We start from the raw sequence: 54877 nt of genomic DNA on the forward strand, positions 1-54877 counted from the left end.
ATTGCAAGCGGCGCGCCAGGCGGCGCGCGAAGGGCGGCACCAGGAGGCGCTGGAAGGGTTCGTGTGGTTCCGCCATCACGCGCTGGACGAGCAGCCGTCGCTGTACGGCGTGCGGCTGTCGTATGCCTTGTTCTATTGGATGGAGCTGGCCGACAAGTATCCCCCGGCCTTGCATGCGCTCGAAGCGCTGCGCGAACAGAAGGCGCAAGCGCTGCTGCGCGGCGAAGGCGGGCGCGTCCTGTTTCACGACGTCATCTCGATCGACGCGCGCCTGGACCGCAGCCGCGCCACGTACGAACTCTACCTGGCGCTGGCCGAAGGCCGCCCCGAGCTTGCCGCCGAGTGCGCGCAGCTCGCGCTCCCCGCCATCGCAGCGGCACGGGATTACCGCCTGGCCAACCAGGTACGCCGCGATCCGGAGGCGCACATCCGCGACCTTGCCGACTGCTTGCGCTGGGACATGCGCTGCGCCAAGCGCCGCAGGTACACGCGCGCACCGGCGCGCTGGGCCTCGGTCAAGAATTATGCGGCCGCCGTATGTCTCGACACCGAGATCACGGCCGGCATCGGCCGACTGGACGAAGCGCGCCGGCTGGCGGCGCTCGCAGTCGACCTGATCGGGGATCCGTCGCTGCGCGCGGACGCGCGCGTGGAGATCCCCAAGCCTGCCGCGCACGGCCCTGGCGCGGCGCGGTTTTATCAACGCCGCCCCAAGGCGCAGCGCCGCGAAGCGCGTCACCAGCGTTCCTGATCGACACGCCGCCTGCAAGGATCAAGCCCGTTTCTGCACCAGCGTCAGGATGTCATAGCTCGCCACCAGCTCGTCGTCCTGGTTGGTGACCTGCACGTCCCAGGCCACCACGCCCTGGCCGCGGCCCTGCTCGTCGCTGCGGTTGCGGTCGACCTTGCGCTTGCAGGTCAGGCGCGCGCGGATCGTGTCGCCGATCGCCACCGGCGCCACGAAGCGCAGGTTGTCCAGGCCGTAGTTGGCCAGTACCGGCCCCGGCGCCGGCGAGACGAACAGCCCGGCCGCCGCCGACAGCACGAAGTAGCCGTGGGCGATGCGTTTGCCGAACTGGGTGTCGCGCGCAGCGATCTCGTCGAAGTGCATGTAGAAATAATCGCCCGAGACGCCGCCGAAGTTGACGATGTCGGCTTCGCTGACAGTGCGCCGGTGCGTCAGCAGCGAGTGGCCGATCTCCAGGTCTTCGAAATGGCGCCGGAACGGGTGCACCTCGGATTCCTTGACCGCGGCCCCGCGCACGTATTCGCCGGTCACGGCCGTGAGCATCGTCGGCGAGCCCTGCACCGCCGCACGCTGCAGGAAGTGTTTCACCGCGCGGATGCCGCCCAGCTCCTCGCCGCCGCCGGCGCGGCCCGGACCGCCGTGCTTCAGTTGCGGCAGCGGCGAGCCGTGCCCGGTCGAATCGACGGCGGCGACACGGTCGAGGATGTGCACGCGCCCGTGCGAAGCGGCTGCGACCGGCACCGCGTGCGCGGCGATGGCCGGGTCCTTGGTCACCAGCGTGCTCACCAGGCTGCCCTTGCCGCGCGCGGCCAGCGCCAAGGCCTCGTCGATGTCACGGTAGGTCATCAAGGTGCTGACCGGGCCGAAGGCTTCGATGTCGTGCACGGCGTCGTTCACCATCGCGTTGCGGCACAGCAGCAGCGTGGGCGCGAAAAAGGCGCCGCTGCCGCAGTTCTCGCCGACCGGATTGAAGCCGTCACGGGCGGAAAACACGACCTCGTTGCCGCGCGCCAGCATCTCGACGCGCTCGCTGACGTCGCGGTGCTGGTCTTTCGAGGCCAGCGCGCCCATGCGCACACCCTCGACCTTCGGGTTGCCGACCACGATTTTCGACAGACGCGCGCGCAGGCGCGCGCCGACCGCCTCGACGTGCTGCTCGGGCACGATCACGCGCCGGATCGCCGTGCACTTCTGGCCGGCTTTACCCGTCATCTCGCGCGCGACTTCCTTGACGAACAGGTCGAATTCCTCATCGTCGGGCGTGACGTCCGGCGCCAGGATCGCGCAGTTGAGCGAGTCGGCTTCGGCCGTGAACGGCACCGACTCGCGGATCAGGTTGGGGTTGGCGCGCAGCTTGGCGGCGGTTTCGGCCGAGCCGGTGAAGGTGACCGCATCGAAGCCGCCCAGGCGATCCAGCAGGTCGCCGGTGCTGCCGATCACGAGCTGCAGGCACCCTTCCGGCAGCAGGTCCGATTCCATCATCATCTTCACGACCGCATGCGTGAGGTAGCTGGTCGCCGTGGCCGGCTTGGCAATGCAGGGCATCGCGGCCAGGAACGACGGCGCGAACTTTTCCAGCAAGCCCCAGATCGGAAAATTGAAAGCGTTGATGTGCACGGCGAGGCCGCCGCGCGGCACCAGGATGTGGGTGCCGGCAAAGCCGCCGCGCTTGCCCAGCGCCAGCGCCGGTCCTTCATGCAGCACGTTCGACGAGGGCAGCTCGCGCGAGCCCATGCTGGCGTAGGCGAACAGCGTGCCGATGCCGCCTTCGACGTCGACCCAGCTGTCCGGGCGCGTGGCGCCGGTCAGGTGCGAGATCTCGTACAACTCTTCCTTGCGCTCCATGAGGTACAGCGCCAGCGCTTTCAGGCGCTGGGCGCGGCGCTGGAAGTCCAGCTGCATCAGGCCGCGCACGCCGGTCTTGCGGGCGAAGGTGACGGCTTCGTGGAAGTCGATTTTTTCCGCATGGGTGTGGTAGATGAGCCCGTTGTCCAGCGCGCTGTGCAGCGGCTGGTGCGCTTCCTGGCCGTGCCAGCGGCCGGCGATGAAGCTTTGCAGGGTTGCGGGAGCATTCATGTCGTGTCTCCTCCAGTTGGCGTCATGTGTTTTTCTTGGGTTTGTGCGGCTCGTCGAACACCATCCGCTTGCGGTCCGGTTCGACCTCCGTGAGTGCTTCGACCTCGACCAGCGTGCGCATCGAACGCGCGTTGAGGTCGTGGTACTGGCGTGTGCCGTAGCTCTTCCAGGCGATTTCTTCGTCGGTGACGGGCCGCACCACGCGCGCCGGTGCACCCAGCACCAGGCTGCGCGGCGGAATGGCCATGCCGGCTTTTACGAAAGCGGCCGCGCCGACGATCGATTCCGCGCCCACCACCGCCTTGTCCATCACCACCGCGTTCATGCCGACCATGGCATTGCGGCCGACCCGGCAGCCGTGCAGCACGGCGCCATGGCCGATGTGGCCGTCGGCTTCGACCACGGTGTCGTCTTCGGGGAAGCCATGCATCACGCAAGTGTCCTGCACGTTGGCGCCCTCTTCCAGCACCAGCCGGCCGAAGTCGCCGCGCAGCGAGGCCAACGGACCGACATAGCAGCGCGGGCCGACGATCACGTCGCCGATCAGCACGGCGGTCGGGTGCACGTAGGCCGTCGGGTGGATCACCGGGCGGATGCCGTCGATTTCATACACTGGCATGGTGTGCCCTTTCGAGGAATGGTTATTGTTTGCGCCGGTCGACCACGCGCCGCGCCTTGCCCGTCAGCGAGCGCTCGATGCCCTGGGCCGGCAGCAGGCTGACGCTGGTGCTCACGCCGACATAGGTCTTGATGCGGTGCTGCAGTTCGCGCGCCAGCCCATCGATGCCGTCCTGGCCGAGGCTCGCTGCCGCGTCCTCGCGCAGCTCGCAGCGCACTTCGAGAGCGTCGAGGTGGCCGTCGCGGCTCAGCACCAGCTGGTACTGCGGCGCCAGCGCCGGCATGCCGAGGATCAGCTCCTCGACCTGGCTCGGAAAGACGTTCACGCCGCGGATGATCAGCATGTCGTCCGAGCGCCCGTTGATGCGGCCCATGCGGCGCATCGCGCGCGCGGTGGGAGGCAGCAGGTGCGTCAGGTCGCGCGTGCGGTAGCGGATGATCGGCAGCGCTTCCTTGCTCAGCGAGGTGAACACCAGCTCGCCTTCTTCGCCGTCGGGCAACACTGCGCCGGTATCGGGGTCGATGATCTCGGGATAGAAATGGTCTTCCCAGATCACCGGACCGTCTTTGCTTTCGATGCATTCGCAAGCCACGCCCGGCCCCATCACTTCCGACAGGCCGTAGATGTCGAGCGCGTCGATGCCGGCGCCCCCCTCGATCTCGCGGCGCATGGCGTCGGTCCAGGGCTCGGCCCCGAAGATGCCGATCCTGATCGACGTGCCGGCCGGGTCGATGCCCTGGCGGCGGAACTCTTCCATCAGGGTCAGCATGTACGAGGGTGTGACCATGATGATGTCCGGCTTGAAGTCCTGGATCAGCTGGACCTGCTTTTCGGTCTGCCCGCCCGACATCGGCACCACGGTGCAGCCGAGCCGCTCGGCGCCGTAGTGCGCGCCCAGGCCGCCGGTGAACAGGCCGTAGCCGTAGGCGACGTGGACCATGTCGCCGGGACGGCCGCCGGCCGCGCGGATCGAGCGCGCCACCAGATCGGCCCAGGTGTCGATGTCGCGTTGCGTGTAGCCGACCACGGTCGGCTTGCCGGTCGTGCCCGAGGACGCGTGCACGCGCACGACGCGCTCGCGCGGGACCGCGAACAGGCCGAAGGGGTAATGGTCGCGCAGCGTCTTTTTCTCGGTGAACGGGAACTTCGCCAGGTCGGCCAGCGATTTCAAATCAGCGGGATGCACGCCGGCCTCGTCGAAGGCCTGGCGGTAGTGCGCAACGTTGTCGTAGGCGTGCTGGAGCGACCAGCGCAGGCGCTCCAGCTGCAGGGCCTGTAGCTCGTCGCGGCTGGCGCGCTCGATCGGGTCGAGCTCCCCTGGCCGGGGCGCATGGCGCGACTCAGGCTGCAGCATGGGCGTCTCCTTCGTCGACTTGCGCGACGTGGCCGGCCACCCGGTGCGACTTGCCGCGAAACAGCGCGATCGTGCGCCCGTCCTGGTCGCTCACCACCACGTCGTAGACGCCGGTCTTGCCCGATAAGGCCTGCTCGCTGGCCTCGGCCACCAGCATGTCGCCGCGACGGCCGGGCGACAGGTAGTCGATCGTGCAGCCGGCGCCGACCGTATTGGCATTGTGCGAATTGCAGGCGAACGCGAAGGCGCTGTCGGCCAGCATGAAGATGTAGCCGCCATGGCAGGTGCCGTGGCCGTTGAGCATCTCCTCGCGCACGCGCATGCGCATGCGCGCGTGGCCAGGACCTATCACATCCAGCGTCATGCCCAGCGCCTGGCTCGCCGGATCGCGCTCGTACATGGTCTTGCCGGCCAGTTCGGCCAGCGCTTGCGGATCATGCGGCATGGAACCCCGCTGCGTTGTTGATGGCGCCGGCGGCGACCTTGCGGCGCAGCAGCGGCGAAACGCGGTAGCGGTCTTCGCCGTAGGTGTCGGCCAGGTTGTGCAGCACCGTCGCGACCAGCTGCACGCCGACCGCATCGGCCCAGGCCAGCGGGCCACGCGGATAGTTCACGCCCTTCTGCATCGCGACGTCCACCGCTTGCGCACTGCATACGCCCTGGTTGACCGCATCGGCGGCTTCGTTGGCGAGCATTGCGACGGTGCGCATCACGGCCATGCCGGGCACGTCGTCCAGGCGCGACACCGTGAAGCCGGCCGCGTGGAACAGGCCGACCGCGGCTTGCCAGGCCGATTCGGCGCACTGGTCGGCGCGGGCCAGCGCGATGCGCGTCGCGCCCGCAGGGTCCAGCAGCAGGTCGAACAACACGGTGTCGGGCTGCTTGTTGGCGGCGGCGCGCTCGGTGGCGCTGCGGCCGTCGGTCAGGAAGATGGCGGCGCCGCCCGCGTGGAAGGCCGGCGCCTCGGTCCAGCCGGCCGGTTCCGGCATGCCTGGCTGGGCGACGGCGATGCCGTGCTCGCCCAGCCGTGCAGCAAGCCGTGCCAGCAGCGCATCGAACACCGGCTCCGGCGCCTCGCGCATGCGGCTGACGCGCACGCTGGCCGGCACTGGTTGCGGCGCCTCGGCCTGGGCCTGCGGCTTGGCGGCATCGTCGCCGTAGCGATAGAAGCCGCGGCCCGATTTGCGGCCGAGGAAGCCTGCATTGACCAGTTCCTGCTGCAGGATCGAAGGCGTGAAGCGCGGGTCGCCGAAGTAGGCCTGGAACACCGACTGCGTGACCGAGAAATTGACGTCGTGGCCGATCAGGTCCATCAGCTCGAACGGCCCCATGCGAAAGCCGCCGCAGTCCCGCAGCACGGCGTCGATGGTGGCGGCGTCGGCGGCCTGCTCCTGCAGCAGGCGCAGGGCTTCGGCATAGAACGGCCGCGCGACGCGGTTGACGATGAAGCCGGGCGTCGATTTCGCATGCACCGGATTCTTGCCCCAGACGGCGGCGGTGGCGTAGACCGTATCGGCGACCCCTTTGTCGGTCGCCACCCCGCTGATGACCTCGACCAGCGCCATCAGCGGCACCGGGTTGAAGAAATGCATGCCGACCAGGCGCTCCGGATGGCGCAGGAGCGCCGCGATCGCGGTGACGGAGATCGACGAGGTATTGGTCGCCAGGATGCAGCGCTCGTCCACCACGTCTTCCAGTTCGCCGAACAGGCTGCGCTTGACCGCCAGGTCTTCGACCACGGCTTCGATCACCAATGCCGCGTCGCGTGCTTCGTCGAGCGTGTGCATAGGCTGCAGGCGCGCGCGCGCGAGGCCCGCATCCTCCGCGTGCATGCGGCCCTTCTCGACCAGTTTGGCAAAGCCTTTGGCGATGCCGTCGATGGCCTTGTCCACCGCTTCCGGCCGGGTGTCGAACAGGCACACCGTGTGCCCGGCGGCGGCTGCCACCTGGGCGATGCCGGCGCCCATGGCCCCGCTGCCGATCACCGCGACGACGCCGCCTTTTTCCAATGCCTCGGCCATCGCTCACTCTCCCTTGAAGTTCGGCTGGCGTTTTTCGATGAAGGCCGCGACGCCTTCGCGGTAGTCGTGGCTGTAGCCGAGCTCGCGCATCATCTGCGCTTCGAGCTGGAGCTGGTCGTCGAGCGTGTTGCTCCAGCTGGCCAGCATGGCGCGCCTGGTATAGGCCAGGCCTTTCGTGGGCGCGCTGGCGAAGTGGGTGGCCATGGCCATCGCTTCCGGCATCAAGGCATCGTCGTCGACGCAGCGCCAGATCAGGCCCCACTGCTCGGCCTTCTCGGCCGGCAGTTTGTCGCCCAGCAGCGCCAGGCCCATCGCGCGCGCGGGACCGAGCAGGCGCGGCAACACCCAGGTGCCGCCGGTATCCGGAATCAGGCCCAGCTTGCTGAAGGCTTCGATGAAGCTGGCCGAGCGGGCCGCCAGCACGATGTCGCAGGCCAGCGCCAGGTTGGCGCCGGCGCCGGCCGCCACGCCGTTGACCGCGCAGATCACCGGCATCGGCAGCGTGCGCAGCGTCGTCACCAGCGGCGCATAGTATTTTTCGACCGACTCGCCCAGGTCCACGCCCGGCGCCCCCGGCTCGACCGCGCGGTCGTTCAAGTCCTGGCCGGCGCAGAAGCCGCGTCCGGCGCCGGTCAGCAGCAGCACGCGCACGGATTTATCCGCCTGCACCCGGTCGAGCGCATCGCGCACTTCGCGGTGCATGGCCTGGGTAAAGCTGTTCAGGCGCTCCGGGCGGCTCAAGGTCAGGACGGCGATGCCCTGGTCGATGCTGAACTGGATGGATTCATAGATCATGCTTTACCCCTTATTCGGCCACGTCGAAATCGAGCACCAGCTTGTCGGTCGCCGGAAAGCTCTGGCAGCTCAGCACGAAACCGCGCGCGACTTCGTAGTCTTCGAGCGCGTAGTTGACGTCCATGTCGACCTGCCCTTCCAGTACCTTGCAGCGGCAGGTCGAGCACACGCCGCCCTTGCACGAGTAGCGCAGGTCGATGCCGGCGCGCAGGCCGGCATCGAGCACCGATTCCTTGTCCTTGTCCATCGTGAAGCTGGCGTGGTTGCCGTCCATGATCACTGTGACTTCGGTCTGGTGGCGCGCCTCGACCTTGTACTCGGCGCGTGCTTCGCGCACGCTGTGGCCGCTGCCGGCAGCGAACAGTTCGATGCGGATGCGCTCCTTGGGCATGCCGGCTTCCTGCAGCGCCGCCGAGACGCCGTGCATCATGTCTTCCGGACCGCAGATGAAGGCGTAGTCGACGTCCTCGACGCGCAGCCAGCGCTGGAACAGCTGGCGGCACTTGTCCTGGGTGATGCGGCCATTGAACAGTTCGATGTCCTGCTGCTCGCGGCTCATCACGTAGACCAGGTTGAGGCGCTCCATGTACACGTCTTTCAGCTCGGCCAGCTCGTCGCGGAAGATGACCGACGAGGATGCGCGGTTCCCGTACAGGATCGTGAAGCGGCTGTGCGGCTCGGCCAGCAGCGTGGTCTTGACGATCGAAAGAATGGGCGTGATGCCGCTGCCGGCCGCGAAGGCGAGGTAGTGGCGGCGGGTGGCGGGGTCGAGCGGCAGGTTGAAGCGGCCTTCGGGCGGCATCACGTCGAGCGCGACGCCGGGTTTGACGTGTTCGTTGGCCCAGGTCGAAAACCGCCCGCCGCTCACGCGCTTGATCGCCACGCGCAGCTGCCGGTCCTGCACCGCCGAGCAGATCGAGTAGGAGCGGCGCACTTCCTGGCCGTCGATCATGGCGCGCAGCGTCAGGTGCTGGCCCTGGCGGTACTGGAAGGCGTCTTGCAGGCCGGGCGGCACGTCGAAGGTGACGACGACCGCGTCGCGGGTCTCGTGCTTCACCTTGTCCACGGTGAGGGAGTGGAATTGGCTCATGGTCTTTTTTAGTGACACTTGAAATAGTCGAAAGGCTCGCGGCAATCGAGGCACTGATACAGCGCCTTGCAGGGCGTGGAGCCGAACTGGCTGGTGAGCCGGGTGTGGACCGAGCCGCAGTGCGGACAGGCGACTTCGGGCTGGCGGATCGCATGGCGTTTGACGCCTTTCGATAGGCCGCTGATGTCGATCACCTGCTGCACCGGCGGTGCGATGCCGTAGCCCGTCAGGGCGGCCTTGCCGGCGTCGCTCATCCAGTCGGTGGTCCAGGCCGGCGCGAGCCGCTCGAGCACGCGCACGCGCGTGAGCCCGCGCGCGCGCAAGGCCTGCTCGACGTCCTCGGCGATGACCTGCATGGCCGGGCAGCCGGAGTACGTCGGCGTGATGGTCACGGCGACCTCGCCGCTGGCCGCGTCGACGGCGACGTCGCGCACGATGCCCAGGTCGACCACGGAGATCACCGGGATCTCGGGATCGGGCACTTCGTTCAGCCAGGCCCAGACCTGTTCCACCGTCGGCATGTCCGTCAGCGGCGGCGCATCCATGGTGCTCATGGCGATTACCATTCGACGCCTGGATAGGCGCGCTGGAGGAACTGCATCTCGGCCAGCACGTAGCCGAGGCGCTCGCCGTGCCTTCCCTGCTTGCCGCCGCGCTGCATGAAGGCATCCGGCGACGGCATCGTCAAGGTCGCTTCCTCCAGCACTTCGCCCACGTGCTGCAAAAAGGCCTCGCGCAGCGGTTCGGCGGCCGGGGCCACGCCCTGCTCGACCATCGTCAGGTCGACCGCATCGTAGAGGAAGGCTTCGCCGGTATAGGTCCAGAGCTCGTCGACGGCGGCCTGCATCTTGGCGTGGCTGATATCGCTGCCGTCTCCCAGGCGCACGACCAGGTCGCCGCTGCGGCGCAGGTGGTAGGTCACTTCCTTGATCGATTTCTCGGCGATGCCGGCAATGCGCACATCGCTCGAGCCGAGCAGGCCGCGCATCAGGAAGTAGTGCCAGGTGTCGAAGAAGAACTGGCGCGCCATGACCATCGCGTAATCGCCGTTGGGCTGCTCGACCAGCAGCAGGTTGCGGAATTCGCGCGTGTCGCGCAGGTAGGCCAGGCGGTCCTCGTCGCGGCCGCGGTCTTCGAGTTCGCCGGCATAGCTCAGCCACATCCGGGTCTGGCCGAGCAGGTCGAGCGCGACGTTGGTCAGCGCCATGTCTTCCTCGAGCGCGGGGCCCTTGCCGCACAGCTGGGACAGCTGCTGGGACAGGATCAGTGCGCTGTCGCCCTGGCGCAAAAGGTATTCGAACTTTGCGTCGTCCATGGCGCCGCTCACAGGTTCTTGACTTCTTCCGGCATCGGGAAGAAGGTCGGGTGGCGGTAGACCTTGCTGTTGGACGGCTCGAACAGCGCGTCCTTGTCGGCCGGGCTTGAGGCGACGATGTCGGCCGCCTTCACGACCCAGATCGACACGCCTTCGTTGCGCCGGGTGTAGACGTCGCGCGCGTTGTTGATCGCCATCTCGGCGTCCGGCGCATGCAGGCTGCCCACGTGTTTATGGGCGAGGCCGTGCTGGCTGCGGATGAAAACCTCCCACAGCGGCCATTCTTTGCTCATTGTCGTCTCCGTATTTTTCTTGTGCGGCTTGCTTCTTGTGCGGCTTGGCTTATGCAGCCTGCTTCGCGGCCTGCTTGTCGGCGTAGGCGTTCAGCGCATCGCGGAACCAGGCGCCGTCTTCATAGGCTTGTACGCGCGTGCGCAGGCGCTCGCGGTTGCACGGGCCGTTGCCCTTCAGGACGTCCTGGAATTCGGTCCAGTCGATGGCGCCGAAGTCGTAGTGGCCACGCTCGGCATTCCACTTCAGATCCGGGTCGGGGATGGCCAGGCCGAGGAATTCGGCTTGCGGCACGGTCTGGTCGACCATGCGCTGGCGCAGCTCGTCGTTCGAGAACAGCTTGATGCGCCACTGGGCCGACTGCGCGCTGTTGACCGATTCGGCATCCGACGGGCCGAACATCATCAAGGAAGGCCACCACCAGCGGTTCAGTGCATCCTGGGCCATCGCCTTTTGCTCGGGCGAGCCCTGGGCCAGCTTCATCATCAAGTCGTAGCCCTGGCGCGCGTGGAAGGATTCTTCCTTGCAGACGCGCACCATCGCACGCGCATACGGGCCATACGAGCAGCGGCACAGCGGGATCTGGTTGATGATGGCGGCGCCGTCGACCAGCCAGCCGATCGCGCCGATGTCGGCCCAGCTCAAGGTCGGGTAGTTGAAGATGCTCGAGTACTTGGCCTTGCCGGCATGCAGGGCCTCGAGCAGTTCGTCGCGCGAGACGCCCAGGGTTTCGGCTGCGCTATACAAGTACAGGCCGTGGCCGGCCTCGTCCTGGATCTTGGCCAGCAGGATCGATTTACGTTTGAGCGTCGGCGCACGCGTGACCCAGTTGCCTTCGGGTAGCTGGCCGACGATCTCGGAATGCGCATGCTGGGAAATCTGGCGGATCAGGGTCTTGCGGTAGGCCTCGGGCATCCAGTCCTTCGGCTCGATCCTGACGCCGGCGTCGACGCGCGCCTGGAAGGCCTGCTCCTCGGCGCTCATGTCGGCGGCGGTTTGTACTCGCTTCAGGCCGGTGTCGACCATTTGGGCATACATGGCTGTCTCCGTTGTGTTCTGTTTGAATCCATAATACGATACAAAAAACGCGATGTATAGCGATATCTTGAATCATATCGAGGCCCAACAAATCATTAAAACCGAACACATTCTCAGCAGTAACCGATGGCTCGATCAGGCCCTGCAGGCCGATCCGCCGCGCGCCAAGTCGCTGGTAATGACGATCTTCGGCGACGCCATCGTCCCGCACGGCGCGCGCCTGTGGCTGGGCAGCCTGATCGAACTGGTCGAGCCGCTCGGCGTGACCGACCGCCTGGTGCGCACCAGCGTGTTCCGCCTGGTGCAGGACGGCTGGCTGGTCGCGAGCCGCGAGGGCCGGCGCAGCAGCTACGCGCTCGCGCCCGAGGCCGGGCCGCGCTTCGCGCGCGCGAACCACCGCATCTACGCGCCGCCGGGCCTGGACTGGGACGGCCGCTGGACCTTGCTGCTGGCGCCCAACGGCAGCATCGACGCCGGTTTGCGCGCCGCCGTGCGCAAGGAACTCGAGTGGGAGGGTTATGCGATGCTGGCGCCCGGCCTGCTGGCCCATCCGGCCGGCGACGCCGGCAGCCTGGCCGAGATCCTCGCGCGCGTGGATGGCGCCGGCAAGATTTTTGTCTGCAGCGCGGCCGAGCTGCCGGGCGTCGGCGCGCGTCCGCTCGGCGAGCTGGTGCGCGAGGGCTGGAACCTGGACGGCGTCGTGCAAGGCTACCGCCGCTTCATCGACGATTTCACGCCGTTGCGGGCGCTGCTGCAAGAAGGCGAAACACCGGCGCCGCAGGCGGCGTTCGCGATGCGCAGCCTGCTGATTCATGCCTACCGCCGGGTGCAATTGCACGACCCGATGCTGCCGCTGGCGCTGCTGCCCCAGCCGTGGCCGGGCTCGGATGCGTATGCGCTGGCGCAGGCGATCTACCGCTTGGTGTGGGCGCCGGCCGAGCGGCATCTGATGGAGGTTCTGCGGCGCGAGGACGCTGATGCGCCGCAAGCCGACGCCGCTTTCGAAGCGCGTTTTGGCGGCTTGCGCTGAGCGGGCTCAGCAATCCTTGTTGCCGGCCAGCTGAGCCGCCGCCATCGGCTGGCGAATGCGATCCACCGCCAGCTCCACGTCCAGCCCCGGCCAGTACACGCAGGCCACGCCGACCGCCTCGATGCGGCACAGCTGGGCCACGGTCGCGTGCTCGAACCAGGGAAACAATGCAAACGGCAGGTACAGCTCCTCCTCGCGCCAGCGCAGCCAGAAGCCGTGCCGGTGGATGCTGGTGACTTCCGCCTGCGCCAAACGAATCTTTGCCATCGGTCTCCTCCCTGCCGCATCGACAACCGTTGCGGCCGAGCACGAAAGGTAGCAAAAGCATCATGCGCCCTGTTTGAGCTGGAGCAGACTATGTTTTTAGGGCGAAAAATGCGGTTATGATGCACGCCTCACCACCCCCCAAAAAACAGGACACAAAATGTCTAGCATCAAGATCAGCAGCCAGTTCGACGCTGGCGCCATCGAGATCGTGAACGCCACCAGCGCCAGCGCCATCGACCTGAACATCCGCAAGGATTCCGCCGCCGACATCATCCAGTGGTTCTACTTCCGCCTGCAGGGTGCGCAAGGCGAGCCCTGCACGATGCGCCTGCTCAACGCCGGCCAGTCGGCCTACCCGAAGGGCTGGGAAGACTACAACGCGATGGCCAGCTACGACCGCATCAACTGGTTCCGCGTGCCGACCAGCTTCGACGGCGCGGTGCTCACGATCGAGCACACCCCGGCCATGGACAGCGTCTACTACGCCTACTTCGAGCCGTATTCGTGGGAGCGCCACCTGGAGCTGCTCGACCGCGCCCAGCTGTCCGAGCACGTGCGCATGGTCGACCTCGGCTCGACGCTCGACGGCCGCGACCTGAACATGCTGGTCGTCGGCGAGCCGGCCGAAGGCAAGAAGAAAGTGTGGGTGATCGCGCGCCAGCATCCGGGCGAAACGATGGCCGAGTGGTTCGTCGAAGGCATGCTGGACGCCCTGCTCGACCCGGCCCATCCGTTCGGCCGCCAGCTGCTGAAGGAATCCGTGCTGTACGTGGTGCCGAACATGAACCCGGACGGCTCGGTGCGCGGCAACCTGCGCACCAATGCCGCCGGCGCCAACCTGAACCGCGAATGGTTCAACCCGACCATGGAGCGCAGCCCGGAAGTGTTCCTGGTGCGCCAGAAGATGCATGAGATCGGCGTCGACATGTGCCTGGACGTGCACGGCGACGAAGGCCTGCCCTACGTGTTCGTGGCCGGCTCCGGCGCCCTGCCGGCCTTCACGCCCGAGCAGGCGGCAGCGGAAAAGACCTTCGCCGAGAACTTCATGATCGCCAGCCCGGACTTCCAGACGGAATACGGCTACCCGGACGCGCCGTTCACCGACGAAGTGCTGAGCATGGGCTCGCCCTACATCACGCACGCCTTCGGCTGCCTGTCGCTGACGCTGGAACTGCCGTTCAAGGACAACGCCAACGACCCCGATCCGGTCGTCGGCTGGGATGGCGCACGCAGCGCGCGCCTGGGCGCCGCCGTGCTGCAGCCGATGCTGCAGGCGATCCGCAAGATCTAAGCGCGTTCCTGCCCACGCGCGCGCGGACGGGTACGCGTGCGTCACGCCCGCGCCTGCCCGGAACCCGCGCAGCGTTCGCCCTGTCAAAACCTGGCGTTTGACAGGGGGCGGACATGGATGAGTGGATTGATCGCGTCGGAAAAGTGTATCGGCCGGGCGAAAGTCCCGGCCCGGGCGAAGCACCGCCATCCGGCCTGGCGCTCGGCGACGCCTGGTTCTGGCACGGCGACCAGACCTTGCTGCACGAACTGGTCAACCATCCCCATATCGCGCCCGGCCACGCCGCAATCCGGCTGCTCGGCTTCAACGGCGGCCGCCTCAACGAGTACATCGGCGACGGCGTCTTCGCCGGCGTGATCCGCATGCACCTGGTGCCGGGCATTCGCTTCAGCGAGTTTTACCTGGGCGGCTTCGCCAACGAGGCCTTCGAGCACAACCTGGCCCTGCTCGACGATTGCATGCACGCGCATACGCCCGCCGACTGTTTTTCCGCCGAGCGGCTCGACCTGCTGCTGTATCACATCTTCGAGGGCTTGAGCGGCATCATCCGCACCATCCGCTGGACCTACCGCAAGACGACATGGCAGCAGCCGGTGTTCCTGAATGGCTACGATTATCCGGTGCCCGATGGCCGCGGCTTCGTCAGCACGCACGGCGGTCCGGTGACGGGCGTGATGGACGAGGCCCACGTCGATCCGGACCCGGACTTCCGCCGCGAGATCATGCGGCGCTTGATCGACGCCATCAACGACGAAGTGCTGGCGGGCTTTCACGCGCCGCTCGAGCGCGTGTTCCACATCGACAGCCGCGGCACGCTGGCGGACAGCGGCCCCGGCTACCTGGACGACTGGGACAACGAGATCTACCCCAGCGCGCAAGGATTCCGCAAGATCCTGGAGCGCGCCTGGCTGCCCAGGCTGCGCCCCTTCGGGATCGTTACAGGAAAGTGAAGACCTGCTCTTGCGGCAGGCGCGACTTCGGCAGCTTGGCGTTGAAGTCGCTTTCGGCATGGTAGCCGAGCGCCAGCAGCACCAGGCTCGACAGGCCCTTCTCATGCAGGCCGAGTTCGGTGTCCAGCGCAGCCACGTCGATGCCTTCCATCGGGGTACTGTCGACGCCGACCGCGGCGGCGGCCGTCATCGCATTGGCCAGGGCGATGTAGGTCTGCTTTTCGTACCACTGCGGCAGGTCTTTCAGCGTGTAGCGGTGCAGGTTGGTGAAATGCAGGCGGCCCTTCGCGGTACCGGCCTTGGCGGCTTCGTCGGCGAAGCGGCCGTCGCGGTCTTCCTGCTCGAGCAGGCGATCCAGGTGGCCGCCTTCGGTGTCGACGCGGGTGCAGAACAGGATCACGTGCGAGGCGTCACGCACTTTCGATTCGTTGAAGCTGTAGCCGCCCTGCACGCCCTTGGCCAGGCGCGCCTTGCCTTCCGGGGTGCTGGCGACGATGAAGTGCCACGGCTGCGAGTTGACCGACGACGGGCTGTTGCGGATCACTTCATAGATCTGCTGCATGACCTCGTCCGGGATGCGGCGGTTGGTGTCATAGGCCTTGGCGGTATAGCGTTGTTTCGCGGTGGCGACGATGTCCATATTGGTTTCCTTTGAGCTGTCTATACAGTGGCATTGCGTTTTAATGAAATGCCTAGCCGGACATTATTGCAGGAACTCGACATTCGCGTGCGAGGCGACCCCGTTCGCTTTGGCGCGCCACGATCGCCTTCGGTAGCGCTTTAGTTGTAAATATGCCACAGCTTCTGGAGGGCTCGGTTTGGTAGTTGCCGCTGCGCAAATTTCCTCAGTGCACAAAATGATATTCATGGAATTGCTTCTTAGCTACTTCCATCGATTCTCATTTTGCAGAGGACGTAATGATGAAAAAGATTCCCTTGTGCACTGCCCTGATCCTGAGCGTGCTCGCGTCAAGCAGTGCGCTTGCGCAATCGGCGGACCCGAAATCGAAAGTCGACGTGTACGGCATCATCGACGTGCTGTTCGGGCCGACCACCAACGTCACAAAGGACAAAGGGACGGTCTGGCGCGTCAGCTCGAGCGGCGAAAACGTCTCGCGCCTGGGCTTTCGCGGCAGCGAGGAGATCGCCGATGGCCTGAAAGCGGTCTACCAGCTCGAAATGGGCATCGGCGTCGATACCGGCACGCCCGACAGCCCGCTGTTCAAGCGCCAGTCCAACGTCGGCCTCGAGGGCCGCTATGGGCGCCTGGTGATGGGCCGTTCGTTCACCTCGGTGTACGACTTCATGCTGCCCTACGATCCGATGGGCTACGCGCCGTTCTACTCCTGGGCCCCGACCGGCAACGCCAGCGGCGCCAGCAAGTACGGCATGACGACCGGCTTCGACAACATCATCAAGTACACCGGCAAGATCGGCGACCTGAGCTTCGGGATGAACTACGGCGCAGGCGAACAGTCGGGCTCGACCGGCGACGGGGCCAAGGGCGCCGTCACCGCCAATTACGTCATGGGGCCGTTCTCGATGGTCGGCGCCTACGAGCGCGAAAACGGCACCAAGACCGCCGCCGACGTGCGCGACGTCACCAATGTGGCGCACGTCGGCGCCATGTATAACAGCGGCAAGTGGAAAGTGCAGGCCGCGGCGCGCGACTACAAGCTGCGCGCCGCCAAGGCCGGCACACCGGACGTGCGTGCGCGCCTGTACTGGGCCGGCGTGAGCTACCTGATCCTGCAGAACGTCACGCTGACCGGCGCGGCCTACTACCAGGACGTGCGCAACGTCGCGGCCAATCTCGATGCCGACCCGGTCATGGTCGTCGGCCGCATCCGCTATGCGATCGGCAAGCGCACCGACTTGTATGCGCTGGCGGCCTATGCCAAGGCCAAGCACGGCCAGCTGGTCAGCCTGTCGCGCGACGATGCCGGTTTCGACAGCAAGCAGAAGAACGTGTCGGTCGGCATCCAGGTACGCTTCTAGGCGCGACCCGGTTTGGGCGGCAGGCCCATCTTCTCGAGGGTCAGCGTCTCGTCGGCGCGGCCCCAGCCGCCGTCGGCGACTTCCTCGACCAGCACCATCGAATACGGCCGCACGCCTTCGCCGAAGTACTCGACGAACATGGCGGTGGTGCGATGGATGATCTCTTCCTTGCGTGCGTGGTCGAGGATCCCTTCGGGGAATTTGAAGTTTGCGAATGGCATGGTGTGCTCCTGGTTGTGGTGAAAGATGTTTGACCGACGATCAGGCGAAGCCGCCGTTGACGCGCAGTACCTGCGCATTGACCCAGGCGCCGTCCGGCCCGGTCAGGAAAGCCACCGCATTGGCGATCTCGTCCGGCTCGCCGATGCGCTCCAGCGGCGCCAGCTTGGCAATCCCCTCGATCTGCTGCGCGGTCTTGCCATTAAAAAACAGCTCGGTACCCACCGGCCCCGGCGCCACCGCGTTGACGGTGATGCCGCGTCCGCGCATCTCGTTGGCCAGCACGCGCACCAGTTCCTCGGCGCCGGCCTTGCTGGCGATGTAGGGGCCGTAGCCGGGGAAAGACTTGGCGATCACGCTGGTCGAGATCGCGACGATGCGCCCGCCTTCCTGCAGCCGGCGCGCAGCCTCGCCCAGCACCAGGAAGGTGCCGCGCAGGTTGGTCGCGATGACCTTGTCGAAGGCGTCCAGGTTGTCCGGGCTGATCGCCGCCATCGGCATCATGCCGGCGCTGTTGACCACCACGTCCACGCGCCCGAAGGCATCCTGGGCGGTATCGAACAGGCGCGCGACATCGGCGGGTTGGGCCACGTCGCCCTGCACCGCGATCGCCCTGCAGCCCAGCGCCTCGACCGCGGCCACGGTGTCCTGCGCCTTGGCTTCGTTGCCGACGTAATGCACGGTGATGTCGAAACCGTCGCGCGCCAGGCGCAGCGCGATCGCCCGGCCGATGCCGCGCGAGGCGCCGGTGACAATGGCGGCTTTATTCGTGTTGTTGCTCATGTTGATCTCCTGTTGTGTACATGACGATGAAACTATTCTGAGCGTTTCGACGGACGAGATAAATGGGCGCAAACCAGCTACACTATTCAACCTCCGTCAACAATCTTCCAAGTCCGTGGACCGTCTCGACGCCCTCCAGCTCTTCATCCGCATCGTCGAACAGGGCAGCTTCAGCCGCGCCGCCGACATGCTCGGCATGCCTCGCGCCAGCGCCACCCATGCGATCAAGGAACTGGAAACGCGGCTCGGCACGCGTTTGCTCGAACGCAGCACGCGCCACGTGCGCCCTACTCTCGACGGCCAGGCTTATTACGAGCGCTGTGTGCAGGTGCTCAGCGACCTGGACGACGCCGAGGCCGCGTTCGGGCACATGGCGGCCAACCCGCGCGGGATGCTGCGGGTCGACATGTCGGGCTCGCAGGCGGCGCGCGTGGTGCTGCCGCGCATCGGGGAATTCCATGCGCGGTATCCGGACATCGAGCTGATGCTCAGCAGCGGCGACCGCCTGGTCGACCTGGTGCGCGAAGGCGTCGACGTGGTGATCCGCGCCGGCGTGCCGCGCGACGTCGACCTGGTCGCACGCAAGCTGGCCGAGATGGCGCAGGTGGTCTGCGCCAGCCCCGACTATTTGAAAAGCGCCGGCATCCCGCGCCATCCCGACGAGCTGGCGGCCCACCGCGCGGTGCGCTTCTTCGCCAGCAACGGCAACACCGATTACCCGTTCGAGCTGGCCGTCGACGGCCAGATGCGCCGCTATGATGTCGGCGGCTGGCTGTCGGTCAACGATGCCGAGACCTATTCGCTGGCGGCGCTGCGCGGCTGCGGCCTGATCCAGGTGCCGCGCTTTCACGTCGAGCAGGAACTGGCGGACGGCAGCCTGGTCGAAGTGCTGGCCGACTGGAACAGCCCGGCGCTGCCGGTGACCGCGCTCTACCCTTACCGGCGCCAGCTGTCGCCGCGCGTGCGCATGTTCGTCGAGTGGCTGGTGGAGATTTATGCGCAACGCTTCGGGGGCAGCGCTTGACGCCGCCCCTCGGCTTTCGCGCCGATCTGGCGCGCTGGCGCCAGCTCGTCGCACCGGACTGGATCGCTGCGTTGGTCGCCGGCGCGCCGGTCGAGGCGGCGCCGCCGGAGGAATGGCGCCTGTTCGAGGTGGGCTGCGACGACCTGGATGCCTTCGGCAACGGCCATATCCCCGGCGCCGGCTACCTCGACACGATGAGGTTCGAGCACGGCCCGCTGTGGAACAAGGTGGACGACACGACGCTGGAACGGCTGCTGTGCGAACTCGGCATCCGCCACGACACGACGGTCGTGCTGGTCGGACGCAATCCGCTGGCGGCCGCACGCGTGGCGCACCTGCTGTTGTACGCAGGCGTCACGGACGTGCGCCTGCTCGACGGCGGCTTCGATGCCTGGCGCCGTGCCGGGCTGGCGCTGGAAGCCGGCCCGGGCCGGTGCTGGCCGGCGGTGGCAAGGTTCGGCGCGACGCTGCCGATGCGCCGCGAGTACCTGTTGAACATGGCCGCGACGCGCGCGCTGCCGGCGCACGGCGACGCCACGCTGGCCAGCATCCGCACCCGTGCAGAATACCTCGGTGAAACCTCGGGCTACAGCTACATCGACGCGCGCGGCGACATCCCGGGCGCGCTCTGGGGCCAGGCCGGCGCGGACGGCGACGTCAACAGCATGAGCGCCTACCAGGACGCTGCCGGCTGCATGAAGCCGGCCAGCGAAATCGCAGCGATGTGGGAAGCGGGCGGCATCGTGCCGGGGCGCCGCACGGTGTTTTATTGCGGCACCGGCTGGCGCGCCTCGCTGGCCTTCTTTTATGCGTGGCTGATGGGCTGGGAGCACATCGCCGTGTTCGACGGTGGCTGGTGCGAATGGAGCCGCGATCCAGCCAATCCGGTCGTGTGCCGGGTCAGTTGCCCGCCACCACCATCTTCTCGATCAGGATCGAGCCGGTCGACTTGTTGCCGCGCGTAAGCACGTCGCTGCCGATGCCGACGATGGCCTGGAACATGTCCTTCATGTTGCCGGCGATGGTGATTTCCTCGACCGGGTACTGGATGACGCCGTTCTCGACCCAGTAGCCGGACGCGCCGCGCGAGTAGTCGCCGGTGACGTAGTTGGTGCCTTGTCCCATCAGTTCCGTGACCAGCAGGCCGGTGCCCATCTTGCGCAGCATGCCTTCGAAGTCGTCGGTGCTCTTGGTGTCGCGCGAGACGATTTCCAGGTTGTGCGAGCCGCCGGCGTTGCCGGTGGTTTGCATGCCCAGCTTGCGCGCCGAATACGACGACAGGAAGTAGCCTTGCAGGACGCCGTCGCTGACGACCTTGCGCGTTTGCGTTTTCACGCCTTCCTCGTCGAACGGGGCCGAGCCGACGCCGCCGACCACGTGCGGATCTTCGACGATCTGGATATGCGCCGGGAAGATGCTCTGGCCGAGCGAATCGAGCAGGAAGGTCGATTTACGGTACAGCGCGCCGCCCGAGGTGGCTTGCACGAAGGCGCCGAGCAGGCCGGCGGCCAGCGGAGCCTCGAACAGCACCGGGCAGGTGCGCGTATCGAGCTTGCGCGCGTGCAGGCGCGCGAGCGCGCGCTCGGCGGCGTAGCGGCCGACCTTTTCCGGGTCGGCGAGGTTTTTCGGGTCGCGCGCCGACGAGTACCAGTCGTCGCGCTGCATGTGCGCGCCCTTGCCGGCGATCGGCGCGACCGACAGCGTGTGGCGCGAGAACGGGTAGCCGGCGCAGAAACCCAGGCTGTTGGCGGCAACAAAATGCGACTGCTGCATGTAGACGCTGGCGCCTTCGCTGTTGGTGACGCGCTTGTCGACCGCGAAGGCGGCGGCTTCGCAGCGCTGCGCCAGCTCGACCGCATCCTCGGCGCTGATGTCCCATGGGTAGCACAGGCGCAGGTCGCGCGGGTTCATCTCCAGCAGTTCGGCGTCGGGCAGGCCGGCGGCCGGGTCTTCGGCGGTGAAGCGGGCGATGTTGTAGGCCGCCTCCACCGTCGCGCGCAGCGAGGCGCTCGAAAAGTCGGACGTGTTGGCGTGGCCGCGGCGCTGGCCGCAGTAGACCGTCACGCCGATGCCCTTGTCCTTGTTCTGCTCGATAGTCTCGATCTGGCCCTTGCGCACCGTGACCGCCAGTCCGCTACCCTCGCTGATCTCGACGGCCGCATTGCTGGCGCCGGTTTCCTTGGCGATCGCCAGCACGTCCTGTGCGAGCTGCTTGAGCTGGTCCTGGGTATGGGTGAAGACGGAGTCGTTCATGTGCGTTTTTCGTAGCGAGCCCTAAAACAGTTATCATAGCAGCCGTTTACTGTTTTTACCGTCACATCATGCCAAACGCAAATCGCGGCTCGGTCGGCTTCCGCTCCGACGAATTCGACCAGGAATACGAGCGCCCGTCGAAATCCGAAATGAAGCGCCATAGCGACGCGCTGCAAAAGCTCGGCGAACAGCTCATCGAGGCCCCGCGCGACCGCGTCAAGCGCGTGCCGATGCCGGACAACGTGCGCGAGGCCATCCTGATGTGCCAGACCATCACCAACCACGAAGGCCGGCGCCGCCAGCTGCAGTTCGTCGGCAAACTGATGCGCACGCTGGACGAGGAAGAAGTCGGCGTCATCCAGCGCACCATCGAAAGCTGGAAAGGCACCTCGCGCGCCGAAGCGGCCGCCCTGCACGCGCTCGAGCGCCGCCGCGACAAGCTGCTGGCCGACGACAAGGCGCTGACCCAGCTGCTGGAAGAGCATCCGCACCTGGACGTGCAGCAGCTGCGCACCCTGATCCGCAATGCGCGCAAGGAGCAGGCCGAGCACAAGCCGCCCAAGGCCTACCGCGAAATCTTCCAGATCCTCAAAGACCTGGCCAAGCCTGCCAAGGCCGCGCCGGGCGAAGAAGACGACGGCGACGTCGACGAGGATGCCGACCAGGAGTGAGGCCATGAGTCTGGATAATAAGGTAGAGGAACTGGTGATCGGCCTGGTGTCGGTCTCGGACCGCGCCAGCGGCGGGGTCTACGAGGACAAGGGCATCCCGGCGCTGCAGGATTGGCTGCGGTCGGCCCTGACCACGCCGTTTCGCGTCGAGACCCGCCTGATCCCGGACGACCGCGCCAGCATCGAAGCCACGCTGATCGAGCTGGTCGACACGGCGCGCTGCCACCTGGTGCTGACCACCGGCGGCACCGGCCCGGCGCGGCGCGACGTCACGCCGGAAGCGACGCTGGCGATCGGCACCAAGGAAATGCCGGGCTTCGGCGAGCAGATGCGCCAGATCAGCCTGCACTTCGTGCCGACCGCGATCCTGTCGCGCCAGACCGCCGTCATCCGCGAGACCGCCGACGGCCATGCCGCGCTGGTGATGAACCTGCCGGGCCAGCCGAAATCGATCAAGGAAACGCTGGAAGGCTTGAGGGACGCCGCCGGCAACACGCTGGTGGGCGGCATCTTTGCCGCCGTCCCCTACTGCATCGACCTGATCGGCGGTCCCTACAGCGACACCAATCCGGACGTCTGCAAGGCGTTCCGTCCCAAGTCGGCGCAGCGCCCGCCGGCTCAATAAGCGACAAGGAATCCGCATGAGCGAGCTGCTCGAACACGTCACGATCGATACCGACGACAACCCGCAAGCCTCCGTGATCTGGCTGCACGGCCTGGGCGCCGACGGCAACGACTTCGTGCCCATCGTGCGCGAGCTCGACCTGGCCGGCATCAACGGCATCCGCTTCATCTTCCCGCATTCGCGCCGCATTCCGGTCACCGTCAACGGCGGCTACGTGATGCGCGCCTGGTACGACATCACCGGCGCCGAGCTGGTGCGGCGCGAAGACGAAGCCGGCCTGCGCGCCTCGCAGCTGGAAATCGAAGCCTTCATCGCGCGCGAAAAGGCGCGCGGCATCCCGGCCTCGCGCATCGTGCTGGCCGGCTTCTCGCAAGGCTGCGCGATGACGATCCAGACCGGCCTGCGCCATCCGGAAACGCTGGCCGGCATGGTCTGCCTGTCCGGCTACGTGCCGCTGGCCGACAAGCTGGGCGCGGAGCGCACCCAGGAAAGCCTGGCCACGCCGATCTTCATGGCCCACGGCCGCCACGACAACGTGGTGCCGTTCGCGCGCGCCCAGCAGTCGCGCGACGTGGTGACCCAACTGGGCTACCAGGTCGAGTGGCACGAGTACGCGATGCAGCACACGGTCTGCCTGGAAGAAGTCCAGGCGCTCTCCAACTTCTTCAAGAAAGTGCTGGGCTAGACGATGGCAAAGAAGGAAGAAAAGCTCGACGACGAGACGCTGGCGCTGATCAACTGGTGCATCGAGGTCGAAGGCCACCTGGTCGCCGGCGGCGCCACCCAGAAACAGGCGCAGGAGCACATCGAGGAACAGGTCGAGTGGTTCACCGACCTGTTCTACGACGGCTTGACGCCGGAGGAAGCGGCCAAGGAAGCGCTGGCCTGAGCGCCAGCCGCTCCATTCTCTTCAACGCTGCCCGGGAATATTGAATCCGCCATCGGCGCAGATGCTCTGCCCGGTGACGAAGCGTGCGCCGTCCCCGGCCAGCCAGACGGCCACGTCGGCGATGTCGGCCGGCTGGCCGACGCGTTGCAGCGGCGTGTAGGCGGCGACCGCTTCCAGCAGCTCCGCAGGCATGCCCGACGTCATCGGGGTGACGGTGAGTCCCGGATTGACGTTGTTGATGCGGATCCCCTCGCGCCCGACCTCCACGGCGACAGAGCGGGTCATGGCGTCGAGCGCGCCCTTGCTGGCCCCATAGATCGACAGCCCAGGCGTGCCGTTGGTCGACGCGATCGACGAGGTGTTGACGATCGATCCGCCGTGGCCGAGGGCGCGCATCGCCATGATCTCGTGCTTGACCAGCAGCCACACCCCTTTGACGTTGGTCGCGAACACGTGCTCGAAGTCCTCGAGCGTCAGCTGTTCGATCGGTCCATAGGCCGTCACGCCGGCGTTGTTGAAGGCGACGTCGAGCCGGCCGAATGCGTCGACGGCGCGCTTGACCAAGGCCGCCACCTGGGCTTCGTCGGCGACGTCGGTCGGTACGGCGATCGCCTCCCCTCCTGCGGCGGCGATCTCCGCCGCCACCTCTTCCAGCTCGACCCGGCGGCGGCCGGCCAGCACGACGCGGGCGCCTTGCCTGGCGAACGCCAGTGCGGCGGCGCGGCCGATGCCGGAACCGGCGCCGGTGACAAGTGCGACTTTGCCCGACAGCTGGAACGTCGATTCGATATGGGTGGACATGAGAGCTCCTTCAGAAATGGTGGAAGCCCATGGTAGGCATGGTGGTGCCGCTCAACAATGCGCTAATATTTGCACGACTTGATGAGCGGAGTTCAACAATCATGCGCGGCAGCGAATACACGGAATTGATGTCCCTGGTCGAGGTGGTGCGCCAGCGCAGTTTTCGCAAGGCGGCCAGGCAGCTTGGCCTGACGCCGTCGGCGCTCAGCCATACCATCCGCGCGCTCGAACAGCGCATGCAAGTGCGGCTGCTGAACCGAACCACGCGCAGCCTGTCGCCGACCGAAGCCGGCAGCCTGCTGCTGGAACGCATTGCACCGGCCTTCGACGAGATCGCCGCCGCCGTGGCCTCGGCGCGCCGCCTGCAGGATCATCCGACCGGGGTGGTACGCCTGAACGTGCCCGGCGTCGCCGCCCACGTCGTGCTGGCGCCGCTGCTGCCCCTGTTCGCACGCGCCTATCCCGACATCCGGCTGGAGGTGACGATCGAGGACGGCCTGGTCGACATCGTCGAAAGCGGATTCGACGCCGGCATCCGTCCGGGGCAACGGCTGCAGCGCGACATGATCGCCCTGCGGCTCACGCCCGACCTGAGGACCGCCGTCGTGTGTGCGCCTGCGTACCTGCAGGCGCGCGCGGCGCCGAAGACGCCGCATGACCTGGCGGCGCATGCCTGCCTGATGTACCGATGGAAGGAAAGCGGGCGTGTCTACCCATGGCCGCTGGGGCGCACCGGCGAAGCCGTCGACATCCAGTTCGACGGCACGATGTCGAGCAACGATCTCGGCATGATCATGGCCACCTGCCTGGCCGGCGGCGGCATCGCGTGCCTCGCGCGCGAACTGGTCGCGCCCTACCTCGCCAGCGGACAACTGGTCAGCCTGCTCGAAGACTGGTGCCAGAGTTCGCCCGGCTTCTTCCTGTACTACCCGAGCCGCCAGACCTCGGCGGCGGTGCGCGCCTTCATCGATTTCATGAAGGCCCATACGGGCTAGTCAGGCGGTCTTCACCGGCCCGCGCTCGACGCCGCGGTCAAGGCGATCGGGTAATTACGCCTTCGGAAAGGCCAGCACTTCCTGCTGCTGCTCGCCCAGGCCCGCGATCCCCAGGCGCAGCGTGTCGCCCTTCTTGAGGAAACGCTGCGGCGTGCGGCCGAAGCCCACGCCCGGCGGCGTGCCGGTGCAGATGATGTCGCCGGGTTCGAGCGTCATGAAGCGCGACAGGTAGCTGACGATTTCGGCCACCGAGAAGATCATGTTGCTGGTGTTCCCGGTCTGCATGCGCTTGCCGTTGACTTCCAGGTAGAGGTCGAGGTCCTGCACGTCGAAGATCTCGTCCTTGGTGACCAGGAACGGACCGACCGGGCCGAAGGTGTCGCAGCCTTTGCCCTTGTCCCACTGCGAACCCAGCTCGAACTGGTAGGCGCGCTCGGAGACGTCGTTGACCACGCAGTAGCCGGCCACGTACTTGAGCGCGTCTTCTTCGCTCACGTACTGCGCGCGCGTGCCGATGATCACGCCCAGCTCGACTTCCCAGTCGGTCTTTTTGGAGCCTTTCGGCAGCTGGATCGGGTCGTCCGGACCGGACAGGCTGGTGGTCGCCTTCATGAACATGATCGGTTCCTTCGGGATCGCCGCGCCGACTTCGGCCGCGTGGTCCGAGTAGTTCATGCCGATGCCGATGAACTTGCCGACGCCCTTGACCGGCACGCCGAGACGCGGGTTGCCGCGCACCAGCGGCAGGGTCTTCCAGTCGACCTTGGCGAGCTTCCTGAGCGCCTTCTCGGACAGCACGGCGCCGTCGATGTCGTCGATCACGCCGGACAGGTCGCGCAGGCGGCCTTCTTCGTCGAACAGGCCAGGTTTTTCCTTACCGGGGCGGCCGTAGCGAACTAACCTCATATTCTCGTTCCTCTGGATAAGCTTGGGAATCGTCCATTTTACCGGACGCCGAACCGATGCGTGGCCGTCGCATCGATGCGGCATCGGCCAGTCTCTTCGGTTCCTCCTTGCGGCAGCGCAAACCTGCAGCGTCGCCCCCAGCGTACTGTGCCAAATGCACTTAGGAAATTTTTATCAGGGGACGCTCCGTGTGAAACCGCAATTTGCCGCGCTGGGCCTGGCGCTTGCCGCCGCTGCCGTTTTTGCCGCCGCCCCTGTTGGCGCGCCCGTCGCATCCGCCGCGCCCGCCACGCAGGAGGCGCAGGCGGCGGTGGCCCTGGTCGAACAGGGCGCCGCTTTCCTGCGCGCCCGGGGCAAGGCCGAGCTGATCCGGCGCATCAATGCGCGCGACCCACTGTTCCGGCGCGGCGGCCTGACCCTTCACATGGTCGATGCCAGGACCGGCGTCGCGCTCGCCGATCCGGTCCACCCATCGCTGGTCGGTCTGGACCTGCTCGACGTGCCCGACGCCGTTGGCCGCGCGTACCGGCGCGACATCGTCGCCCTCGCGGCCGGCCGCGGCCAGGGCTGGGTCGAGCACACGTACAAGAATCCGGCCGATGGCGGCATCCAAGCCTGGAGCGACTACATCCTCCGGGTCGGCGACGCGGTGCTGGTGTCAGGCATCGCCAGAGATCATCGATAACCACCCAGGAGAAGTCATGCTGAAAAAATTGCGGATCGGTCCCAAACTGCTGCTGGCCCCCGCGCTGGTGCTATGCTTGCTGGTGCTGCTGTCGGGCGGCGCTTATTACGGCATGGTGCGCCAGAACGCCTCGCTGGAGAACATGGTGCAGGTACGCGCCGCGCGCCTGCAGGCCGCGGCCGACATCGCCGGCGACGCCAAGTACGCGCACGCCGGCATCTACCATCTATTGGCGTCGATGGCCGGCAGCTTCGCCCAGGACCGCATCAAGGCCATGATCGACGACATCGGCAAGCAGCACGCGGCGATCCAGGCCAGGCTCACGGAACTGGCGAAGGTGGCCGAGCCGCCCGAAGCCAGGCTGATCGACGCGTCGATCGCGGCACTGGCCAGCTACCACAAGAGCGTCACCGACTGCATCGACCTGGCCCAGGTCGACCAGTCGACCGCGACCGGCGCAATGCAGAGCGCGGAGAAGCGCTTCCAGGCGCTCAACGCCGATCTCGCCCAGTTCGCCGCGTTCGAGCACGAGCTGAGCGTGCGCGCCTACGCCGACGCCAAGGCCGAGTTCCGCGAGTTCGGCCTGGCCATGGCCGCGCTGGTGCTGCTGTCGATCGGGGTGTCGCTGCTGGTAACGATGCTGGTGCGGCGCGCCATGCTCAAGGACATCCGCGACATCTCGACCGTGGTCGGCGACCTGGCCGAAGGCCGCCTGACCAGCGTCGCCGCCAACGACGGCCGCGACGAGATCGCCGAGGCCGCGCGCGCGCTCGACCAGACCATCGCCACGCTGAACGTCACGCTGCGCAGCATCACCGCGTCGGTGCGCTCGATCGACACGGCATCGAAGGAAATCGCCAGCGGCAACCTGGACCTGTCGGCGCGCACCGAGATGCAGGCCAGCTCGCTCGAGGAAACCGCCAGCGCGATGGAGGCGCTGACCGACGCGGTCAGGAAGAACGCCGAGAACGCCCGCCTGGCGACCGGCCTGGCGGCCGAGGCGACCCGGCTGGCGTCGAGCGGCGGCCAGGCGGTCGATCGCGCGGTCACGACGATGGAATCGATCCGCACCAGCTCGCGCAAGATCGTCGAGATCATCGGTGTGATCGACGGGATCTCGTTCCAGACCAATATCCTGGCCCTGAACGCGGCGGTGGAAGCCGCGCGCGCCGGCGAGCAGGGGCGCGGCTTCGCGGTGGTGGCGGCCGAGGTGCGCACGCTGGCCCAGCGCTCGGCCTCGGCGGCCAAGGAGATCAAGACGCTGATCGCCGATTCGGTCGCGATCATCGACCACGGCAATCAATCGGTCAACGAAGCCGGCATGAGCATGGGCAGCGTGGTGGCCTCGGTGCAGCAGGTGAACGACATCATCAACCGCATCAGCGCAGCCAGCGACCAGCAGGCCGATGGCATCGGCGAAGTCAACCGGGCGGTCGGGCAGATGGACGACATGACGCAGCAGAACGCGGCGCTGGTCGAACAGGCGGCGGCCGCGGCGGCCAGCCTGCACGAGCAGACCGTCAACCTGGCGCGCGCGATCGCGATCTTCGAGATCGCCGACGAAGATATCTCCGACGATGGCGGCGCCACCGTGGCCATGCCGGCCCTGGCCGCGCCGGTCGCGCCGATGGACGACGATGCCGGCTTCGCGGTGCCGGCCGAGCGGCGCGCGCCGGACAGCCCGATGCGCGGCCAGCGCCGCGCCCTGCCCGCCCAAAGCCAGGGCCGCCGGCAAAGCCCACGCGCGCGCACGCGTGGCGGCCGCGGCTGACGCGTCGCGCAGGCATGCAAAAACGGCGCCGCGGCGCCGTTTTTGTTGTGCACGACGGCTTCAGGCAATCGCCGTATCGAGTTCCTCCTGGGCCGCATGGCGCCAGCGCAGCACGGCGATCGCCACCACGCACAAGGCCGACAGCGCCAGCGCGATGCTGCTGAGCCAGAACAGGATCGCATACGAGGCCCGTCCGCTCATCAGCGCCACCATCGCGCTGGCGCCACCCGCCTGGGCCAGCGAAAAGCACAGATTCATCGCCGTCCAGTTGCGCCGATGCTGCGCGGCGCCGCCGATTACGAGCGCGTAGCTCGATGCCGCGCCGACGATCCCGGGCGAGAGAAAGCCAACCAGGATCGACGACACCAGCAAGGCCGGCGTGCCGCTGGCCAGCAGCGGCAAGGCGACGCCGAACGCCTTCAGCGTAAAACCCACGCCCAATGTGCGGGTCAAGCCGAAGCGGTCGGCCAGCACGCCGGTCAGATACGGTCCGCAGGCTGCGCCCAGGCCGAAGCAGCCCCAGAAGAAGCCGGCGCCGGCCAGCGGCCGGTGCAGTTCGCGCGTGATGTAGTCGGCCCAGAACAGCGTGTGCGGCAGGTAGCCGACGGCGTTGAGCGTATAGGCCAGGCACAGCAGCAGGACCGGCGCCGGGAAGCCTTGCCGCACGCGCCGTTCACCAGGGTTGCCGGCCGGCGCCACAGCCGCAACGCTCGCCGCGATGGTTACCGATGCCGAGCGCCAGTAGCGCCAGGTCGCCGCCGTGAGCAGCGCGCAGATGCCGCCCAATCCCAGCCAGGCCGACAGCAGGCCGTGGTTCGCCAGGCCGGGCACCACGGTGGCCGCGGCGATGATCCCCAGGCCCACGCCCGAGAAGATCAGGCCGGCCACGCGAGCGCGCCGCGCTTGCGCCACGCGCGGCAGGATCAGCACCGGCGCCTGCACCATCAGGATCGAACCGCACGCCCCGGCCACGGTGCGCCAGAACAGGAACCATGGCATGCCGCCGCCGCGCCAGGCGCAGGCGCACAGGCTGAGCGTGCACGCCAGCATCGACCAGCGCACCAGCGCGCCGGCCGAACAGCGGCTGGCCAGCACGGCCGCCACGCCGATGCCGAGCAGGTAGCCGGTGAGGTTGGCCGCGCCCAGCTGGCCGGCGGCCTCGCGGCCGAACCAGCCCTGCTGCACCAGCACCGGCAGGATCGCCACGTAGGCGAAGCGCGCGACGCCGACCCCGGTCAGCGTCGCGGCCATGCCGCACAGGCCGGGCGTGGCCTGGGCGGCAAGCGTGCGCCATGCGGCCATGGGCTCACACCGTGGCCGGTTGCTCGACGGCGATCCGCTGCGCGCCCTGCTGCGGCCAGACGTCGAGCGAATGGACCGGCTCGGCCGGCGCGGGCGCTTCGGCCGGCGTGAATGCTACCGCGGCGCCGAGCTGCGCTTCACGGGTGCGTTTCCTGCGCTGGGCGATCGCTTCCATCATGCGCCCGACCGCGCGGCCGGCGTCGACCATGGTGGTCGAATTCGCGCCAGGGCGCGGCAGCACGAAGGTGTAGAACTTGCAGCCTTCGACCAGGGTGCCGAGGGCCCACAGCGACTCCTGCACGGCGCCGTTCGCGCCGACCACGTTCATGTTGCGGTCGACCGTGATGCCGCCCGGATGGAAGCTGCCGTTCATGAAGGGCTTGACGATGCCATGCCTGAGCATCTTGCGCATCAGCGGCGATTTGTCTTCGAGCGGTCCGGGCAGCGCGGCGCGCGCGCGCACCAGCACGTTGGCCGGGGCGCTCTCGCCGCTCCAGTGGCTGTGCACCACGAAAGAGCTGCCCTGCTCGTCGTACACGCTGCGCGCGCCGGGACCGAAGTCGGCGCGCATCACACCGGCGTCGATCAGCGCCAGCCACTGGGCGATGCGCTCTTTCGGCGGGCCGACCGCGAGCCGGTTCATGATCGGCAGGAACTCGCTCAGCACCCAGCGATGCGACTGTTCGGTCAGGCCGGCGAAGTCGATCGCGCTGCGGATCACGTCGCGCACGTCGCGCAGGACGTCGCAGGCGGATTTGATCGGGCTGTTCAGGTTGCCGAGCATGGCTTGCTCGAAGTCGCGCCACATGAAGCTGCGCAGCCAGTCGTCGTACTGGCGCCGGCTCTGCAGCGCGCGCGCGGGAATCGGGTTGACCATCGCGTCCCACGACAGCTGGTCGCGGCGCGGCACGTGCTTGTCGATCAGGGCCTGGCGCGCCTCGAAATTTTCGGCGGCCAGGAACTCGTTGCTGAACACGAGCGCGGTGAGGCGGTCATGGCGCTGGTGCAGGTAGGAGAAGTAATAGGAGAATTGCATGTCGCACCACAGCAGCGGCATGATCTGCGCCTGGAAGTCGAGCTGGCCGCCGGGCGTGGCCGCGCGCATCTCCTCGACCTTGGCCAGGGTCAGGAACTTGGCCTTGTACTGGCCGAACACGCCCTTCTGGTTGACCGCGCGCGCCGTCAGCGGCAGGCCGGAACGCGCATACAGCAGGATCCGCGGTTCCTTGCCCGAGGGCCGGTAGCGCAGGCGCCCTTCCGGCTCCGTCTTCCCGCACGGCTCGAACACACCGCCGCGCGCACTGGTCAGCTGGGCCACCAGGTCGCAGGTGGTCAAGCCCATGCCTTCGATCGCCACCGTATCGCGTTCGGTCACACCCGAGACGGCGTTGCGGATCGGGTAAGGCTCCAGCACCAGCTGCAGGCGCGGATTGCGTTCGCGCCCGGCCTCGACCTTGCGCGTCAGGTCGGTTTCGGCGTCGTTGGGGATCTTGCGCGCGTGGCCGGTGGTCAGGAACACGAAGTCGGCCGGATAGCCCTGGCCATCGTAGGACACTTGCCAGCCGTCGCCTTTCCATTCGAGGTCTTCGACGGTGGAATAGTTGTGCAGGTAGATCGTCACGTGCAGCGGCGCCAGCTTTTTCACGTACTCGAAGCACCAGCGCAAATAATCGCCGAACAGGGCGCGCGAGTAATAGCCGTTGCGGTCGATGTCGACGTGGCCGGGCTGCGCATCCGCCGCGCTGCCGCTTTTGCTGCTGAGCCAATCGGCGAAAGCCGGGCCGTACAGCAAGGGGCCGCCGCCACGCACCGTGTCGTCGGAAAACTGCGTCATCTGGCATGCGACCGTGTTCACCAGCAGATGGGCGCCCTGGTCGGTGGTATGGCAGCCGGGCCCGAATTCCTTGCCGTCGAAGACGTGAAGTTCCAGCGGCGTGGCGCTGGCGTCGTTCCTGGCATGGGCGATGATGCGATCGAACACAGACAGGCCGCGCGGGCCCAATCCGATAATTGCAATCTTGTACATGGTGTCCTCAAGTAAAGGATTTTGACGAAGGTTCTTACTACCGAGAAACGAAACCAATGGTAGATACGTGGTCATCCATGTACTTGCGGACACGCAATTTTTAAGACTTCGTAGCAATAAGCACGCAATGTTGCTCGTTCGCCCGCATACGGCTCACTGTTGCGATTGAACAAACGGCGAGGTATTTACGACGGTAAAGTATTTCTTTTCATCAATTATCTGGAGAGAGCCATGAATCGCTTCCGACATGCCGTCCTGTTCCTCGCCGCCACCAGCGTCTGCAGCCTTGCGCTCGCCAACGACCCCAGCGAAAAGGACGCGATCGCCCTGGTCGAAAAAGGCGCCGCCTTCATGAAGGCCAAAGGGAAGGACGAGATGATCAAGCAGATCAACGCCAAGGACCCGGACTATGTGCAGGGCCAGCTGTACCTGGTGATGCGCGACAACAAAGGGGTCGTGCTGGCCAATCCGGTCAACCCGGCCATGATCGGCAAGGACCTCCTCGACGTGCCCGACGTCGACGGCAAGCTGTTCCGCCGCGAGATCCTGGAAGTGGCCAAGACCAAGGGCAAGGGCTGGGTCGACTACAAGTTCAAGAACCCGGCCAGCGGCAAGGTCGAGGCGAAGACGTCTTATATCTACAAGGTCGGCGACGTCACGCTCGAAGCCGGCGTCTACAAGCGCTGAGCCCGGCGCGAGGCGAACGGCTTGCTCACATAACGCGAGCCGGCCAGCCCGAAGCGCCAGGGCACGTCGACCGCCTTGGAAATGCCGATGCGCGGCCCGCTCACCACCTCGATGCCGGCCGGCGCCGGCGCCAGCTCGAACGGCGCCTCGGCCAGCCCGGCGCCGTTCAGCGCGCGCGTGACGCCGAGCGCCTGGCACAGCTTGCCGGGCCCGGAGCACAGCAGCCACTCGTCGGAGGTGCCGCGCCGCTCGCGCATCAGCTCCAGTCCCGTCACCGGTTCGAGCGCACGGATCAGCACCCCTGCCCCATGGCCCCGTTCGCGGCACACGAAATTCAGGCACCAGTGAATGCCGTAGGAACGGTAGACATAGGCGTGCGCGGGCGGGCCGAACATCGCGAAGTTGCGCTCGGTCGGCCCGGAATAGCTGTGCGAGGCGGGATCTTCGCCATCGTAAGCTTCGGTCTCGACGATCCGGCCGCCGACCCCGTCCACCAGCACGGTCACGCCGATCAGCTGGCGCGCGACCAGGTGCGACGCTGCAGAAAAATCAATGCCGGCGAGGAAAGCGGATTCGGTAAAAGCCATATGCACAGTGTATATAAGATACGTTTGCCAGGTCGCACTGTCCGATTTGATACACAAGGTGAATGCCTACGTGCAACTTTTCTGCGGGTGGTTTATAGTGACAGGCTTCGCCGGCAGTTCTGCGCAGCATTTATTTTTCCCGCCAAGTCATGAGTACAGCAATCGCCCCGGCACGTCCGGTCGCAGCCGAGGATCCGGTCGACACCCTGATCAAGTCGATCCGCATTCCGCCCCGCCCCAGCTTGCTGGCCGACCTGCAGCGCGAGCTGGCTGCATCCGATCCCAGTCCGGGCGCCATCAGCCGCATCATCGCCAGCGACGTCGGCATGTCGGGCGCCCTGCTCAAGCTGGCCAATTCGGCCACCTACAGCCGCGGACGCAATGCCAAGTCGATCGAACAGGCCATCATGTTCATCGGCATCAACCAGGTGGCGGCGCTGATGACCGGCCTGCTGGCGCGCCAGGCGATTCCCGCCAACAGCGCGGCCCTGGCCAGTTTCTGGGACATCTCGACCCGCCGCGCGCAGGCGATGGTGTTCCTGTCGCGCCGCCTGCGCATCGGCGAGCCCGACGTCGCGCATACCTTCGGCCTGTTCTGCGATACCGGCCTGCCGCTGCTGATGGAGCGCTTCGCCGACTACGCCGACACCTACGCCGCCGCTTCGCTGGAAGCCGAGCGCGCCTTCACCGCGATCGAGGAAGAGCGCCACGCCACCAGCCACGCCGCCATCGGCTGCCTGCTCGCGCGCAACTGGGGCCTGTCGGGCGACGTCAGCTGGGCGATCCTGCAGCACCACGACTACGGCGTGCTCGACGACGCCGCCAGCGCACCGGCGGTGCGCTCGATGATCGCGCTGTCGCTGCTGGCCGAGCAGGCCATCTGCAAGTACCGCGGCCTCGAATCGCTCGAATGGAACAAGGGCGGTGCGCGCGCCTGCGCCTACCTCGGCCTGGCCGAAGACGAGACCGCCGAGCTGATCGACGAGCTGATCGAAGCCTTCCACGACGAGTAAAAAGCCGGCCCGGGCCCCCATACGACAACGGCCGCGCCGCCGTATCGGAAGGACACGGTCGGCGCGGCCGTCAGGCAGCGCTGGGTTGCAGCTCTCGATCAGCGGCGGCGCTGGCGCGAAGCCTGCGGCGACGGCGCGTGGCGCGTCTCGATGTGGCGGAAGGTGATGCGACCCTTGTTCAGGTCGTACGGCGACATCTCCAGCGTCACACGGTCACCCGCGATGATGCGGATGTGATTCTTTTTCATCTTGCCCGAGGTATAAGCCACCAGCTGGTGGCCATTGTCGAGGTCGACCCGGAAGCGCAACTCCGGCAGCACTTCGGTGACCTTGCCGTTCATCTCGATCAGTTCTTCTTTCATGGTCTCGTCCTTTCGATGTGACACCCGACCGCAGCGCCAATAGCGGATGCGATGGCGAACATGCCATCGCAGCGTCATCCTCGGGACGCTGGCCGTTGCGTTGTCGGGTTGGAAAAGCTGACGCCTGCTGCTGCCTGGCGCCATGAATTCGGGGATGAACTCAATATAGGGACGTTGCGCCAGAAAAAAAGAGGTGTCTGCAGGAAAAATATGGCTCAGCGTTTGCCACGATAGCCGGTGCGCGGCGCGCTGCCGCGGTTTTCGATGTGGCGGAACGTGATGCGGCCCTTGCTCAAGTCGTACGGCGACAGCTCGAGGCTGACCTGGTCGCCGGCCAGGATGCGGATGTGGTTCTTGCGCATCTTGCCCGAGGTGTAGGCGATCAGCTTGTGGCCGTTCTCGCAATCGACGCGAAAGCGCGAATCGGGCAGCACTTCGGCGACGACGCCATTCATTTCGATCAGTTCTTCTTTGGACATATTGGTGCTCCGGTGAATGACGAAAAAAAAGCCCGCTCGCTGCGGGCTTCGTTTCAATGTGAGACCAAGTATCAATGGCCGCGCCAGCCCTTGCTATCTGCAAGGTGCCGGGCCATGGGCGCCAACGCTATCTGCGGAGTGCTTCCATCGTGTGAACCGACTGAGATTGGAATGACATCTCGAGCGGCTTGTGTGCCGGCGCCATCGCACGTGGCGCCCTGCTTGCGCTGGAGAACGACAACGTCACGTGACCTTGCCGACTCACAGAGTGTACCACATTCCTCTGTGCGGCGCACAAATACCTGTAAAGATAACGAAGGCGACTGGAACAGGGGTGTTCTGCTCGGCCAGTAGACCAAAATCTTTGCCAAGTATTAACTGAATAAAGAAAGACTTACATCAATGCGACGTTGCCACCAGTAACTACTATCCCAAGGCAAGTCAAACCCGACGCCGAACTGGAGATGCCATGTCAGCGACGAATCGCTCTTACTCTACCAGCAGATCGACACGGCCGCCTCGACGCCACGCGCACCACGCAGCACCCCCCACATGGGAAGAAAAGGACGCATCCGTCGTCCCCGTCCAAATACAGTTTGCGCTTCGAGAAGCAATGCGACTGGAGAACGTTCCGCTCAGCCAATACGACGATCTGCTCTGGATCATTGCGCAGGAATCAAGTGGAAGTGCAGGGGTGCGAAATCATCGTTCGACAGCACGCGGCCTTTTTCAACTATTGCGCGCACAATACGGCTTGAACGCGCAAGGTGAACGCTCCTTTGGAAATCCTGTCGAAGAGTGTCAGGGCGGCATTCGTTACGTCATCGGCCGTTACCACTCTGCGAGCGCCGCCAAAGCGTTCTGGCAGCAACATCATTGGTATTGAAATGAACGCAAGCAGAATACTTTTTGCGCTGCTGGCGCTCTCTGCCGCCCAGGTCTCGGCAGCACCGCGCTTCAAGGACTTTCCAGCGGTCTCTTATACCGGACAACATGCGAGCGTCCGTCTTCAAGCGGCGAAAAGCCGTCTGTACGCGAGCCAATTGCGCATCGCATCCCACCAGGACGTCAATTTTTCTGGCCGCTACATCTTGACTGTGTGGGGCTGCGGCGCCTCCTGCGTCATGGGCGCGGCGATCGACGCCAAGACCGGGACAGTAATCTGGATGCCTTTCACGGTCTGCTGCTGGAATCTCGAGATCACGGAACCGCTCGAGTATCGGGCCGACAGCCAGTTGCTGATCGTGCACGGCAGCCTGAACGAAAAAGGCGCTGGAAGCGAAGTTCATTATTATGATTTCGACGGCCAGCACTTTGTTCGCATCTCGCCTTCGCCGTAGAGCCAAGGATACTCAGTCGGATTCAGTTTTCTCTACCAATCGCCGCCACACGTCCAGCTTTTGCTCGAACGTCATCGCCATGTGCGCCGGCGATGATGATGGAAGCACCACCGTCCGATACCCTGCCTCGGCAAACTGCGGCGCGAACTTGCCCGATGCCTGCCCGTTGAACCCGACCGTCTCGAGCTGCGGGCACAGATGGCGCAGCCGGTCGAAATCGTTGGCGGCCGGCTTGCGGATCGCCGAATCGAGGCTGCCTTCGCGCTCGCAGGCGGCCAGCACGTCCCACAGGCCGAAGCCGTGCGCCAGCAGGCGCGGCAGGCGCTCGTCGTACGGCAGGCGATACAGGTCTTCTTCGACCAGCGCGCCGACCAGTTTCCAGAACTGGTTGCGCGGATGGGCGTAGTACTGCTGCGCCGCCAGCGACTGCGCGCCCGGAAAACTGCCCAGGATGAGGATGCGCGTATCCGCGGCGATGACCGGCGCCAGGCCGATGAGCAGCGGCGACGCGACGGGCGATGAGGCGGAAGTGGAAGCTGAATTCGGCATGCGCCGATTGTAATAAAAAAGCGGCGACATGCTCGCGCACGTCGCCGCAAAGGGCCACCTTGAAAAGCAGCCAGGGACAGACAATCGTTTCAGGCCGGGGTCAGTTCCTCGCCTGCGTGTTCGCTCCGATGGACGCGGCCTGCGCCACCGCCGCCTGCGGCGCATCCCAGCCGCCGCCCAGCGCGCGGATCAGCGCCACGGTGGTCAGGGCGCGCTCGCCGCGCAGCTGCACCGCGTTGCGCTGCACCGTCGCCAGGTTGCGCTGGGCGTCGAGCAGTTCCAGATAGCTCGAGCGGCCGGCGTCGTACAGTTTCTGGGCCAGGTCGGCCGAGCGGCGCGCCGACACCACCGCCTGGTCCAGCTCGACGCCCTGCCCGGCCAGCACGCGCAGGCCCGACAGGTTGTCCTCGACCTCGGCGAAGGCGTTCAGCACGCTCTCGCGGTAGTTGCCGACCGCCTCGTCGAGCGCGGCTTCGCTGCGCACCACGTTGTTGCGGTTGCGGCCGCCGTCGATGATCGGCAGCGCCAGGCCGGCGCCCAGCAGCCAGGAGCGGCTGGTCCACTTGAACACCTCGGCCATGCTGGTGCCGACCCCGCCGCCGGCGGCGGACAGGGTCAGCGCCGGGAACATCGCCGAGCGCGCCACGCCGATGCGGGCATTGGTCGCTTCCATGTTGCGCTGGGCCGCCGCGATGTCGGGACGGCGCTCGAGCAGGCTCGATGGCATGCCGGCCGGGATCACCGGCAGCGCATCGGACTCCAGCAGCGGCTTGACCGGCTCGCTGAAGCTGGCCGGCGCCTGGCCCAGCAGCACGGCCAGCGCATGTTCGCTGCTGGCGCGCTGGCGCTGCAGGCCGATCGCCTCGGCGCGTGCGGTCGACAGTTCGGTCTTGGCGCGCGCCAGGTCGAATTCGCCGATGTCGCCTTCGTCGAAGCGGTGCTGGGTGATGCGCACGCTTTCCTCGCGCAGGCGCACGGTCTGGGTGACGGTGTCGATCTCGGCGTCCAGCGAGCGCAGGCGGAAGTAGTTCTGCGCCACGTCGGCCTGCAGCGACAGCAGCACCGAGCGGTAGGTCGCCTCGACCGCGCCGGCATCGCCGCGCGCCGCGGCCACGTTGGAAGACACGCGGCCGAACAGGTCGACCTCGTAGCTGGCCGACAGCTTGGCCTGGTAGGCCGTCAGCGGCGCCACCGGCGACCCCGGCGCCAGCGCGGCTTCCACCGGCGACAGGCGTTCGCGCTGGGCGCCGACGTTCAGGCCGACCTGCGGAATGCGGTCGGCTTCGGCGATGCCGGCGACGGCGCGCGCCTGCTTCACGCGCGCCGCGGCCACCACCAGGTTCTGGTTGTTGGCGGCGGCCTGGGCGACCAGGCTGTTCAAGGCCTCGTCGTTGAAGGCGCGCCACCATTCGCCGCGCGGCTGGGCTTCGGCCGCGCGGGCCGGCTGCCAGGTCGTGCCGTCCGGTGCGCTGCGCACCTCATCGACCGTGGCGGTGGCCGGCGGCGTCTGCAGTTCCTTGAAGGCAGTCGGGGTCGCGACCGCCGGCTGCTTGAAGTCGGGCGCGGCGCAGGCACTCAGCAGCAGGGCCGCCAACAGTGGAGCCACGCCCCTTGCGATCATGGTCTTGCTCATCATTGCTGTCCTCCGAGTGCCGGGGTGTGGTCGTCCGCGCCCGCGCGCGGGCCCGCGTCATGCGCATGCGCGGGGGCGTGCTTGGGACGTTCGAAACGCTTGGCCAGCGTACGCAGCAGCACGTAGAACACCGGCGTCAGGAACAGGCCGAAGAAGGTCACGCCCAGCATGCCGGCGAACACCGCCACACCCATCGCGTGGCGCATCTCGGCGCCGGCGCCGTGCGAGAACACCAGCGGCACCACGCCCATGATGAACGCGATCGAGGTCATCAGGATCGGACGCAGACGCAGGCGGCAGGCTTCCAGCGCCGCGGCGACGATGCTGCGGCCGTGGTGTTCCAGCTCGACGGCGAATTCCACGATCAGGATCGCGTTCTTCGAGGCCAGGCCGACCAGCACGAACAGCGCGATCTGGGTGAAGACGTTGTTGTCGCCGCCGGTCAGCTTCACGCCGATCAGCGCGCACAGGATCGACATCGGCACGATCAGGATCACGGCCAGCGGCAGCGTCCAGCTTTCGTACTGCGCGGCCAGCACCAGGAACACCAGCAGCACGCACAGCGGGAACACGTACATCATGGTGTTACCGGACAGGATGTCCTGGTAGGTCAGGTCGGTCCATTCGTAGCCGATCCCCTTCGGCAGGTTCTCGCGCACGATCTGCTCGAGCGCGGCCTGGGCCTGGCCCGACGACACGCCCGGCGCCGGTCCGCCATTCAGTTCGGCGGCGACGTAGCCGTTGTAGCGCTGCACGCGGTCCGGGCCATAGGTGTCCTTGATCGTCATGAGCGAGGACAGCGGGATCATCTCGCCCTTGTTGTTGCGGACCTTCAGCTGGGCGATCTGCTCGCGCTGCGAACGGAACTGCGCGTCAGCCTGCACGCGCACCTGGTAGGTACGGCCGAACTGGTTGAAGTCGTTCACGTACAGCGAACCCAGGTTGATCTGCAAGGCCTGGTTGATCTCGGCCAGCGGCACGCCGAGCTGCTTGGCTTTCACGCGGTCGACGTCGGCGAACAGCTGCGGCACGTTGATCTGGTAGCCCGAGAACACGCCCACCAGGCGCGGATCCTGGGCGGCCTTGGCCTGGATCGTCTGGATAGCCTGGTACAGCGCGTCGTAGCCGACGTTGGCGCGGTCTTCGATCATCATCTTGAAGCCGCCGGTGGTGCCCAGGCCGTTGACCGGCGGCGGCGGCAGCACCATCACGAAGGCGTCTTCGATCGCGCCCATGCGCTTGTTGACCTCGGCCGCGATGGCGTCGGCGCTCTGCTCCTTGCCCTTGCGCTGGTCGAAGTCCTTCAGCGTGACGAACACGATGCCGGCGTTCGGCGCGTTGGTGAAGCCGTTGATCGACAGGCCCGGGAACGAGACCGACGAGTCCACGCCCGGGATCTTGGCGGCGGCGTCCGACATCTTGCGGATCACGGTGTCGGTGCGGTCCAGCGAGGCGGCGTCCGGCAGCTGCGCGAAGCCGATCAGGTAAGCCTTGTCCTGCGACGGCACGAAGCCCGGCGGCACCACCTTGAACATGAAGATACCGGCGATCGCCAGCAGGGCATACACGCCCAGCGCGGCGCTCTTGCGCTTCAGGACGCCGTTCACGCCGCCTTCGTAGGCGTGCGAGGAGCGGTGGAACACGCGGTTGAAGCCCTTGAAGAAGCGGCCGAAGACAAAGTCCATGGCGCGCGTCAGGCGGTCCTTCGGTGCATGGTGCGGCTGCAGCAGCACGGCCGACAGGGCCGGGGCCAGGGTCAGCGAGCAGAATGCCGAGATCACGGTCGAGATCGCGATGGTCAGCGCGAACTGGCGGTAGAACTGGCCGGTCAGGCCGGACACGAACGCGATCGGCACGAACACGGCGCACAGCACCAGCGCGATCGCGATGATCGGGCCCGACACTTCCTTCATCGCCTGGATGGTCGCGTCGTGCGGCGACAAGCCGTTCTCGATGTTGCGCTCGACGTTTTCGACCACCACGATGGCGTCGTCGACCACGATACCGATCGCCAGCACCAGGCCGAACAGCGACAGTGTGTTGATCGAGAAGCCGAAGGCCAGCATCACGGCGAAGGTACCGACCACCGACACCGGCACCGCCAGCAGCGGGATGACGGATGCGCGCCAGGTCTGCAGGAACACGATGACCACGATCGCCACCAGCACCACCGCTTCGAACAGGGTGTGGATGACCGAGCGGATCGACTCGCGCACGAATTGGGTCGGGTCATATACGATGTCGTACTTGACGCCTTCCGGAAAATCTTTGGACAGTTCTTCCATCTTGGCGCGCACGTCCGAGGACAGCTGCAGCGCATTGGCCGTCGGCGACTGGAAGATCGGGATCGCGACCGCCGACTTGTTGTTCAGCAGTGCGCGCAGCGCATACGAGTTGGAACCCATCTCGAGGCGTGCGACGTCCTTCAGCAGCGTGGTGGCGCCGTCGGCATTGGTGGCGACGACGATGTTGCCGAACTCCTCGACCGATTGCAGGCGGCCCTGGGTGTTCACGGTCAGCTGGAAGTCGGCGTCCTTGGACGGACCCTGGCCGACCACGCCGGCCGCGACCTGCACGTTCTGTTCGCGGATCGCGTTGACGACGTCGCTGGCGGTCAGGTTGCGTGCGGCGACCTTCTGCGGGTCGAGCCAGACGCGCATCGCGTAGTCGCCCGAACCGAACAGCTGGACTTCGCCCATGCCGTTGATGCGCGCCAGCTGGTCCTTGACGTTCAGCGTCGCGTAGTTGCGCAGGTACAGGTCGTCATAGCGGCCGTCCGGCGACAGCAGGTGCACCACCATCGTGATGTTGGGCGAGCTCTTGGCCGCGGTGACGCCGATCTGGCGCACCTCGTCCGGCAGGCGCGGCAGCGCACGCTGGATGCGGTTCTGCACCTGCGTCTCGGCCTGCTCGACGTCGGTGCCGATCTTGAAGGTCACCGTCAGCTGCAGCGCGCCATCGGACGTGTTTTGCGAGGTCATGTATAGCATGTTCTCGACCCCGTTGATCTCCTGCTCGATCGGCGTGGCGACGGTTTCGGCGATGACCTTCGGGTTCGCGCCCGGATACTGCGCGCGCACCACGACCGACGGCGGCACCACTTCCGGATACTCCGAGATCGGCAGCGCGAAGATCGAGATCAGGCCGCCGACGAACACGATGACCGACAACACCGCCGCGAAGATCGGCTTGTCGACGAAAAAGCGTGAAATATTCATTTTTTGTTATTCCTTCGTGTGCGTTTCGGCCATGGCGACTTTGGCGTCGGCGGCCGTGGGCGACGACGCGGCCAGCATCGGCACCACCTGCGGCGCCACCGGGGCGCCCGGGTGCACGCGCTGCAGGCCGCCGACGACGATCTTCTCGCCCGGCTTCAGGCCCGAGCGCACCACGCGCAAGCCGTCGATCACCGGGCCGAGCTCGACTGCCCGGTACTCGGCCTTGTTGTCGGCGCTGACGACATACACGAACTTGTGGCTCTGGTCGGTGTTCACGGCGCGGTCGTTGATCAGGAGGGCATCCTTGGCCTGGCCGCCGCCGATCTGCACGCGCGCGAACAGGCCGGGCGCCATGGTGCCGTCGCGGTTGGCGAACACGGCGCGCATGCGCACGCTGCCGGTACGGGCGTCGAGCTGGTTGTCGACGAATTCCAGCTTGCCTTCATGCGGGAAGCCGGTTTCGTTGGCCAGGCCGACCTGCACCGGCACGGCCGCGCCCTTGTGCGCCTGGTTGGAGACGCGCAGGTAGGTGCCTTCGTCGCCGTCGAAGCTGGCGTAGATGCGGTCGAGCGAGACGACCGAGGTCAGCACGGCCGAGGCATCGACCAGGTTGCCCAGCGTGATCTCGGCCTTCGAGACGCGCCCGTCGATCGGCGCGGTGACGCGGGTGTAGGCCAGGTTCAGGCGGGCCGCGGCGGCCTGCGCTTCGGCGGCGCGCGCGTTGGCGTCGAGTTCCTTCTGGCCGGAGGCGCTGGCGTCGTATTCGCGCTGGGCGATCGCCTTGTCGCCGAGCAGGCGCTCGGCGCGGTTCAGCTCGACGCGCGCGAGGTCGGATTTGGCGCGCGCGGCCTTGGCGGCGGCTTCGGCGCGGTCGGCCTCGGCCTGGTACGGACGGGGGTCGATCACGAACAGCAACTGGCCCTTCCTGACTTCCGCGCCGGGCGTGAACGCCACCTCGGTGATATAGCCGGAGACGCGCGGACGGATCTCGACGCGGTCGATGGCTTCCAGCCGGCCCGAGAATTCCTGGGTCTCGGCGACCGGCTTCTGGACCACCACGGCGGCCGACACCGGCGCGGCCTGGGGCGCCGCAGCAGCCTGCGCTTGCGCGGCCTTGCCGGTGGCGTCCGAGCAGCCTGCCAGCGCGGCGACCGCGCCGGCGGCAGCAAAGGCCAGCACGAGCGGCCGTAGCGCAGTGCTCAGTTGTTGAATCGATTTCATGATAGCCCTCCGATATTATTGACTATTTATTAATGGTTGGACGAAAGCAGTCCTTTCCCGCGTTTTTTTTAGGAAAAGACAGGTCTCCGGCGCCCTGATCGGACGCCTGTTATGGTTGTAGGTGCAGAACTAGAAAATCAGGCGACGCTCATCACGCCGCACTGCCGGGCGGCGCCTCGTTGCCGTCGAGTGCGGCGATGAAACTGGCGATTTCGCCCAGCGCGTGGCCCTGGCAGGCGCACTGGTTGCGCCCGTTCGGGTCCACCAGCTGCGTTGGTTCCAGGCGCCGCACGGTCGTGCGTACGCCCGCGTTGATCAGCTTGGCGCCGTAGGCTTCGGCCTCGTCGCGCAGCGGATCGTCCTCGGTCGACAGGATCAGGGCCGGCGGCAAATTCTTGAGCCGGCTCGATTGCAGCGGCGAGGCATACGGGTGGCTGCGGTCGGCGGCATGCGGCAGGTAGCCGCGGTAGGCCGCCGCGCATTCGTTGACCAGCTTGGCCTGGTCGGTGCAAGTCGGCATCTCGCGCATCGAGCAGGTCGACAGGCCTGGGTCGAGCATCGGCATCACCAGGATCTGCCCGGCCAGCTGCGGGCCGGCGCGGTCGCGCGCCATCAGGGCCGAGACGGCGGCCAGGTTGGCGCCGGCCTCGATGCCGGCCACGATCAGGCGCTTGCCGGTCCAGCCGAGCTTGGCCTTGTTCTTCCTGGCCCAGTTCAGGACGGCGTGCGCGTCCTCGACCGCCGCCGGAAACGGCTTGACCGGCGCCAGCGTGTAGCTCGACGACAACACCACCGGATAACCGCTGGCCGCGGCCAGGTGGCGCAGGAAGCTGTCGGACTCGTCCAGGTTGCCGTCGACGAAGCCGCCGCCATGGAAGAACACGATCAGGATGTCGCGCTTGCCGTCGGCCTCGGCCTTGTACAGGCGCGCCGCCAGCGGCCCTTCGGCGCCGACCACCTCCAGCTCACGCACGCTCAGCGTCTGCGCGTCTTGCGCAAACGCCCGGGCTGCGGTCTGGGGCGCGTTCATGGGCGCACTACCGGCTGGAACAGGGCCTGGTCGCCGCGCGCGGCGGCGCCGGCGGCCTGTACGTACAGGTCGGTGTGGATCGTACCGGCCATCGCCACAACGGCCAGCACGAGGCCGAACACCGCGCCAATCGCTTCCCGATGCAGTTTCATGATCCACTCCCCTTCCTGTTGTGTCGACACCATGTCGATAATCATTGCTTCCATAACCGAAACTATAAACCTCGGCTAGAATTTGATAAATACCTCAAAACCGAATTGATTATTCAGACAGCTGAACAATCCCAATCATGAACAAATTTCAGGCAATGGAAGTTTTCGTGCAGGTGGTCGATGCCGGCAGCTTCACCCGCGCGGCCGACCTGATGCAGCTGCCCAAGGCCACCGTCTCGACGCTGGTCCAGTCGCTCGAGACCTCGCTCTCGGCCAAGCTGCTGCACCGGACCACGCGCTCGGTCACCGTCACCACCGACGGTGCAGCCTATTACGAGCGCTGCGTGCGCATCCTGTCGGACGTGCGCGACGCCGAGGAATCGCTGTCGCGCACCCGGCTCTCGCCCAGCGGCCGCCTGCGCGTCGACGTGCCGACCGGACTGGCCAGCGAGATCCTGATTCCCGCCCTGCCCGGCTTCTTCGAGCGCTATCCCGACATCCAGATGGAGCTGGGCAGCACCGACCGCCCGGTCGACCTGGTCGAGGAAGGCGTCGATTGCGCGGTGCGCGGCGGCGAACTGTACGACACCAGCCTGATCGCGCGCCGGGTCGGCATCATCAACTTCGTCACCGCGGCCGCGCCCGATTACCTGGCGCGCTACGGCACGCCGAAGCATCCGGACGACCTGGCGCGCCATCGCTGCGTCAACTATTTCTCGGCCAAGACCGGCAAGGTCTACGACTGGGATTTCAAGCGCGGCGACGATAAGATCGTCGTGCCGATGCCGGGCGTGATCGCGCTGAACGATTCCAACGCCTACGTGCACGCGGGCCTGGCCGGCCTGGGCATCATCCAGATGACCGACTACCTGCTCGACCAGCACGTGGCGGCCGGGCGCATGGTGCGGCTGTTGGCGGACTGGACCAGCGAGCCGACGCCGGTGCACATCGTCTATCCGCAGAACCGCCACCTGTCGGCCAAGGTGCGCGTGTTCGTCGAATGGATCGCGGAATTGTTCGCCAACCACCCCTACATGCACATGAACGCGCTGCCCCAGGCGCAGCCGGCGGCGCTGGCCGCCTGAGCGTCCACAAGCGCCCGCAAGCGCGGGATGCGCGTGTAGAATCGTTGGAAAACAATACACGCAGGAGACCGCGATGACCCAGCCGCGCGCCATCGACACGCTGCTCGCCCGATACGCCGACAGCCACCGCAATCCGACCAACGAGCTGATCCACTTCGTCTGCATTCCGCTGATCGTGTTCACGCTGCTCGGCATCCTGTGGGTCATCGCCCCGGCCGCGGCGCTGGCCGCCTGCCTGGCGGCGCTGGTCTATTATTTCCGCCTGTCTCGCCCGTTCGCCCTTGGCATGCTCTTGATCAGCGCGGTGATGCTGGGCGTGCTGGCGACGATGCCGCCCTACACCGTGCTGCCGCTGTCGATCGCCATCTTCGTGCTGGCCTGGATCGGGCAATTCATCGGCCACAAAATCGAAGGCAGGAAGCCATCCTTTTTCGACGACCTGCGCTTCCTGCTGATCGGGCCGCTGTTCGTGCTCGGCTTCCTGTACCGGCGCCTGCACCTGGCTTACTGAACGTGGTCTTGAAACCACTCGTTACACAGATTACATATTGATTCCGAACCTTTGTGCGTGCGTACCGCAGGGTTTGTCCAGAACGCGCTAAGCTAGTGCATTCACTGCCAAACAGACAATACCCTGATACGGAGCTCATCATGAAACGTCTTCTTGTCCTTCCGGTGCTCGCCGCCATCGTGGCCGGCTGCGCCAATCCGGCCCCGTCGGGCCAGGTGTACAGCACCAACCAGACCCAGGCCGAACAGATCGTGCGCATCGGTACGATCGAATCGATCCGCAACGTCGCCATCTCCGGCCGCGACAGCGGCGTCGGCACCATCGGCGGCGCCGCGCTGGGCGGCCTGGCCGGCTCGGAGATCGGTCACGGCAACGGCTCGGCTGCGGTCGGCATCCTGGGCGCGATCGGCGGCGCCGTGGTCGGCAACCGCCTCGAGAACCAGGCCAACACCCGCCCTGGCCTGGAAATCACGGTCCGCCTGGAGACCGGCGAACTGCGCGCCATCACCCAGCTGGCCGACGAGCCGTTCCGTCCGGGCGACCGCGTGCGCCTGCTGACCGACCCGAGCAGCGGCCGCACCCGCGTAACGCACTAAAAGCCGTCGCGCGTTCTCACGCGCCCGCGTAGGCACGCGGGCGCGCGCCGTTGCAAAGGCGCCCTTGCCGCCAAATGATGTTCCAGGGAAAGCGCGAAAGCACGGTATACTTTCGCGATGCCTTCCTACGCACTGTTCACCATCGCATCCCTGATCTGGGGATCGACTTTCTGGGCCATTACCTTGCAGCTGGGCGACATTCCGCCCGCGGTATCGGTCGTCTATCGTTTCCTGCTGGCCTCGAGCACGCTGTTTGCGCTGTGCCTGGCGCGCGGCGACAAGCTCTGGCTGCCCTGGCGCGTGCAGCGCTGGACCCTGCTGCAGGGCTTCTTCACCTTCGGCCTGTCCTACGTCTGCACCTACAACGCAGAGCAGTTCGTGGTGTCGGCGCTGGTCGCGGTGCTGTTTGCGCTGATGGTGTTCTGGACGCCGATCTGCGCACGCATCGCCTTCGGCACGCCGATCGCGCGCCGTACCTGGGGCGCCGGCGCCGCCGCGATGCTCGGCGTCGTCCTGCTGTTCTGGCAGTCGATCGGCGCCGCCATGCGCGAACTCACCCAGGGACAGGGCCACGGCCACTTCATCCTCGGCGTGGCGCTCGGCATCTGCGCCTCGATCGCCAGCTCGGCCGGCAGCATCGTGGTCGGCAAGGTGCGCGAGCAATCGACCAACCTGATGCTGACCACCGGCTGGTCGATGTTCTGGGGCACCTGCATGGTGGCGCTGTTCTGCGTGCTGACCGGCCAGCGCTTCGTCATGCCGCACACGCTGCCGTACGTGCTGGGCCTGCTGCACCTGGCGATCTTCGGCTCGGTGGTCGCTTTCGTCTGCTACTTCACGCTGATCAACCGGATCGGCTCGAGCAAGGCCGTGTACGTCGGCGTGATCAACCCGGTGATCTCGGTGCTGCTGTCCATCAAACTCGAACATTATCGCCCGGTGCCGGCCGAATGGCTGGGCATGGCGGTCTGCCTGGGCAGCGTCGCCTGGGCCGTGCGCTCGCCGAAAACCAAACCGGCGCCGCCTGTTGAACAATTGAACGATGTAATCGAAACCACGCCATGACCGTTGACTCTTCCCGCTTTGCCATCCGCCCCGCCACCCCGGCCGACGTCGCCCACATCCACGCGATGATCGTCGAGCTGGCCGTGTTCGAGAAACTCGAGCACATGGTCGTTGCGACCGAAGAACTGCTGCACGAAGGCCTGTTCGGCGTGCGCCCGGCCTGCGAAGCCATCATCGGCGAGGCCGATGGCGAAGTCGTCACCTTCGCGCTGTTCTTCCACAATTTCTCGACCTTCCTGACCAAGAAGGGCCTGTACCTCGAAGACCTGTACGTGCGCCAGGCGCACCGCGGCAAAGGCTACGGGAGCCGCATGCTGAAACACCTGGCCCAGCTGGCGGTCGAGCGCAATTGCGGGCGCTTCGAGTGGTCGGTGCTGGACTGGAATGAGCCGGCGATCAATTTTTACAAAACCATGGGCGCCGAGATCCTGCCCGACTGGCGCATCTGCCGCGTCACCGGCGAGCCGCTGAGGGCGCTTGCGAAGTAAGCGCGGCGAAGTAAGCGCGGCCGCCGACTGATCCCGGGCCGCTTGCGCGGCGCGCCCGATCCGGCGGATCGGCTATAAAAGCGTTCCCCTTCCCTTTCATGGAACGCTTATGAAGATGCAAGACCTGAGCGGCAAGATCGCCGTCATTACCGGCGCCTCGAGCGGCATCGGCCAGGCCGCCGCCCGCTTGCTGGCCGAAGAAGGCGTGCACGTGGTGCTGGTCGCCCGCCGCGGCGACCGCCTGGCGGCCCTGGCGCAAGAACTGGGCGCGGCCGTCACCGTGGTACAGGCCGACGTCACCGATCCGGCCCAGGTGCAAGCCCTGTTCGCGCAGGTACAGTCGCAATTCGGCGGCCTCGACCTGCTGTTCAACAATGCCGGCCTGGGCATCAGCGCGCGCTTCGCCGACAGTTCTCCCGAGGACTGGAAGACGATGATCGACGTGAACCTGTACGGCGTCCTGCATTGCACGCAGGCGGCGATTCCGCTGATGCGCGGCCGCCCGGGCGCGATGATCTCGTCGGTGTCGAGCGTCGGCGGCCGCTATGGCGTGGAAAACTGGTCGGTCTACAGCGCCACCAAATACGCCGTGATCGGCTTTCACGATGCGCTGCGCAAGGAACTCGGGCCGGACCGCATCCGCGTGTCCGTGATCGAGCCGGGCGCGGTCTGGACCGAGTTCGGCCAGAACGTCAGCGATGCACTCAAGGAACGGCGCGAGAAACTGGACGCGCTCGGCGCCCAGGACGTGGCCCAGGCGCTGGTGTACGCGTTCGCGCAGCCGGCCAACGTGCTGGTCGAGGAAATCCTGCTGCGCCCGGTACTGCAGGTCGCACCCTGATCGCTGAAAGAAGCTGGCAAGAAAAAACCCACGGGGCTGAATCGCAGCGCCGTGGGTGAACCCATTCGTCGGATGGGGAGGGGAGATTGAATCCAACGGTTCCAATATAAGCCCTCGCCTTCCTGCCGAGCAGAGTTCCTTACAAATGCTTACCTCGCTAACACAGTTCAAACGGTTGTAGTGCCGAGCACGATTGAGTGAGCACAAATACAACAGTTCAGCTCGCAAGCGACAATGTCGCCTCACACGAGGACACGGACATGAACTTCAGCATGAAACCGGTCAGCGCCTGCGCGCCATCTCCGCGACACGCGCGCGGCTGCAATCGCTGTAAGCCGCCCGGTTCTTCAGCGCAGGCCGCGCTTGCGCGCCAGCACGCGTTCGCACAGCTCGAAACCGGCCTGGGTCAGCAAGGCCAGCAAGGCGGCTGGAATCGCGCCCGCCAGCAGCATGTCGTTGTCGTTCAGCGCCAGGCCGGTGGTGATGCGCTCGCCGAAGCCGCCGGCGCCGATGAAGGCGGCGATGGTCGCCGTGCCCACGCTCATCACGGCGGCGGTCTTGATGCCGGCCAGGATCACCGGCGCGGCCAGCGGCAGCTCGACGTGCAGCAGCGCCTGGCGCCGGTTCAGGCCGAGCGCCAGCGCCGCCGTGCGCAGGCCGGCCGGCACCTGCAGCAGGCCCGTACACGTGTTGCGCACGATCGGCAGCAGCGCATAGGCGCACAGGGCGACCAGCGCCGGCACGGTGCCGATGCGCCCCAGCAGCGGAATCAGGATCGCCAGCAGCGCCAGCGAGGGTACGGTCTGCAGCATGCCGGCCAGGGCCAGCACCGGCTGGCGCAGGCGCGGCGCCAGCGCCGCCAGCACGCCCAGCGGCACACCCGCCACGCAGCCGAGCAGCACGGCAAACAGCACCAGCAGCAGGTGCTGGCGCGCCAGGGCGCCGAAGCCGTTGCCGAAGGTCTTGGCCAGCAAGCCCTCGCGCGTGGGCGCGTGAGCGGGCGTGGACGCGGGCGCGAGGCCGCCGGCATGGTGGGCGATCCAATCGCGCGCGATGGCATCAAAACTGCGGCCATCGAGCTCGGCCTGGGCATTCATCGCGATCATGTCCTGTTCGCGGATCGTGCCCTGCACGCTTTCGATGGCCTGCCAGGCGCGCGGCAGGCGCTGCGGCAGGTCGAGGCGGTACAGCAGCACGGCGTCGTAGCGCGGAAAATAATGCAAGTCGTCATTGAGCACGCGCAGGCCGTACTGGCGGATCTTGGCGTCGGTCGAATAGATGTCGATGGCGTCGACCTGGCGCTGCGCCAGCGCCTCGTAGGCGATGCCGTGGTCCAGGCCGCGCGGCTGCTGCGGCATGCCGTAGCGCGCCGCCAGGCCGGGCCAGCCATCCTGGCGCCCCAGGAATTCGTGCGACAGGCCGATCTTCAGGTCCGGCCGGTGCGCCAGCTGCGACAGCGTCGTCAGGCCGGCATCGCCGCGCGTGGCCAGCGCGTAGCCGTTGGAAAAGCCGAGCGGCACCGCCACACCGAGCCCGAGCGTGCGCAGCTGCTGGCGCATCTGGTCCATCGAGGTCGGCTGGGGGTTCTTGAGGATTTCCTGGTCGATGGTGCCGAGGTATTCCGGATACACGTCGATCGCACCGGAGCGCAATGCGCTGAGCACGATGGCGGTGTTGCCCAGGCCCTGGCGATGCTCGGCCGGCCCGGCCTTGGCCGCGGTCTGGGTCAGGATTTCGCCGAGGATATAGGACTCGGTAAAGCGCTTGGAGCCGACGTGCAGGGTCTCGTCGGCACGCGCCGGCGCGGCCAGGGCCATGCAGCAGGCAATGAGCAGGGATACGAGTGCGGCAAACCTCGGCATGGAACTCCAATGGGGATGGACGGATGAGCCGCCAGCATACCCGATCCCGCTGCCATGTTCAGCCCGGCAGCTCGACCCCGGGCGCGCGGGGCACGCCGCCGTTGACCACCAGCCGGCAGGGATTGGCGCCGATCGCATACGCCAGGTCGGCCGGCCGCGCGATGTCCCACAGCGCCAGGTCGGCGCGTTTTCCCACCTCCAGCGTGCCGATGTCGCTGCGCCCGAGCGCATGCGCCGCGTTGGCGGTGCAGCCGCGCAGCGCTTCCAGCGGCGTCATGCGCCACAGCGTGCAAGCCATGTTCATCGCCAGCAGCAGCGAGGCCATCGGCGAAGTGCCAGGATTGCAGTCGGTCGCCAGCGCCAGCGGCACGCCGGCGGCGCGCAAGGCGGCCAGCGGCGGGGTTTGCGTCTCGCGCAAAAAATAAAACGCGCCGGGCAGCAGCACCGCCACCGTGCCGGCGCGCGCCATCGCGTCGATGCCGGCCTGGCTCAGGTATTCGAGGTGGTCGGCCGACAGCCCCTGGAAACGCGCCACCAGCGCTGCGCCACCCTGATCGGACAGCTGCTCGGCGTGCAGTTTCACGCTCAAGCCCAGCGCGCGCGCGGCTTCGAACACGCGTGCGGTCTGCGCGTTGCTAAAGCCGATGCGCTCGCAAAACGCGTCGACCGCGTCGACCAGCCCCTGCCCGGCCAGGCTGGGGAGCATGCGTTCGCAGATCTCGTCGATATAGGCGTCGGCGCGGCCCGCGAATTCGGGCGGCAGCGCGTGCGCGCCCAGGAAGGTGGTGGCGACGTTCACCGGCAAGATATCGCCGACGCGGCGCGCCACGCGCAGCATCTTCGCTTCGGTATCCAGGTCGAGGCCGTAGCCGGACTTGATCTCGAGCGTGGTGACGCCTTCCCCCAGCAAGGCCTGGACGCGCGGCAGGCTCTGGCGCAGCAGCTCGTCGTCGGATGCGGCGCGGGTCGCGCGCACGGTCGCCATGATGCCGCCGCCTTCGCGCGCGATGTCTTCGTAGCTGGCGCCGTTCAGGCGCGCTTCCCACTCGTTGCTGCGGTTGCCGGCATGGACGATATGGGTGTGACAGTCGACCAGGCCGGGCGTGAGCCACATGCCCTTGCAGTCGTGCGCGCGCGCAGCCGCGCGCGCGTGGGCGGGGATGTGCGCGCGTGGACCGGCCCAGGCGATGCGGCCGTCCTTGACCGCCAGCGCGCCGTCCTCGACGATGCCATAGCCGTCGTCCGCGCCGCCGGCCATCGTTGCCAGGCGCGCGTGCGTGAACAGCAGGTCGGCGGGCTCAGTCGCGACCAGCGCGCCCGTCATGCTCATCGTCCTCGTCCCCTTCGGCGTCGTAGTCGATGTCCTCGTCTGCGAGGTCCTGCTCGTCGTCGTAGTAATGGATGTCGACCACGAAGATCGTGCCCTGGTCGGCGTCCAGCTGCCAGGTCGTGCCCGGGTCGAGCAGCACGGCGTCGTAGCGCACCAGGTTGACGCGCTTGTCGTCGCTGGCGAGCTCCAGGCTTTCGCCCTCGGCCAGGAACAGCACGGTGACGTCGGCGCGCGCCACGAACCTGGACGGGCCATCCAGGCTGCGCCGGCCGAAGCGGTGGTAGCAGCGGTCCAGGCGCGTCATCACGTTGAAGTCGGTCGTCGGGCCGCGGTTCAGCTTGGCCGTGACTTCGGATTCGCCATCGAACGCGGCCACCGGCTCGGCGCGCGAGACCAGGGCCGGCTCGCCGTCGATCTCGAGCGTCAAGCCATGCCCTTCGAGCAGGGCCAGCGTGCGCTCCACGCCCGGGAACACCGAGAACGGGCCGTCGGCCGCGATCGTGGCCAGGCTCACGCGCCAATCGAAATCCTCGAAGCCCGCGTCCGGCGGGACCACGGCGATCTCGGTCGTGCTGCCGCCGCCGTTCTTCCATGGCTTCGGCACGCGTTCTGAAAACGGAATCAACATCGTCATGGCAAGCACCTCAGGCAATCGTCGGGAAATGCGTTCGCACGCGCATTGTGCAGCAAAACTCAGGCAGCGCGTAGTGCACGCAGCGCCATTTTGTAATCCCGTGCGATTTCCTCCTGGGCGACGTGGCGGCCGTCACGCACCACCCAGGCGCCGCCGGCGAGCACGTCGCGCACCAGGTTGTCGTTGCCGCAGAACAGCAAGCGCCCGGGCACCTCGCCTGGCGCCGCACCGTCCAGGTTCGGGTGGCCGGCGTCGAGCACCAGCAGATCGGCGCGCGAGCCTGGCTGCAGGGCGCCCAGGCGGCGTCCGCTCGCCTGCGCCCCGCCCTGCAGCGCGCGCTGCCACAGCAGCGTCGCGACGTCGCGCTGCCTGTCCGTCACCGCGATGTTGCGGCGCCGGTGCAGCAGGCGCTGGCCGTATTCGAGCCAGCGCAGTTCCTCGACCGGGCTGTGCGACACATGGCTGTCGCTGCCGATGCCGAAGCGTCCACCGGCCTGCAGGAAGGCTTCCAGCGGGAACAGGCCGTCGCCCAGGTTGGCCTCGGTGGTCGGGCACAGGCCGGCGACGGCGCCGCTCGCGGCGATGCGCGCGACTTCGGACGCCGACAGATGGGTCGCGTGCACCAGGCACCAGCGCGCGTCGACCGGCATCTCGTCGAACAGGTAATCGACCGGGCGCCGTCCGGTCGCCTGCAGGCATTGGTCGACTTCCAGTTGCTGCTCGGCGATGTGGATGTGCAGCGGCCGTCCGGCCGGCAGCGCCTGCGCCAGTTCGCGCACTTGCGCCATCGACGCCGCCCGCAGCGAATGCGGCGCCGCGCCGACTTCCAGCTGCGGCCCGCGCAAGCCCTCGAGCGCCTCGACGACGCGCAGCACGAACTCGGGATCGCTGCGAAAGCGCCGCTGGGCCTCGATCAGCGGCTGCTCGTTGAAACCGGAATGGGCGTACAGCACCGGCAGCAGCGTCAGGCCGATGCCGGTCTGGCGTGCGGCTGCGGCGATGCGTTCGGCGGTGTGCGCCGGGCGCGCATATGGCGCGCCGTCGACGTCGCGCTGGATGTAGTGGAATTCGCACATCGCCGTGTAGCCGTGGCGCAGGCATTCGGCATACAGCTGGGCCGCGATCGCCTCGATCTGCGCGGGCGTGATGCGCCCGGCGAAGCGGTACATCAGCTCGCGCCAGGTCCAGAAGCTGTCCGCGCTTTTGCCAGCCGCTTTGCCCGATGCGCTACCGGCGCGCTCGGTCAGGCCAGCGAGGGCGCGCTGGAAGGCGTGCGAGTGCAGGTTGACCATGCCGGGCAGGACATACTCGGCCTGCGCGGCCTGCGCCGTCTGCGCCGTCCGTGCGGTATCGGGCGCCACCGAGGTCAGGTCGCCGTGCACATTCCACTCCAGCAGCACGTCGCGCCGCCAGCCCTGCGGCAGCAGCGCATGGTGCGCGAACAGCGCGCCCGCCCGTGCGTCCGCGGCTGCGCTCACGCGCGCACCCAGTCCAGCGCCGCGCCGAGCAACTGGCGCAGCACCGGTTCGAGGTGGGCCACGCGCTCCGGGCGATCGTCGAACGGCGGCGTCTCGTCCATGTACAGGTCCTGGCACATTTCGAGCTGGATCGCATGCACGCCGTCCTGCGGGCGGCCGTAAAAGCGCGTGATGTGGCCACCCTTGAAGCGGCCGTTGAACACGAAGGCATAACGCTTTTGCGCCTCGGCCGCGCGGATGATCGCGCCTTCGAACTGAAGCGCGCACGAGGTGCGACTGGCCGTGCCGAAATTCAGGTCGGGCAGGCGGCCCTCGAAAAAGCGCGGCACCCTGGAGGCGATCGAATGGGCATCCCACAGCACCACGCGGCCATGCAGCGCCAGCAGCCGATCGAGTTCGGCGCGCAGCCGGTCGTGGTAGGGCCGCCAGTAGCGCTGCAGGCGCCGCTCGACCTCGAAACGGTCCGGCTCGCGGCCGGCCTGGTACAGGCGCTCGCGGTTGAAGGTGTCGACCGGGCACAGGCCGGTGGTGTCCTGGCCCGGGTACAGGCTGGTGTCGTCCGGCGGCCGGTTCAGGTCGATGACATAGCGCGACCAGCGCGCGGACAGCGTCGACGCGCCGAGTGCCTCGGCGAAGGCGTACAGCTTGTCCAGGTGCCAGTCGGTATCGGCGCGCACGAACGCACAGGGCGCGAGGCTGCCTGCGACCTCGTCGGGGATGTCGGTGCCGACGTGGGGCATCGATACCAGCAGCGGCGCCGTGCCCGGCTTGAAATGGTAATCCATCGGGTAATCCATCGCGGCTCCTGTGCTTGCGCTCTCAAGAATGCACTCAGGGATGCAAAGCGGCGAACAGTTCCTTGCACGCCGCCGACAGCGCGCCT

The 54877-nt window shown here is 66.9% G+C and carries 59 protein-coding genes (2 of these 59 cut by a window edge); 24 read left to right on the forward strand and 35 right to left on the reverse strand.

The window, feature by feature from the left end:
* A protein-coding gene (locus FA90_RS15660) for a hypothetical protein (RefSeq protein ID WP_156116730.1) crosses the window boundary here: on the forward strand, nt 1–751 show its 3' portion. The gene continues 17 nt to the left of window position 1, outside the view; 751 of the gene's 768 nt are visible here — the last part of the coding sequence; its start codon lies off the left edge, out of view; the stop codon is at nt 749–751.
* Nucleotides 752–772: 21 nt separating this feature from the next.
* Here the strand turns inward: FA90_RS15660 and paaZ are convergent, their stop codons facing one another.
* The 11 genes from paaZ to paaA are packed head-to-tail and all read right to left on the reverse strand — an operon-like array spanning nt 773 to nt 11347.
* The gene (paaZ, locus tag FA90_RS15665) at nt 773–2824 is read right to left on the reverse strand and encodes a phenylacetic acid degradation bifunctional protein PaaZ (protein ID WP_036170201.1); all 2052 of its coding nucleotides are present in this window, start codon (nt 2822–2824) and stop codon (nt 773–775) included.
* 22 nt (nt 2825–2846) lie between these two features.
* Complete coding sequence (paaY, locus tag FA90_RS15670) at nt 2847–3443, reverse strand: phenylacetic acid degradation protein PaaY (protein WP_036170202.1); 597 nt, start codon at nt 3441–3443, stop codon at nt 2847–2849.
* Nucleotides 3444–3465: 22 nt separating this feature from the next.
* Entirely contained in the window at nt 3466–4797 is a 1332-nt protein-coding gene (gene paaK, locus FA90_RS15675) for a phenylacetate--CoA ligase PaaK (protein WP_036170203.1), read from the reverse strand.
* Nucleotides 4784–5242, reverse strand: coding sequence for a hydroxyphenylacetyl-CoA thioesterase PaaI (gene paaI, locus FA90_RS15680; protein ID WP_036170205.1), 459 nt, complete (start codon nt 5240–5242; stop codon nt 4784–4786). Before paaI ends, paaK begins: the two co-directional genes overlap by 14 nt.
* Nucleotides 5232–6818, reverse strand: coding sequence for a 3-hydroxyacyl-CoA dehydrogenase PaaH (paaH, locus tag FA90_RS15685; protein WP_036170207.1), 1587 nt, complete (start codon nt 6816–6818; stop codon nt 5232–5234). The genes paaI and paaH overlap by 11 nt, the downstream gene beginning before the upstream one ends.
* A 3-nt stretch (nt 6819–6821) precedes the next feature.
* Nucleotides 6822–7613 (reverse strand): 2-(1,2-epoxy-1,2-dihydrophenyl)acetyl-CoA isomerase PaaG, encoded by a 792-nt coding sequence (gene paaG / locus FA90_RS15690; RefSeq protein ID WP_036170209.1) that lies wholly within the window; start codon nt 7611–7613, stop codon nt 6822–6824.
* 10 nt (nt 7614–7623) lie between these two features.
* Nucleotides 7624–8703, reverse strand: coding sequence for a 1,2-phenylacetyl-CoA epoxidase subunit PaaE (gene paaE, locus FA90_RS15695; protein WP_036170211.1), 1080 nt, complete (start codon nt 8701–8703; stop codon nt 7624–7626).
* 8 nt (nt 8704–8711) lie between these two features.
* Nucleotides 8712–9269 carry a 1,2-phenylacetyl-CoA epoxidase subunit PaaD gene (paaD, locus tag FA90_RS15700; RefSeq protein ID WP_373994613.1) on the reverse strand — a complete coding sequence of 186 codons (558 nt, stop codon included), beginning with the start codon at nt 9267–9269 and terminating at the stop codon, nt 8712–8714.
* Nucleotides 9263–10018 carry a 1,2-phenylacetyl-CoA epoxidase subunit PaaC gene (gene paaC / locus FA90_RS15705; RefSeq protein ID WP_036175956.1) on the reverse strand — a complete coding sequence of 252 codons (756 nt, stop codon included), beginning with the start codon at nt 10016–10018 and terminating at the stop codon, nt 9263–9265. The genes paaD and paaC overlap by 7 nt, the downstream gene beginning before the upstream one ends.
* Nucleotides 10019–10026: 8 nt before the next feature.
* The gene (gene paaB, locus FA90_RS15710) at nt 10027–10311 is read right to left on the reverse strand and encodes a 1,2-phenylacetyl-CoA epoxidase subunit PaaB (protein ID WP_036170214.1); all 285 of its coding nucleotides are present in this window, start codon (nt 10309–10311) and stop codon (nt 10027–10029) included.
* A 49-nt stretch (nt 10312–10360) separates the two neighbouring features.
* On the reverse strand, nt 10361–11347 hold the full coding sequence (gene paaA, locus FA90_RS15715) for a 1,2-phenylacetyl-CoA epoxidase subunit PaaA (RefSeq protein ID WP_036170215.1): 987 nt from the start codon (nt 11345–11347) through the stop codon (nt 10361–10363).
* Nucleotides 11348–11414: 67 nt separating this feature from the next.
* Between paaA and paaX the strand changes: the two genes are divergently transcribed.
* Nucleotides 11415–12377 carry a phenylacetic acid degradation operon negative regulatory protein PaaX gene (gene paaX / locus FA90_RS15720; protein ID WP_239700766.1) on the forward strand — a complete coding sequence of 321 codons (963 nt, stop codon included), beginning with the start codon at nt 11415–11417 and terminating at the stop codon, nt 12375–12377.
* 6 nt (nt 12378–12383) lie between these two features.
* Here the strand turns inward: paaX and FA90_RS15725 are convergent, their stop codons facing one another.
* Entirely contained in the window at nt 12384–12644 is a 261-nt protein-coding gene (locus FA90_RS15725) for a DUF2442 domain-containing protein (RefSeq protein WP_036170218.1), read from the reverse strand.
* Between the two features lie 157 nt (nt 12645–12801).
* On the opposite strand from FA90_RS15725, the gene FA90_RS15730 reads away from it, so the two are divergent.
* Nucleotides 12802–13935, forward strand: a complete 1134-nt coding sequence (locus FA90_RS15730; protein WP_036170220.1) for a M14-type cytosolic carboxypeptidase — start codon at nt 12802–12804, stop codon at nt 13933–13935.
* Between the two features lie 113 nt (nt 13936–14048).
* Nucleotides 14049–14885 (forward strand): hypothetical protein, encoded by an 837-nt coding sequence (locus tag FA90_RS15735; RefSeq protein WP_156116731.1) that lies wholly within the window; start codon nt 14049–14051, stop codon nt 14883–14885.
* Here the strand turns inward: FA90_RS15735 and FA90_RS15740 are convergent.
* Nucleotides 14872–15525: an oxygen-insensitive NAD(P)H-dependent nitroreductase NfsB gene (locus FA90_RS15740; protein WP_036170224.1), complete on the reverse strand. Its 654-nt coding sequence runs from the start codon at nt 15523–15525 to the stop codon at nt 14872–14874. The two genes, FA90_RS15735 and FA90_RS15740, sit on opposite strands and share 14 nt — an antisense overlap.
* Before the next feature lie 281 nt (nt 15526–15806).
* On the opposite strand from FA90_RS15740, the gene FA90_RS15745 reads away from it, so the two are divergent.
* On the forward strand, nt 15807–16883 hold the full coding sequence (locus FA90_RS15745; RefSeq protein ID WP_036175962.1) for a porin: 1077 nt from the start codon (nt 15807–15809) through the stop codon (nt 16881–16883).
* Here the strand turns inward: FA90_RS15745 and FA90_RS15750 are convergent.
* Both FA90_RS15750 and FA90_RS15755 read right to left on the reverse strand, forming a co-directional pair.
* On the reverse strand, nt 16880–17104 hold the full coding sequence (locus FA90_RS15750; protein WP_036170227.1) for a tautomerase family protein: 225 nt from the start codon (nt 17102–17104) through the stop codon (nt 16880–16882). The two genes, FA90_RS15745 and FA90_RS15750, sit on opposite strands and share 4 nt — an antisense overlap.
* A 40-nt stretch (nt 17105–17144) precedes the next feature.
* Nucleotides 17145–17885, reverse strand: coding sequence for an SDR family oxidoreductase (locus tag FA90_RS15755; protein WP_036170231.1), 741 nt, complete (start codon nt 17883–17885; stop codon nt 17145–17147).
* Between the two features lie 115 nt (nt 17886–18000).
* Between FA90_RS15755 and FA90_RS15760 the strand changes: the two genes are divergently transcribed.
* Both FA90_RS15760 and FA90_RS15765 read left to right on the forward strand, forming a co-directional pair.
* Nucleotides 18001–18909 carry a LysR family transcriptional regulator gene (locus tag FA90_RS15760; protein ID WP_036170236.1) on the forward strand — a complete coding sequence of 303 codons (909 nt, stop codon included), beginning with the start codon at nt 18001–18003 and terminating at the stop codon, nt 18907–18909.
* Nucleotides 18906–19874 (forward strand): sulfurtransferase, encoded by a 969-nt coding sequence (locus FA90_RS15765; protein ID WP_081933880.1) that lies wholly within the window; start codon nt 18906–18908, stop codon nt 19872–19874. Before FA90_RS15760 ends, FA90_RS15765 begins: the two co-directional genes overlap by 4 nt.
* On the opposite strand, the gene pmbA is transcribed toward FA90_RS15765, so the two are convergent.
* Complete coding sequence (pmbA, locus tag FA90_RS15770) at nt 19810–21162, reverse strand: metalloprotease PmbA (protein ID WP_036170239.1); 1353 nt, start codon at nt 21160–21162, stop codon at nt 19810–19812. The two genes, FA90_RS15765 and pmbA, sit on opposite strands and share 65 nt — an antisense overlap.
* Before the next feature lie 68 nt (nt 21163–21230).
* Here pmbA and yjgA point away from each other — a divergent pair, with 68 nt between their 5' ends.
* The 4 genes from yjgA to FA90_RS15790 are packed head-to-tail and all read left to right on the forward strand — an operon-like array spanning nt 21231 to nt 23347.
* Entirely contained in the window at nt 21231–21833 is a 603-nt protein-coding gene (gene yjgA / locus FA90_RS15775; protein ID WP_036170241.1) for a ribosome biogenesis factor YjgA, read from the forward strand.
* A 4-nt stretch (nt 21834–21837) separates the two neighbouring features.
* Complete coding sequence (gene mog, locus FA90_RS15780) at nt 21838–22458, forward strand: molybdopterin adenylyltransferase (RefSeq protein ID WP_036170250.1); 621 nt, start codon at nt 21838–21840, stop codon at nt 22456–22458.
* 16 nt (nt 22459–22474) lie between these two features.
* Nucleotides 22475–23143: an alpha/beta hydrolase gene (locus tag FA90_RS15785; RefSeq protein ID WP_036170252.1), complete on the forward strand. Its 669-nt coding sequence runs from the start codon at nt 22475–22477 to the stop codon at nt 23141–23143.
* Between the two features lie 3 nt (nt 23144–23146).
* The gene (locus FA90_RS15790; RefSeq protein WP_036170258.1) at nt 23147–23347 is read left to right on the forward strand and encodes a hypothetical protein; all 201 of its coding nucleotides are present in this window, start codon (nt 23147–23149) and stop codon (nt 23345–23347) included.
* 21 nt (nt 23348–23368) lie between these two features.
* On the opposite strand, the gene FA90_RS15795 is transcribed toward FA90_RS15790, so the two are convergent.
* On the reverse strand, nt 23369–24148 hold the full coding sequence (locus FA90_RS15795) for an SDR family NAD(P)-dependent oxidoreductase (RefSeq protein WP_036170260.1): 780 nt from the start codon (nt 24146–24148) through the stop codon (nt 23369–23371).
* A 101-nt stretch (nt 24149–24249) separates the two neighbouring features.
* On the opposite strand from FA90_RS15795, the gene FA90_RS15800 reads away from it, so the two are divergent.
* Nucleotides 24250–25143: a LysR family transcriptional regulator gene (locus FA90_RS15800; protein WP_036170262.1), complete on the forward strand. Its 894-nt coding sequence runs from the start codon at nt 24250–24252 to the stop codon at nt 25141–25143.
* Nucleotides 25144–25197: 54 nt separating this feature from the next.
* On the opposite strand, the gene FA90_RS15805 is transcribed toward FA90_RS15800, so the two are convergent.
* The gene (locus FA90_RS15805) at nt 25198–26049 is read right to left on the reverse strand and encodes a fumarylacetoacetate hydrolase family protein (protein ID WP_036170264.1); all 852 of its coding nucleotides are present in this window, start codon (nt 26047–26049) and stop codon (nt 25198–25200) included.
* 190 nt (nt 26050–26239) lie between these two features.
* Between FA90_RS15805 and FA90_RS15810 the strand changes: the two genes are divergently transcribed.
* Entirely contained in the window at nt 26240–26734 is a 495-nt protein-coding gene (locus tag FA90_RS15810) for a cache domain-containing protein (RefSeq protein ID WP_036170266.1), read from the forward strand.
* A 16-nt stretch (nt 26735–26750) separates the two neighbouring features.
* Nucleotides 26751–28505, forward strand: coding sequence for a methyl-accepting chemotaxis protein (locus FA90_RS15815; RefSeq protein WP_051971844.1), 1755 nt, complete (start codon nt 26751–26753; stop codon nt 28503–28505).
* A 60-nt stretch (nt 28506–28565) separates the two neighbouring features.
* On the opposite strand, the gene FA90_RS15820 is transcribed toward FA90_RS15815, so the two are convergent.
* The gene (locus FA90_RS15820) at nt 28566–29807 is read right to left on the reverse strand and encodes a YbfB/YjiJ family MFS transporter (protein WP_051971845.1); all 1242 of its coding nucleotides are present in this window, start codon (nt 29805–29807) and stop codon (nt 28566–28568) included.
* 4 nt (nt 29808–29811) lie between these two features.
* Nucleotides 29812–31833 (reverse strand): FAD/NAD(P)-binding protein, encoded by a 2022-nt coding sequence (locus tag FA90_RS15825; RefSeq protein WP_197065312.1) that lies wholly within the window; start codon nt 31831–31833, stop codon nt 29812–29814.
* A 231-nt stretch (nt 31834–32064) separates the two neighbouring features.
* Here FA90_RS15825 and FA90_RS15830 point away from each other — a divergent pair, with 231 nt between their 5' ends.
* Complete coding sequence (locus tag FA90_RS15830; protein ID WP_036170267.1) at nt 32065–32520, forward strand: cache domain-containing protein; 456 nt, start codon at nt 32065–32067, stop codon at nt 32518–32520.
* Here the strand turns inward: FA90_RS15830 and FA90_RS15835 are convergent.
* Nucleotides 32508–33107 (reverse strand): DNA-3-methyladenine glycosylase, encoded by a 600-nt coding sequence (locus FA90_RS15835; RefSeq protein ID WP_036170269.1) that lies wholly within the window; start codon nt 33105–33107, stop codon nt 32508–32510. The genes FA90_RS15830 and FA90_RS15835 overlap by 13 nt on opposite strands.
* Nucleotides 33108–33256: 149 nt before the next feature.
* Here FA90_RS15835 and FA90_RS15840 point away from each other — a divergent pair, with 149 nt between their 5' ends.
* On the forward strand, nt 33257–34120 hold the full coding sequence (locus tag FA90_RS15840; RefSeq protein ID WP_036170271.1) for an HDOD domain-containing protein: 864 nt from the start codon (nt 33257–33259) through the stop codon (nt 34118–34120).
* A gap of 98 nt (nt 34121–34218) precedes the next feature.
* Here FA90_RS15840 and infA (FA90_RS15845) read toward each other — a convergent pair whose 3' ends face one another.
* Together infA (FA90_RS15845) and infA (FA90_RS15850) are read right to left on the reverse strand one after the other, a co-directional pair.
* Nucleotides 34219–34482, reverse strand: coding sequence for a translation initiation factor IF-1 (gene infA / locus FA90_RS15845; RefSeq protein WP_036170272.1), 264 nt, complete (start codon nt 34480–34482; stop codon nt 34219–34221).
* Nucleotides 34483–34697: 215 nt separating this feature from the next.
* Nucleotides 34698–34961, reverse strand: coding sequence for a translation initiation factor IF-1 (gene infA, locus FA90_RS15850; protein WP_036170273.1), 264 nt, complete (start codon nt 34959–34961; stop codon nt 34698–34700).
* Between the two features lie 613 nt (nt 34962–35574).
* On the opposite strand from infA (FA90_RS15850), the gene FA90_RS25785 reads away from it, so the two are divergent.
* Both FA90_RS25785 and FA90_RS15855 read left to right on the forward strand, forming a co-directional pair.
* Nucleotides 35575–35847, forward strand: a complete 273-nt coding sequence (locus FA90_RS25785; RefSeq protein WP_239700768.1) for a hypothetical protein — start codon at nt 35575–35577, stop codon at nt 35845–35847.
* 1 nt (nt 35848) lies between these two features.
* The gene (locus FA90_RS15855) at nt 35849–36301 is read left to right on the forward strand and encodes a hypothetical protein (RefSeq protein WP_051971847.1); all 453 of its coding nucleotides are present in this window, start codon (nt 35849–35851) and stop codon (nt 36299–36301) included.
* A 12-nt stretch (nt 36302–36313) separates the two neighbouring features.
* Here FA90_RS15855 and FA90_RS15860 read toward each other — a convergent pair whose 3' ends face one another.
* The 6 genes from FA90_RS15860 to FA90_RS15885 all read right to left on the reverse strand — a co-directional run bounded on the left by FA90_RS15860 (nt 36314) and on the right by FA90_RS15885 (nt 44104).
* A complete protein-coding gene (locus FA90_RS15860) occupies nt 36314–36850 on the reverse strand; it encodes a DNA-deoxyinosine glycosylase (protein ID WP_036175980.1) in 537 nt (178 codons plus the stop codon).
* A gap of 100 nt (nt 36851–36950) precedes the next feature.
* Nucleotides 36951–38483: an efflux transporter outer membrane subunit gene (locus FA90_RS15865; RefSeq protein WP_051971848.1), complete on the reverse strand. Its 1533-nt coding sequence runs from the start codon at nt 38481–38483 to the stop codon at nt 36951–36953.
* Nucleotides 38483–41701 carry an efflux RND transporter permease subunit gene (locus tag FA90_RS15870; RefSeq protein WP_051971849.1) on the reverse strand — a complete coding sequence of 1073 codons (3219 nt, stop codon included), beginning with the start codon at nt 41699–41701 and terminating at the stop codon, nt 38483–38485. The genes FA90_RS15865 and FA90_RS15870 overlap by 1 nt, the downstream gene beginning before the upstream one ends.
* 6 nt (nt 41702–41707) lie before the next feature.
* Nucleotides 41708–42922, reverse strand: a complete 1215-nt coding sequence (locus FA90_RS15875; protein ID WP_036170275.1) for an efflux RND transporter periplasmic adaptor subunit — start codon at nt 42920–42922, stop codon at nt 41708–41710.
* 151 nt (nt 42923–43073) lie between these two features.
* A complete protein-coding gene (locus FA90_RS15880; protein WP_051971850.1) occupies nt 43074–43952 on the reverse strand; it encodes an alpha/beta hydrolase in 879 nt (292 codons plus the stop codon).
* A complete protein-coding gene (locus FA90_RS15885; RefSeq protein WP_156116732.1) occupies nt 43949–44104 on the reverse strand; it encodes a hypothetical protein in 156 nt (51 codons plus the stop codon). The genes FA90_RS15880 and FA90_RS15885 overlap by 4 nt, the downstream gene beginning before the upstream one ends.
* Before the next feature lie 137 nt (nt 44105–44241).
* On the opposite strand from FA90_RS15885, the gene FA90_RS15890 reads away from it, so the two are divergent.
* From FA90_RS15890 to FA90_RS15915, 6 genes are all read left to right on the forward strand, one after another.
* Nucleotides 44242–45189, forward strand: coding sequence for a LysR family transcriptional regulator (locus tag FA90_RS15890; protein ID WP_036170287.1), 948 nt, complete (start codon nt 44242–44244; stop codon nt 45187–45189).
* Nucleotides 45190–45262: 73 nt separating this feature from the next.
* The gene (locus FA90_RS15895; RefSeq protein WP_036170289.1) at nt 45263–45700 is read left to right on the forward strand and encodes a DUF962 domain-containing protein; all 438 of its coding nucleotides are present in this window, start codon (nt 45263–45265) and stop codon (nt 45698–45700) included.
* A gap of 140 nt (nt 45701–45840) precedes the next feature.
* Nucleotides 45841–46296 carry a glycine zipper 2TM domain-containing protein gene (locus FA90_RS15900; RefSeq protein WP_036170291.1) on the forward strand — a complete coding sequence of 152 codons (456 nt, stop codon included), beginning with the start codon at nt 45841–45843 and terminating at the stop codon, nt 46294–46296.
* A gap of 117 nt (nt 46297–46413) precedes the next feature.
* Nucleotides 46414–47361, forward strand: a complete 948-nt coding sequence (locus FA90_RS15905) for a DMT family transporter (RefSeq protein ID WP_036170292.1) — start codon at nt 46414–46416, stop codon at nt 47359–47361.
* Entirely contained in the window at nt 47358–47849 is a 492-nt protein-coding gene (locus tag FA90_RS15910) for a GNAT family N-acetyltransferase (RefSeq protein ID WP_036170294.1), read from the forward strand. Before FA90_RS15905 ends, FA90_RS15910 begins: the two co-directional genes overlap by 4 nt.
* Before the next feature lie 109 nt (nt 47850–47958).
* Nucleotides 47959–48690 carry an SDR family oxidoreductase gene (locus tag FA90_RS15915; RefSeq protein ID WP_036170295.1) on the forward strand — a complete coding sequence of 244 codons (732 nt, stop codon included), beginning with the start codon at nt 47959–47961 and terminating at the stop codon, nt 48688–48690.
* A 347-nt stretch (nt 48691–49037) separates the two neighbouring features.
* Here FA90_RS15915 and FA90_RS15920 read toward each other — a convergent pair whose 3' ends face one another.
* The 6 genes in view from FA90_RS15920 to hutH are tightly spaced (at most 59 nt apart) and all read right to left on the reverse strand, a layout consistent with a single transcriptional unit that may run on beyond the window.
* Entirely contained in the window at nt 49038–50552 is a 1515-nt protein-coding gene (locus FA90_RS15920; protein ID WP_036170298.1) for a glycine betaine ABC transporter substrate-binding protein, read from the reverse strand.
* Nucleotides 50553–50610: 58 nt separating this feature from the next.
* On the reverse strand, nt 50611–51882 hold the full coding sequence (gene hutI / locus FA90_RS15925) for an imidazolonepropionase (protein WP_373994614.1): 1272 nt from the start codon (nt 51880–51882) through the stop codon (nt 50611–50613).
* Nucleotides 51851–52516 carry a HutD family protein gene (locus FA90_RS15930; protein WP_051971851.1) on the reverse strand — a complete coding sequence of 222 codons (666 nt, stop codon included), beginning with the start codon at nt 52514–52516 and terminating at the stop codon, nt 51851–51853. Before FA90_RS15930 ends, hutI begins: the two co-directional genes overlap by 32 nt.
* A gap of 59 nt (nt 52517–52575) precedes the next feature.
* On the reverse strand, nt 52576–53994 hold the full coding sequence (locus FA90_RS15935) for a formimidoylglutamate deiminase (RefSeq protein WP_036170303.1): 1419 nt from the start codon (nt 53992–53994) through the stop codon (nt 52576–52578).
* Nucleotides 53991–54779, reverse strand: a complete 789-nt coding sequence (hutG, locus tag FA90_RS15940) for an N-formylglutamate deformylase (RefSeq protein ID WP_036175992.1) — start codon at nt 54777–54779, stop codon at nt 53991–53993. Before hutG ends, FA90_RS15935 begins: the two co-directional genes overlap by 4 nt.
* 46 nt (nt 54780–54825) lie before the next feature.
* Nucleotides 54826–54877, reverse strand: partial view of a histidine ammonia-lyase gene (gene hutH, locus FA90_RS15945; protein WP_036170306.1) — the 3' portion only. It continues 1523 nt past the right edge of the window; 52 of the gene's 1575 nt are visible here — the last part of the coding sequence; its start codon lies off the right edge, out of view — the gene reads right to left on this strand; it ends in the stop codon at nt 54826–54828.

Origin of the sequence: Massilia sp. 9096 (genome assembly GCF_000745265.1) — a bacterium.
GTDB lineage: Bacteria > Pseudomonadota > Gammaproteobacteria > Burkholderiales > Burkholderiaceae_D > Telluria.

Bases quoted from the DNA above. Each gene is read 5' to 3' on its own strand.
- FA90_RS15855 (WP_051971847.1), top strand. From the start codon at position 35,849: ATGAACGCAAGCAGAATACTTTTTGCGCTGCTGGCGCTCTCTGCCGCC.
- FA90_RS15900 (WP_036170291.1), top strand. From the start codon at position 45,841: ATGAAACGTCTTCTTGTCCTTCCGGTGCTCGCCGCCATCGTGGCCGGC.
- FA90_RS15800 (WP_036170262.1), top strand. From the start codon at position 24,250: ATGCGCGGCAGCGAATACACGGAATTGATGTCCCTGGTCGAGGTGGTG.
- FA90_RS15890 (WP_036170287.1), top strand. From the start codon at position 44,242: ATGAACAAATTTCAGGCAATGGAAGTTTTCGTGCAGGTGGTCGATGCC.
- FA90_RS15875 (WP_036170275.1), bottom strand. From the start codon at position 42,922: ATGAAATCGATTCAACAACTGAGCACTGCGCTACGGCCGCTCGTGCTG.
- FA90_RS15865 (WP_051971848.1), bottom strand. From the start codon at position 38,483: ATGAGCAAGACCATGATCGCAAGGGGCGTGGCTCCACTGTTGGCGGCC.
- paaH (WP_036170207.1), bottom strand. From the start codon at position 6,818: ATGGCCGAGGCATTGGAAAAAGGCGGCGTCGTCGCGGTGATCGGCAGC.
- hutI (WP_373994614.1), bottom strand. From the start codon at position 51,882: ATGAGCATGACGGGCGCGCTGGTCGCGACTGAGCCCGCCGACCTGCTG.
- FA90_RS15915 (WP_036170295.1), top strand. From the start codon at position 47,959: ATGAAGATGCAAGACCTGAGCGGCAAGATCGCCGTCATTACCGGCGCC.
- infA (WP_036170273.1), bottom strand. From the start codon at position 34,961: ATGTCCAAAGAAGAACTGATCGAAATGAATGGCGTCGTCGCCGAAGTG.
- FA90_RS15880 (WP_051971850.1), bottom strand. From the start codon at position 43,952: ATGAACGCGCCCCAGACCGCAGCCCGGGCGTTTGCGCAAGACGCGCAG.
- FA90_RS15750 (WP_036170227.1), bottom strand. From the start codon at position 17,104: ATGCCATTCGCAAACTTCAAATTCCCCGAAGGGATCCTCGACCACGCA.
- FA90_RS15815 (WP_051971844.1), top strand. From the start codon at position 26,751: ATGCTGAAAAAATTGCGGATCGGTCCCAAACTGCTGCTGGCCCCCGCG.
- paaI (WP_036170205.1), bottom strand. From the start codon at position 5,242: ATGCCGCATGATCCGCAAGCGCTGGCCGAACTGGCCGGCAAGACCATG.
- paaD (WP_373994613.1), bottom strand. From the start codon at position 9,269: ATGGTAATCGCCATGAGCACCATGGATGCGCCGCCGCTGACGGACATG.
- paaA (WP_036170215.1), bottom strand. From the start codon at position 11,347: ATGTATGCCCAAATGGTCGACACCGGCCTGAAGCGAGTACAAACCGCC.
- FA90_RS15930 (WP_051971851.1), bottom strand. From the start codon at position 52,516: ATGACGATGTTGATTCCGTTTTCAGAACGCGTGCCGAAGCCATGGAAG.
- FA90_RS15860 (WP_036175980.1), bottom strand. From the start codon at position 36,850: ATGCCGAATTCAGCTTCCACTTCCGCCTCATCGCCCGTCGCGTCGCCG.
- FA90_RS15905 (WP_036170292.1), top strand. From the start codon at position 46,414: ATGCCTTCCTACGCACTGTTCACCATCGCATCCCTGATCTGGGGATCG.
- FA90_RS15730 (WP_036170220.1), top strand. From the start codon at position 12,802: ATGTCTAGCATCAAGATCAGCAGCCAGTTCGACGCTGGCGCCATCGAG.
- paaY (WP_036170202.1), bottom strand. From the start codon at position 3,443: ATGCCAGTGTATGAAATCGACGGCATCCGCCCGGTGATCCACCCGACG.
- paaG (WP_036170209.1), bottom strand. From the start codon at position 7,613: ATGATCTATGAATCCATCCAGTTCAGCATCGACCAGGGCATCGCCGTC.
- FA90_RS15825 (WP_197065312.1), bottom strand. From the start codon at position 31,833: ATGTACAAGATTGCAATTATCGGATTGGGCCCGCGCGGCCTGTCTGTG.
- FA90_RS15920 (WP_036170298.1), bottom strand. From the start codon at position 50,552: ATGCCGAGGTTTGCCGCACTCGTATCCCTGCTCATTGCCTGCTGCATG.
- paaB (WP_036170214.1), bottom strand. From the start codon at position 10,311: ATGAGCAAAGAATGGCCGCTGTGGGAGGTTTTCATCCGCAGCCAGCAC.
- FA90_RS15910 (WP_036170294.1), top strand. From the start codon at position 47,358: ATGACCGTTGACTCTTCCCGCTTTGCCATCCGCCCCGCCACCCCGGCC.
- FA90_RS15835 (WP_036170269.1), bottom strand. From the start codon at position 33,107: ATGGCTTTTACCGAATCCGCTTTCCTCGCCGGCATTGATTTTTCTGCA.
- paaZ (WP_036170201.1), bottom strand. From the start codon at position 2,824: ATGAATGCTCCCGCAACCCTGCAAAGCTTCATCGCCGGCCGCTGGCAC.
- yjgA (WP_036170241.1), top strand. From the start codon at position 21,231: ATGCCAAACGCAAATCGCGGCTCGGTCGGCTTCCGCTCCGACGAATTC.
- hutG (WP_036175992.1), bottom strand. From the start codon at position 54,779: ATGGATTACCATTTCAAGCCGGGCACGGCGCCGCTGCTGGTATCGATG.
- FA90_RS15735 (WP_156116731.1), top strand. From the start codon at position 14,049: ATGGATGAGTGGATTGATCGCGTCGGAAAAGTGTATCGGCCGGGCGAA.
- FA90_RS15885 (WP_156116732.1), bottom strand. From the start codon at position 44,104: ATGAAACTGCATCGGGAAGCGATTGGCGCGGTGTTCGGCCTCGTGCTG.
- FA90_RS15830 (WP_036170267.1), top strand. From the start codon at position 32,065: ATGAATCGCTTCCGACATGCCGTCCTGTTCCTCGCCGCCACCAGCGTC.
- mog (WP_036170250.1), top strand. From the start codon at position 21,838: ATGAGTCTGGATAATAAGGTAGAGGAACTGGTGATCGGCCTGGTGTCG.
- FA90_RS15790 (WP_036170258.1), top strand. From the start codon at position 23,147: ATGGCAAAGAAGGAAGAAAAGCTCGACGACGAGACGCTGGCGCTGATC.
- FA90_RS15725 (WP_036170218.1), bottom strand. From the start codon at position 12,644: ATGGCAAAGATTCGTTTGGCGCAGGCGGAAGTCACCAGCATCCACCGG.
- FA90_RS15785 (WP_036170252.1), top strand. From the start codon at position 22,475: ATGAGCGAGCTGCTCGAACACGTCACGATCGATACCGACGACAACCCG.
- paaK (WP_036170203.1), bottom strand. From the start codon at position 4,797: ATGCTGCAGCCTGAGTCGCGCCATGCGCCCCGGCCAGGGGAGCTCGAC.
- FA90_RS15895 (WP_036170289.1), top strand. From the start codon at position 45,263: ATGACCCAGCCGCGCGCCATCGACACGCTGCTCGCCCGATACGCCGAC.
- FA90_RS15840 (WP_036170271.1), top strand. From the start codon at position 33,257: ATGAGTACAGCAATCGCCCCGGCACGTCCGGTCGCAGCCGAGGATCCG.
- FA90_RS15740 (WP_036170224.1), bottom strand. From the start codon at position 15,525: ATGGACATCGTCGCCACCGCGAAACAACGCTATACCGCCAAGGCCTAT.
- paaE (WP_036170211.1), bottom strand. From the start codon at position 8,703: ATGAGCCAATTCCACTCCCTCACCGTGGACAAGGTGAAGCACGAGACC.
- FA90_RS15805 (WP_036170264.1), bottom strand. From the start codon at position 26,049: ATGAGGTTAGTTCGCTACGGCCGCCCCGGTAAGGAAAAACCTGGCCTG.
- infA (WP_036170272.1), bottom strand. From the start codon at position 34,482: ATGAAAGAAGAACTGATCGAGATGAACGGCAAGGTCACCGAAGTGCTG.
- FA90_RS15795 (WP_036170260.1), bottom strand. From the start codon at position 24,148: ATGTCCACCCATATCGAATCGACGTTCCAGCTGTCGGGCAAAGTCGCA.
- FA90_RS15870 (WP_051971849.1), bottom strand. From the start codon at position 41,701: ATGAATATTTCACGCTTTTTCGTCGACAAGCCGATCTTCGCGGCGGTG.
- FA90_RS15755 (WP_036170231.1), bottom strand. From the start codon at position 17,885: ATGAGCAACAACACGAATAAAGCCGCCATTGTCACCGGCGCCTCGCGC.
- pmbA (WP_036170239.1), bottom strand. From the start codon at position 21,162: ATGAACGACTCCGTCTTCACCCATACCCAGGACCAGCTCAAGCAGCTC.
- FA90_RS15745 (WP_036175962.1), top strand. From the start codon at position 15,807: ATGAAAAAGATTCCCTTGTGCACTGCCCTGATCCTGAGCGTGCTCGCG.
- paaC (WP_036175956.1), bottom strand. From the start codon at position 10,018: ATGGACGACGCAAAGTTCGAATACCTTTTGCGCCAGGGCGACAGCGCA.
- FA90_RS15820 (WP_051971845.1), bottom strand. From the start codon at position 29,807: ATGGCCGCATGGCGCACGCTTGCCGCCCAGGCCACGCCCGGCCTGTGC.
- FA90_RS25785 (WP_239700768.1), top strand. From the start codon at position 35,575: ATGCGACTGGAGAACGTTCCGCTCAGCCAATACGACGATCTGCTCTGG.